General features: G+C 46.5%; 65 protein-coding genes (2 of these 65 running past the window's edge). 54 read left to right on the plus strand and 11 right to left on the minus strand.

What is annotated here, in order from left to right; genetic code table 11:
• From PHS46_04310 to PHS46_04480, 35 genes are all read left to right on the plus strand, one after another.
• Nucleotides 1-113 carry the end of a class I SAM-dependent methyltransferase gene (locus PHS46_04310; GenBank protein ID MDD3905741.1) on the plus strand. The gene continues 508 nt to the left of window position 1, outside the view, so 113 of the gene's 621 nt are visible here — the last part of the coding sequence; its start codon lies off the left edge, out of view; it ends in the stop codon at nucleotides 111-113.
• Nucleotides 114-122: 9 nt separating this feature from the next.
• Nucleotides 123-974: an ATP-binding protein gene (locus PHS46_04315; GenBank protein MDD3905742.1), complete on the plus strand. Its 852-nt coding sequence runs from the start codon at nucleotides 123-125 to the stop codon at nucleotides 972-974.
• Nucleotides 971-1,852, plus strand: coding sequence for an ATP-binding protein (locus PHS46_04320; GenBank protein ID MDD3905743.1), 882 nt, complete (start codon nucleotides 971-973; stop codon nucleotides 1,850-1,852). Before PHS46_04315 ends, PHS46_04320 begins: the two co-directional genes overlap by 4 nt.
• Nucleotides 1,821-2,477: a methylenetetrahydrofolate reductase C-terminal domain-containing protein gene (locus PHS46_04325; GenBank protein ID MDD3905744.1), complete on the plus strand. Its 657-nt coding sequence runs from the start codon at nucleotides 1,821-1,823 to the stop codon at nucleotides 2,475-2,477. Before PHS46_04320 ends, PHS46_04325 begins: the two co-directional genes overlap by 32 nt.
• A gap of 3 nt (nucleotides 2,478-2,480) precedes the next feature.
• Nucleotides 2,481-3,326 (plus strand): DUF2099 family protein, encoded by an 846-nt coding sequence (locus tag PHS46_04330; protein MDD3905745.1) that lies wholly within the window; start codon nucleotides 2,481-2,483, stop codon nucleotides 3,324-3,326.
• Nucleotides 3,323-3,658, plus strand: coding sequence for an iron-sulfur cluster assembly scaffold protein (locus tag PHS46_04335; protein MDD3905746.1), 336 nt, complete (start codon nucleotides 3,323-3,325; stop codon nucleotides 3,656-3,658). Before PHS46_04330 ends, PHS46_04335 begins: the two co-directional genes overlap by 4 nt.
• A gap of 7 nt (nucleotides 3,659-3,665) precedes the next feature.
• Nucleotides 3,666-4,376 (plus strand): MBL fold metallo-hydrolase, encoded by a 711-nt coding sequence (locus tag PHS46_04340; GenBank protein ID MDD3905747.1) that lies wholly within the window; start codon nucleotides 3,666-3,668, stop codon nucleotides 4,374-4,376.
• Nucleotides 4,377-4,407: 31 nt separating this feature from the next.
• Entirely contained in the window at nucleotides 4,408-4,641 is a 234-nt protein-coding gene (locus tag PHS46_04345; GenBank protein MDD3905748.1) for a FeoA family protein, read from the plus strand.
• On the plus strand, nucleotides 4,638-6,368 hold the full coding sequence (locus tag PHS46_04350; GenBank protein ID MDD3905749.1) for a ferrous iron transporter B: 1,731 nt from the start codon (nucleotides 4,638-4,640) through the stop codon (nucleotides 6,366-6,368). The genes PHS46_04345 and PHS46_04350 overlap by 4 nt, the downstream gene beginning before the upstream one ends.
• 23 nt (nucleotides 6,369-6,391) lie before the next feature.
• Nucleotides 6,392-7,387, plus strand: coding sequence for a metallophosphoesterase (locus tag PHS46_04355; GenBank protein ID MDD3905750.1), 996 nt, complete (start codon nucleotides 6,392-6,394; stop codon nucleotides 7,385-7,387).
• 79 nt (nucleotides 7,388-7,466) lie between these two features.
• Complete coding sequence (locus PHS46_04360) at nucleotides 7,467-7,874, plus strand: transcriptional repressor (protein ID MDD3905751.1); 408 nt, start codon at nucleotides 7,467-7,469, stop codon at nucleotides 7,872-7,874.
• Between the two features lie 7 nt (nucleotides 7,875-7,881).
• Nucleotides 7,882-8,577, plus strand: a complete 696-nt coding sequence (locus PHS46_04365; protein ID MDD3905752.1) for a cytochrome c biogenesis protein CcdA — start codon at nucleotides 7,882-7,884, stop codon at nucleotides 8,575-8,577.
• A gap of 13 nt (nucleotides 8,578-8,590) precedes the next feature.
• The gene (locus tag PHS46_04370) at nucleotides 8,591-9,202 is read left to right on the plus strand and encodes a tetratricopeptide repeat protein (GenBank protein MDD3905753.1); all 612 of its coding nucleotides are present in this window, start codon (nucleotides 8,591-8,593) and stop codon (nucleotides 9,200-9,202) included.
• A gap of 1 nt (nucleotide 9,203) precedes the next feature.
• A complete protein-coding gene (locus tag PHS46_04375; GenBank protein MDD3905754.1) occupies nucleotides 9,204-9,782 on the plus strand; it encodes a hypothetical protein in 579 nt (192 codons plus the stop codon).
• 80 nt (nucleotides 9,783-9,862) lie between these two features.
• Nucleotides 9,863-10,849 carry a zinc ABC transporter substrate-binding protein gene (locus tag PHS46_04380; protein MDD3905755.1) on the plus strand — a complete coding sequence of 329 codons (987 nt, stop codon included), beginning with the start codon at nucleotides 9,863-9,865 and terminating at the stop codon, nucleotides 10,847-10,849.
• The gene (locus PHS46_04385; protein ID MDD3905756.1) at nucleotides 10,834-11,580 is read left to right on the plus strand and encodes a metal ABC transporter ATP-binding protein; all 747 of its coding nucleotides are present in this window, start codon (nucleotides 10,834-10,836) and stop codon (nucleotides 11,578-11,580) included. Before PHS46_04380 ends, PHS46_04385 begins: the two co-directional genes overlap by 16 nt.
• A 3-nt stretch (nucleotides 11,581-11,583) precedes the next feature.
• A complete protein-coding gene (locus PHS46_04390) occupies nucleotides 11,584-12,408 on the plus strand; it encodes a metal ABC transporter permease (protein ID MDD3905757.1) in 825 nt (274 codons plus the stop codon).
• Between the two features lie 158 nt (nucleotides 12,409-12,566).
• Nucleotides 12,567-13,943: an MATE family efflux transporter gene (locus PHS46_04395; GenBank protein MDD3905758.1), complete on the plus strand. Its 1,377-nt coding sequence runs from the start codon at nucleotides 12,567-12,569 to the stop codon at nucleotides 13,941-13,943.
• 216 nt (nucleotides 13,944-14,159) lie between these two features.
• Nucleotides 14,160-14,786 carry a DUF47 family protein gene (locus tag PHS46_04400; protein MDD3905759.1) on the plus strand — a complete coding sequence of 209 codons (627 nt, stop codon included), beginning with the start codon at nucleotides 14,160-14,162 and terminating at the stop codon, nucleotides 14,784-14,786.
• A 3-nt stretch (nucleotides 14,787-14,789) separates the two neighbouring features.
• A complete protein-coding gene (locus PHS46_04405; protein MDD3905760.1) occupies nucleotides 14,790-15,785 on the plus strand; it encodes an inorganic phosphate transporter in 996 nt (331 codons plus the stop codon).
• 13 nt (nucleotides 15,786-15,798) lie between these two features.
• A complete protein-coding gene (locus PHS46_04410) occupies nucleotides 15,799-17,118 on the plus strand; it encodes a DEAD/DEAH box helicase (GenBank protein MDD3905761.1) in 1,320 nt (439 codons plus the stop codon).
• Nucleotides 17,119-17,132: 14 nt separating this feature from the next.
• Entirely contained in the window at nucleotides 17,133-17,429 is a 297-nt protein-coding gene (locus tag PHS46_04415; GenBank protein ID MDD3905762.1) for a hypothetical protein, read from the plus strand.
• 17 nt (nucleotides 17,430-17,446) lie between these two features.
• Entirely contained in the window at nucleotides 17,447-18,112 is a 666-nt protein-coding gene (locus PHS46_04420; protein MDD3905763.1) for a phosphoribosyltransferase family protein, read from the plus strand.
• Nucleotides 18,109-18,519 carry an EamA family transporter gene (locus tag PHS46_04425; GenBank protein MDD3905764.1) on the plus strand — a complete coding sequence of 137 codons (411 nt, stop codon included), beginning with the start codon at nucleotides 18,109-18,111 and terminating at the stop codon, nucleotides 18,517-18,519. Before PHS46_04420 ends, PHS46_04425 begins: the two co-directional genes overlap by 4 nt.
• 1 nt (nucleotide 18,520) lies before the next feature.
• Nucleotides 18,521-18,901 (plus strand): EamA family transporter, encoded by a 381-nt coding sequence (locus PHS46_04430; GenBank protein ID MDD3905765.1) that lies wholly within the window; start codon nucleotides 18,521-18,523, stop codon nucleotides 18,899-18,901.
• A gap of 21 nt (nucleotides 18,902-18,922) precedes the next feature.
• Nucleotides 18,923-20,368: a HAMP domain-containing sensor histidine kinase gene (locus tag PHS46_04435; protein ID MDD3905766.1), complete on the plus strand. Its 1,446-nt coding sequence runs from the start codon at nucleotides 18,923-18,925 to the stop codon at nucleotides 20,366-20,368.
• 12 nt (nucleotides 20,369-20,380) lie between these two features.
• Complete coding sequence (locus PHS46_04440; GenBank protein MDD3905767.1) at nucleotides 20,381-21,274, plus strand: alpha/beta fold hydrolase; 894 nt, start codon at nucleotides 20,381-20,383, stop codon at nucleotides 21,272-21,274.
• Nucleotides 21,225-22,577 carry an MFS transporter gene (locus PHS46_04445; GenBank protein ID MDD3905768.1) on the plus strand — a complete coding sequence of 451 codons (1,353 nt, stop codon included), beginning with the start codon at nucleotides 21,225-21,227 and terminating at the stop codon, nucleotides 22,575-22,577. Before PHS46_04440 ends, PHS46_04445 begins: the two co-directional genes overlap by 50 nt.
• 55 nt (nucleotides 22,578-22,632) lie before the next feature.
• The gene (dnaX, locus tag PHS46_04450; protein ID MDD3905769.1) at nucleotides 22,633-24,405 is read left to right on the plus strand and encodes a DNA polymerase III subunit gamma/tau; all 1,773 of its coding nucleotides are present in this window, start codon (nucleotides 22,633-22,635) and stop codon (nucleotides 24,403-24,405) included.
• Nucleotides 24,402-25,001 carry a recombination mediator RecR gene (recR, locus tag PHS46_04455; protein ID MDD3905770.1) on the plus strand — a complete coding sequence of 200 codons (600 nt, stop codon included), beginning with the start codon at nucleotides 24,402-24,404 and terminating at the stop codon, nucleotides 24,999-25,001. The genes dnaX and recR overlap by 4 nt, the downstream gene beginning before the upstream one ends.
• 99 nt (nucleotides 25,002-25,100) lie before the next feature.
• Nucleotides 25,101-25,898: a hypothetical protein gene (locus PHS46_04460; GenBank protein ID MDD3905771.1), complete on the plus strand. Its 798-nt coding sequence runs from the start codon at nucleotides 25,101-25,103 to the stop codon at nucleotides 25,896-25,898.
• Between the two features lie 28 nt (nucleotides 25,899-25,926).
• Nucleotides 25,927-26,505, plus strand: a complete 579-nt coding sequence (locus PHS46_04465) for a 2-oxoacid:acceptor oxidoreductase family protein (protein ID MDD3905772.1) — start codon at nucleotides 25,927-25,929, stop codon at nucleotides 26,503-26,505.
• 85 nt (nucleotides 26,506-26,590) lie between these two features.
• Nucleotides 26,591-26,902, plus strand: a complete 312-nt coding sequence (locus tag PHS46_04470) for a 4Fe-4S binding protein (GenBank protein ID MDD3905773.1) — start codon at nucleotides 26,591-26,593, stop codon at nucleotides 26,900-26,902.
• A 1-nt stretch (nucleotide 26,903) separates the two neighbouring features.
• Nucleotides 26,904-28,082, plus strand: coding sequence for a pyruvate ferredoxin oxidoreductase (gene porA / locus PHS46_04475; GenBank protein MDD3905774.1), 1,179 nt, complete (start codon nucleotides 26,904-26,906; stop codon nucleotides 28,080-28,082).
• Nucleotides 28,079-29,005, plus strand: coding sequence for a thiamine pyrophosphate-dependent enzyme (locus PHS46_04480; protein MDD3905775.1), 927 nt, complete (start codon nucleotides 28,079-28,081; stop codon nucleotides 29,003-29,005). The genes porA and PHS46_04480 overlap by 4 nt, the downstream gene beginning before the upstream one ends.
• Here the strand turns inward: PHS46_04480 and PHS46_04485 are convergent.
• Nucleotides 29,002-29,697, minus strand: coding sequence for a vitamin B12 dependent-methionine synthase activation domain-containing protein (locus tag PHS46_04485; protein ID MDD3905776.1), 696 nt, complete (start codon nucleotides 29,695-29,697; stop codon nucleotides 29,002-29,004). The two genes, PHS46_04480 and PHS46_04485, sit on opposite strands and share 4 nt — an antisense overlap.
• On the opposite strand from PHS46_04485, the gene PHS46_04490 reads away from it, so the two are divergent.
• On the plus strand, nucleotides 29,696-31,501 hold the full coding sequence (locus PHS46_04490) for a CHASE2 domain-containing protein (protein MDD3905777.1): 1,806 nt from the start codon (nucleotides 29,696-29,698) through the stop codon (nucleotides 31,499-31,501). The two genes, PHS46_04485 and PHS46_04490, sit on opposite strands and share 2 nt — an antisense overlap.
• A gap of 4 nt (nucleotides 31,502-31,505) precedes the next feature.
• Here the strand turns inward: PHS46_04490 and PHS46_04495 are convergent, their stop codons facing one another.
• The 5 genes from PHS46_04495 to PHS46_04515 all read right to left on the minus strand — a co-directional run bounded on the left by PHS46_04495 (nucleotide 31,506) and on the right by PHS46_04515 (nucleotide 36,060).
• The gene (locus PHS46_04495; GenBank protein MDD3905778.1) at nucleotides 31,506-32,879 is read right to left on the minus strand and encodes a carbohydrate porin; all 1,374 of its coding nucleotides are present in this window, start codon (nucleotides 32,877-32,879) and stop codon (nucleotides 31,506-31,508) included.
• Entirely contained in the window at nucleotides 32,876-34,282 is a 1,407-nt protein-coding gene (locus PHS46_04500) for a sugar porter family MFS transporter (protein ID MDD3905779.1), read from the minus strand. The genes PHS46_04495 and PHS46_04500 overlap by 4 nt, the downstream gene beginning before the upstream one ends.
• Nucleotides 34,283-34,342: 60 nt before the next feature.
• Nucleotides 34,343-34,726: a PilZ domain-containing protein gene (locus tag PHS46_04505; protein ID MDD3905780.1), complete on the minus strand. Its 384-nt coding sequence runs from the start codon at nucleotides 34,724-34,726 to the stop codon at nucleotides 34,343-34,345.
• Between the two features lie 16 nt (nucleotides 34,727-34,742).
• Nucleotides 34,743-35,060 (minus strand): hypothetical protein, encoded by a 318-nt coding sequence (locus PHS46_04510; GenBank protein ID MDD3905781.1) that lies wholly within the window; start codon nucleotides 35,058-35,060, stop codon nucleotides 34,743-34,745.
• Between the two features lie 67 nt (nucleotides 35,061-35,127).
• The gene (locus tag PHS46_04515; GenBank protein MDD3905782.1) at nucleotides 35,128-36,060 is read right to left on the minus strand and encodes a M20/M25/M40 family metallo-hydrolase; all 933 of its coding nucleotides are present in this window, start codon (nucleotides 36,058-36,060) and stop codon (nucleotides 35,128-35,130) included.
• Nucleotides 36,061-36,748: 688 nt separating this feature from the next.
• Here PHS46_04515 and PHS46_04520 point away from each other — a divergent pair.
• Nucleotides 36,749-37,606 carry a hypothetical protein gene (locus PHS46_04520; protein MDD3905783.1) on the plus strand — a complete coding sequence of 286 codons (858 nt, stop codon included), beginning with the start codon at nucleotides 36,749-36,751 and terminating at the stop codon, nucleotides 37,604-37,606.
• 168 nt (nucleotides 37,607-37,774) lie between these two features.
• On the opposite strand, the gene PHS46_04525 is transcribed toward PHS46_04520, so the two are convergent.
• Complete coding sequence (locus PHS46_04525) at nucleotides 37,775-38,245, minus strand: transposase (protein MDD3905784.1); 471 nt, start codon at nucleotides 38,243-38,245, stop codon at nucleotides 37,775-37,777.
• 186 nt (nucleotides 38,246-38,431) lie between these two features.
• Between PHS46_04525 and PHS46_04530 the strand changes: the two genes are divergently transcribed.
• From PHS46_04530 to PHS46_04570, 9 genes are all read left to right on the plus strand, one after another.
• The gene (locus PHS46_04530) at nucleotides 38,432-38,779 is read left to right on the plus strand and encodes a nucleotide pyrophosphohydrolase (protein ID MDD3905785.1); all 348 of its coding nucleotides are present in this window, start codon (nucleotides 38,432-38,434) and stop codon (nucleotides 38,777-38,779) included.
• A complete protein-coding gene (gene rsmH / locus PHS46_04535; protein MDD3905786.1) occupies nucleotides 38,776-39,948 on the plus strand; it encodes a 16S rRNA (cytosine(1402)-N(4))-methyltransferase RsmH in 1,173 nt (390 codons plus the stop codon). Before PHS46_04530 ends, rsmH begins: the two co-directional genes overlap by 4 nt.
• Complete coding sequence (locus tag PHS46_04540) at nucleotides 39,923-40,507, plus strand: flavodoxin family protein (protein MDD3905787.1); 585 nt, start codon at nucleotides 39,923-39,925, stop codon at nucleotides 40,505-40,507. The genes rsmH and PHS46_04540 overlap by 26 nt, the downstream gene beginning before the upstream one ends.
• A 31-nt stretch (nucleotides 40,508-40,538) precedes the next feature.
• Nucleotides 40,539-41,282: a hypothetical protein gene (locus PHS46_04545; protein MDD3905788.1), complete on the plus strand. Its 744-nt coding sequence runs from the start codon at nucleotides 40,539-40,541 to the stop codon at nucleotides 41,280-41,282.
• Between the two features lie 64 nt (nucleotides 41,283-41,346).
• A complete protein-coding gene (locus tag PHS46_04550; protein MDD3905789.1) occupies nucleotides 41,347-41,961 on the plus strand; it encodes a hypothetical protein in 615 nt (204 codons plus the stop codon).
• Nucleotides 41,962-41,976: 15 nt separating this feature from the next.
• Entirely contained in the window at nucleotides 41,977-42,609 is a 633-nt protein-coding gene (locus PHS46_04555) for a site-2 protease family protein (protein ID MDD3905790.1), read from the plus strand.
• A gap of 50 nt (nucleotides 42,610-42,659) precedes the next feature.
• Entirely contained in the window at nucleotides 42,660-42,872 is a 213-nt protein-coding gene (locus tag PHS46_04560; protein MDD3905791.1) for a VF530 family protein, read from the plus strand.
• Nucleotides 42,873-42,907: 35 nt separating this feature from the next.
• Complete coding sequence (locus PHS46_04565; protein MDD3905792.1) at nucleotides 42,908-43,489, plus strand: pentapeptide repeat-containing protein; 582 nt, start codon at nucleotides 42,908-42,910, stop codon at nucleotides 43,487-43,489.
• Nucleotides 43,490-43,693: 204 nt separating this feature from the next.
• The gene (locus PHS46_04570) at nucleotides 43,694-44,734 is read left to right on the plus strand and encodes an exo-alpha-sialidase (GenBank protein MDD3905793.1); all 1,041 of its coding nucleotides are present in this window, start codon (nucleotides 43,694-43,696) and stop codon (nucleotides 44,732-44,734) included.
• Nucleotides 44,735-44,801: 67 nt separating this feature from the next.
• Here the strand turns inward: PHS46_04570 and PHS46_04575 are convergent, their stop codons facing one another.
• Nucleotides 44,802-45,038, minus strand: a complete 237-nt coding sequence (locus tag PHS46_04575; GenBank protein MDD3905794.1) for a hypothetical protein — start codon at nucleotides 45,036-45,038, stop codon at nucleotides 44,802-44,804.
• 49 nt (nucleotides 45,039-45,087) lie between these two features.
• Complete coding sequence (locus tag PHS46_04580; protein MDD3905795.1) at nucleotides 45,088-46,074, minus strand: hypothetical protein; 987 nt, start codon at nucleotides 46,072-46,074, stop codon at nucleotides 45,088-45,090.
• Nucleotides 46,075-46,328: 254 nt separating this feature from the next.
• On the opposite strand from PHS46_04580, the gene PHS46_04585 reads away from it, so the two are divergent.
• Entirely contained in the window at nucleotides 46,329-46,544 is a 216-nt protein-coding gene (locus PHS46_04585; protein MDD3905796.1) for a hypothetical protein, read from the plus strand.
• A gap of 31 nt (nucleotides 46,545-46,575) precedes the next feature.
• On the opposite strand, the gene PHS46_04590 is transcribed toward PHS46_04585, so the two are convergent.
• Entirely contained in the window at nucleotides 46,576-48,294 is a 1,719-nt protein-coding gene (locus PHS46_04590; GenBank protein ID MDD3905797.1) for an AMP-binding protein, read from the minus strand.
• A gap of 38 nt (nucleotides 48,295-48,332) precedes the next feature.
• On the minus strand, nucleotides 48,333-49,115 hold the full coding sequence (locus PHS46_04595; GenBank protein MDD3905798.1) for an alpha/beta fold hydrolase: 783 nt from the start codon (nucleotides 49,113-49,115) through the stop codon (nucleotides 48,333-48,335).
• Nucleotides 49,116-49,388: 273 nt separating this feature from the next.
• Between PHS46_04595 and PHS46_04600 the strand changes: the two genes are divergently transcribed.
• The 7 genes from PHS46_04600 to PHS46_04630 form a co-directional block, all read left to right on the plus strand.
• Nucleotides 49,389-50,375, plus strand: coding sequence for a hypothetical protein (locus tag PHS46_04600; GenBank protein MDD3905799.1), 987 nt, complete (start codon nucleotides 49,389-49,391; stop codon nucleotides 50,373-50,375).
• A 22-nt stretch (nucleotides 50,376-50,397) separates the two neighbouring features.
• On the plus strand, nucleotides 50,398-50,877 hold the full coding sequence (locus PHS46_04605) for a flavodoxin (GenBank protein MDD3905800.1): 480 nt from the start codon (nucleotides 50,398-50,400) through the stop codon (nucleotides 50,875-50,877).
• Nucleotides 50,874-51,911: an alcohol dehydrogenase catalytic domain-containing protein gene (locus PHS46_04610; protein MDD3905801.1), complete on the plus strand. Its 1,038-nt coding sequence runs from the start codon at nucleotides 50,874-50,876 to the stop codon at nucleotides 51,909-51,911. Before PHS46_04605 ends, PHS46_04610 begins: the two co-directional genes overlap by 4 nt.
• Before the next feature lies 1 nt (nucleotide 51,912).
• On the plus strand, nucleotides 51,913-53,685 hold the full coding sequence (locus tag PHS46_04615) for a phosphoenolpyruvate carboxykinase (GTP) (GenBank protein ID MDD3905802.1): 1,773 nt from the start codon (nucleotides 51,913-51,915) through the stop codon (nucleotides 53,683-53,685).
• Between the two features lie 18 nt (nucleotides 53,686-53,703).
• Nucleotides 53,704-54,480, plus strand: coding sequence for a 3-hydroxy-5-phosphonooxypentane-2,4-dione thiolase (gene lsrF / locus PHS46_04620; GenBank protein ID MDD3905803.1), 777 nt, complete (start codon nucleotides 53,704-53,706; stop codon nucleotides 54,478-54,480).
• 62 nt (nucleotides 54,481-54,542) lie between these two features.
• Entirely contained in the window at nucleotides 54,543-55,055 is a 513-nt protein-coding gene (locus PHS46_04625) for a peptidoglycan-binding domain-containing protein (protein ID MDD3905804.1), read from the plus strand.
• Between the two features lie 259 nt (nucleotides 55,056-55,314).
• Nucleotides 55,315-55,695: the 5' portion of an Lrp/AsnC family transcriptional regulator gene (locus tag PHS46_04630; protein MDD3905805.1), read on the plus strand. 105 nt of this gene lie beyond the right edge of the window; only the first 381 of its 486 coding nucleotides appear in the window; it begins with the start codon at nucleotides 55,315-55,317; its stop codon lies beyond the right edge, outside the window.

Below are 55,695 nucleotides of genomic sequence, written 5' to 3' on the forward strand. Positions count from 1 at the left end.
ATGAATCAGGCAAGGTGAGCCTATCAGACGCCGAAAAGTATCTGTCAAATAAAGGTTTTTCGATCAAGAAAGCAAAGAGCATATACCAACATATTGTTGTGGCTACAAGGTAAACAAGAATTATGATTATTTCAGTCGCGAGTGGTAAGGGCGGAACAGGTAAGACTACAATTGCCGTTAATATGGCTTTGTCTTTAAGCAATGTGCAATTTCTTGATTGCGATGTCGAAGAGCCCAATGCCCATATTTTTCTAAAACCGGAAATAGAAGGAAGATCTTCGGCTTTTATTCCTATCCCGGAAGTAGATGAGGCAAGATGTAACGCGTGCGGCAAGTGCCGCGAAGTATGCGCTTATCATGCGATAGCCGTTATTCCTCCGAGCAATGATGCAAAGGGAAGCGTTCTCGTTTTTCCGCACTTATGTCATGGGTGCGGCGCCTGCAGTTTGCTTTGTCCTCAAAAAGCCATTAGAGAAGTAAATAAAGAGATAGGCGTTGTCGAAATAGGAATGTCGCAGGATATACAATTTGTTCATGGAAGACTCAATGTCGGTGAAATAATGTCTCCGCCTTTGATTAGGCAGGTCGAAGATTATATTAATCCCGCCAAAACCGTTATTATCGACGCGCCGCCCGGAACGTCCTGCCCTGTTATAGCCGCGGTTAAAAAAAGCGATTACTGCATACTTGTAACCGAGCCGACGCCATTCGGGCTTAATGACTTAGTGTTAGCAGTCGAGGTCTTAAGGAAGCTTGAGATTCGTTTCGGAGTCGTCATTAACCGCTCTGATATAGGCGATGATAAAGTTGACAAATATTGTCAGGATAACAATATATCAGTGCTTCTACGGATACCGTTCGATAGAGAGATAGCTCTTCTTTATTCACGCGGTATTTCGTTAGTTCAGGAGAAGCCGGAATATAAAGAAAAATTCCAGAAGATGTTTGCAATCATAACAAAAGAGATGCCATGAGGCAGATAGTAGTTATAAGCGGTAAAGGCGGAACGGGTAAGACGATTCTTACAGCGTCATTTGCCGCCTTAGCTAAGAATAAGATAATGGTAGACTGCGATGTGGACGCTGCGGATCTGCATCTTTTATTACATCCGAACGTAAAAGAACGTCAGGAATTCAAAAGCGGTAGGACCGCGAAGCTTGATAAGAAGATATGTAATAAATGCGGAAAGTGTATCACTCTATGCAGATTCGGCGCAATTAGCGATGATCTGACTATAGATTCAGTGTCTTGTGAAGGTTGCGGGTTATGCAGCCTTATATGCCCTGCCGGTGCAATAACTATGGAGGAGAACATAGCCGGTGAGTGGTTTATATCGGATACAAAATATGGTCCTTTTGTCCATGCCAAATTAGGTATTGCGGAAGAAAACTCTGGGAAACTTGTCGCGAAAATACGACAAGTAGCCAAGGAAATCGCTGAAAAAGACCGGCTCGACTATATTATCGTTGACGGGCCTCCGGGGATAGGATGCCCCGTTATTGCCTCACTTTCAGGCGTAGATTGCGCTATAGTAGTTACCGAGCCGACTCTTTCGGGGCTTCATGATGTGAAAAGAGTTATTGAAGTATGCGCTCATTTTAAGGTGCCGGTTAAGATGGTTATCAATAAATATGATCTTAACATTGACATGACCGAGGAGATAGAAACATATTGTCGATCCGGGGATATTGAGGTTGTAGGTAAAATATTATTTGATAGCTCTATCCCCAAGACATTAGTAAGGGGTATAACGGCGATCGAAGGTGCTAGTGAAGAAGTAATAGAAGAGATAAAAGATATATGGAGAAAAGTTATAAGCCATGATAATAACGAAGCAGAAACCGCTGGATGAAATACTAAAATATATTAAGAATGATACAACCGTTTTCCTGATCGGATGCGCTGTCTGCGCGACTACCTGTAAGACCGGCGGCGAAAATGAGATAAAAAGTTTGTCAGAAGCACTTGAAAGGAAAGGTAAGACCGTAGCCGGGTGGGATATTCTTAATCCGGCTTGTTATGTTTTCGAGTCAAAGAAGCTTCTTAGGCGCAAAGAAAAAGAGCTTGCCGCTTCTCAATCGATTATAAGTCTTGCCTGTGGCGGTGGAACACAAGCCATAGCGGAAGTCGTGCAGAAACCGGTTTATCCGGCCAATGACACGTTATTTCAAGGGGAAATTGTCAGGCTTTCACCAAAAGAGGATCGTTTTGAGAAGAAGTGTCTGATGTGCGGGAAATGTATAGTGGGCATGACCGGTGGCATCTGCCCAATTACCAGATGTCCTAAAGGCCTGCGAAACGGCCCTTGCGGCGGGCAGAATAAAGGGAAGTGCGAAATCGATCCTGACCGTGATTGCGCGTGGATACTCATCTACAAAAGACTTAAAGAGTTGGGTCAGCTTGAAAATATGCGGTTAATGAACGGCGTAAGAGATCATAGAAAAGCAATTGATTGGTTGCTGGTTAATAAACATTAAAATATGGCTGATAGAAAAAAAGATATTCATATTGTCAGATATTTTTCGTCATTGATTACGATATCAAATGGTAAAGTAATCAAAGTAACTAAGCCGACCATCTCGCATTGTCCGCTTGCCGGTTTTTTTTACAAAGGGCTCAAAAGATCCGGCGATTTGCCGCTTCCGCGGCTAAAGGACGAAATTAAAAAAGTCATTGAAGTCAAAATAGAACAGTTTGGTTTTTGCTCGAAAAAGCGTATCCTTTGGGATGACGATGAATCCGTGCCTTACGGCGCTTCGGAGATGATAACCCACGGTTTAAAGAATAAGATTATCGATAGTTCCGTCATAGTCTGTGACGGCGCGGGTACGGTGGTAGTGTCAATTCCCCAGGTTGTGCAGGGTATAGGCGCCAGGATGCATAGCGTCCTTCGCACATCTGCAATTCCTGAGGTCATTGACAGGCTGCATCAATATGGCTGTCACACGATAAATAACGGTGGGATAATTGATCAAAAAAGAGGCGTTATTGAGGCCGCGAAAGAAGGTTATAAAAATATAGCCGTTACAGTCAGTGCCTATCAAGGAGAGGATTTAAAGAGTATCCGGGCATTGGAAAAGCAATACGGCATATCGCTGATCATTCTGGCGATATGCGCGACAGGCATCAACAAAGAGCGAATAACTGAAATAGAGAAATATGCAGATTTAGTCTGGGCATGCCGTTCTAGAGAAGTAAGGAATGTCCTGTGCATAAAAGCAGTTGAAATATTGTCAAATGCCTCGCCTGTATATATCCTTACACAGAAAGGGAAGATGTTTGTCTCCGGTTATTCGCCCAACATATTCAAAATGCGGAAGAAATGAAAGATAATAAATATTTCGGCCAGATGAATGACCCGAGCGGCTCAGCCTATATTAAAGGTATATGCGGTGACCAGATGGAATTTTATATAGTAGTGGAGAATAACAAAATAATCGATGTTAAGTTTCATACTGACGGGTGTGTTTATACATTGGCCTGCGGAGCTATGGCGTGTAAGCTTGCGGTAGGAAAAACTATTCAGGATGCATTGGGTGTATCAGCAGGACAGATAATTACAGAATTGAAGGTTTTACCCAAAAGCCATGTTCATTGCGCGATACTTGCAGTGAGTACGTTATATAAAGCTATAGCTGATTATTTACTTAAACCATGAGGGGAACGTGAAACTAAAGATTCTTGCTGAGGGTTCGACAAAGTGGCGGCGTTTTATAAAACATTGGGGGTTGTCTATCCTGATAGACGACGATATTCTTTTTGATACATTCGGCAAACCGGATTATGTCCTAAGACAGTTGAAAAGATTTAAAATAGACATTAATAAAATAAAACATATTGTCATTTCTCACGATGACTGGGATCACGTTACCGGTTTGGATAAAATATTGGAGCGCAACAAGAATGTCACTGTCTATATATGCCCGCATTTTAAACCGGATATTAAAGCCAAAATACGACATTGTGGAGCGCGAATTGTAGAGGTAGATGGAGTGACAAATATACGTGATAATATTTATTTAAGCGGTGAACTCACAGGAAAACGTCGCGATTCCAATATACCGGAACAATATTTGGCGGTAAAGACAGCTAAAGGGATTATTGTCCTTACAGGATGCGCCCATCCAGGCATAATAGAAATTGTGCAGCATGCCAAAGCTGCTTTTAATATGAATGCGTATCTTATTATGGGTGGTTTTCACCTTAAAGATCATACGGTCGAAGAAATCCATAAGATTGTATTAAAATTAAAAGAACTTGGAGTTTGTCAGGTAATTCCTTTTCATTGCACAGGCCGGAACGCGCAACAGATATGTTTCAAAGAATACAGTGCAAATTGTTTTGCGGTAAACGAGGGACAATCAATAGAAGTATAAAATAAATATTTTTATGATAGAATGACAAACTATGAAGAAAATATCTTTAGTGCATCTTAAACCTGACCAAAATGTTAAGGTTTCAGAAATTTTAGGAGGCGGCGGTTTACAGCATAGATTGACTAGTATGGGTCTGCATATAGGTATGAAAATCACCAAGCTTAGCCATATTGGATTAAGAGGGCCTGTAGTGATAAAGGTAGGCAGAAGTGTTCTTGCTCTGGGGCATGGTATGGCGGCAAAAGTTATCGTAGAGACGGAATGATAAAGAAGATATATTTAATAGGCAATCCTAATGTCGGCAAAAGTGTGGTATTCTCCCGCCTTACAGATGTCCACGTAATCTCATCTAACTATCCCGGCACAACCGTAGAGTTTATTAAGGGCTATTTGAGCTTGGGAAATGAGAAGATCGAGGTTGTAGATTTACCCGGCACATATTCGCTGGAGCCGTCTTCAAGCGCCGAAGAAGTAGCTGTTTCCTTATTGAGAGAATGCTCTAAGAACGAAATCGCGGTGGTCAATATACTTGACTCGACCAATTTAGAGAGAAATTTGCTTTTAACCCTGCAGCTCATCGAAGAAGGATTTCCGACAATCGCATGCCTAAACATGTGCGATGATGCTTTTCATAGGGGAGTTCATATTGATATTAAGAAACTGGAAGAAATAATACATATTCCGGTGATATCGACCTGTGCCGTAATCGGTGTAGGTATAAAATTATTGATCGACAGGATAAAAGAAGCGGCACCCGTCGTGAAAGATAAGGTTTCGCATGAAGAGCGTTGGAAAGAAATAGGACGTATTATCGAGCAGGTGCAGCGTCTTGAGCATCGTCATCATTACTTAAGAGAGATGCTGGAGGACGCGTCCGTGCGGCCAGTTTCAGGACTGATAATGGCGGCAGGGGTCATATATGTATCGTTCAAGATAGTCCGGTTCATAGGCGAATTCATAATCGGTAGAATAACCGACCCTTTCTTTTACGGGACGATCCAGCCTTTGTTGGAAAAACTGGCCGCTCATTGGCAGGAAAAGAGTTTTATATTCCACTTACTTATAGGCGATCTAATCAATGGAAAGATCGATTTTAAGCAATCACTTGGTGTATTGACCACAGCCCCTTACATTGAATTCGGTATGGTATTGCCGTATGTCATATCATTCTATCTTGTCCTAAGTCTTTTAGAAGATATAGGGTACTTGCCCCGTTTGGCGATATTACTGGATAATCTATTGCACCGTCTTGGCCTGCACGGCTACGCCATCATACCGGTGCTTTTAGGATTCGGTTGTAACGTTCCCGGTATATTGTCAACGCGCGTTTTGGAGTCAAAACGCGAGAGATTTATCGCGTCGACTATTATTTCCATAGGTGTGCCATGTGTTCCACTGCAAGCAATGATTGTCGGGCTGTTGGGTGTATTTGGCGGTTTTTATGTGGGCGGGGTATATCTGGTGTTATTCATTATAATTTTGATATTAGGGATTATTTTAAACCGGGTATTGCCCGGATACAGTCCCGAGTTTTTAATAGAAATCCCACCTTACAGATTTCCACCTTTAACAATGCTGGCAAGAAAATTATACTTTCGCGTTAAAGGATTTTTGTTCGAGGCGGTACCGATCGTTTTGATAGGCGTACTGGCTATTAATATCCTGCTGTATTTTAGGTTATTCGATATTATCACGGGAATATTCGCGCCGATTATCCATGGCTTATTCGGCTTGCCCAAAGAAGCGATAGTCGCCCTGATTATAGGTTTTTTAAGAAAAGATGTCGCAGTAGGGATGCTCGCGCCACTCGCGCTTTCAGCCAAGCAGTTATTCATAGCGGCAACATTGCTAGCGATATCATTCCCATGTATCGCTACGTTCATAGTTTTATGGAAAGAGTTGGGTGTGAAAGATCTGATTAAATCAACTGTCATTATGATAACGATTAGTATTATTGTGGGTACAGCGCTTAATTTTGTAGTATTGCGTTGAACTATCTAATAGGAAGGTAATATATGAAGTTAAAGAAAATTTTAGCCATTCTCATAATAATCGTTTTGGTATATTCATTCCTGCCGCTTATCTCGTTTCAGTTCACCCGGTTAGCAGAAAAATCATCCAATAATCAGGCAACTGTCGAGCAGCTTAAGGAAAACAAGGGTGGCTACTTTTCCTTTATCGCCTTCGGCGATAGCCACAACGGATTATTTACTAATGACGCGTCCACTCTAAAATTAATTTGGCATATGAATAGGGAAGATAGATTCAGGAAAGTGCCGATAGATTTTGTGCTACATACTGGGGATGTCAGCCTAAACGGTTCCGAACACGATTTCAAAGCATGGAAGAAAATGCAAGCCCTTATTAAATACCCCATTATCGCGGCTATAGGAAACCATGACGATAGGAAACTTTTTGAAGAATATTGCGGCGATAAGCAGTTTGCCTTTGTGAACAGAAACTCTTATTTTATCGTTGTTGATAATGCCGATGGTGAGCCCGATCTTATGTGGCTTGAAGAAAGGCTAAAAGAAGGGAAAAAATACGAACATACCTTCGTTATAATGCACAAGCCACCATGCGACCCATACCAGCAAGAATGGTACAATATCGATAACGCGCCGTGGGCATACAGCTTAAGGAAACTTTTGGCTAAATATCATGTAGATATGGTATTCGCCGGACACAAACATATGTTTAAACACCAACGGTTCGATAATATCGATTATATCACTACCGGCGGAGGTGGGATGCTTATGGAGATCCCGGAATCTGAAGGAGGTTATTTACATTACATCCGGGTAATGGTCAATCATGACTATGTGACTTATGAGGTAAGGAAGATATCACCGCCTCTATGGTTACACATAACATACTACCTTGGTAAGGAAGCGTTATATTGGGCGCGTAACTGGTATGGGTCGGGATATATTTTTGGCAGGAATGCGAAGATAATAGAACCCAAAGTCGAGAGTCTTAATGACCGTGAATATTGGTTCGGGGGAAAATAATAAAAAATAGTCGATGGTTGATAGTAATCGGTTTTTGTTTTATAATAAAAAGAAACAATTTCTATCTATAGGTGTTCCCTTGGAAATATTACTAACAAGATTAAAATCGAATAAACTGAAGCAAACCCCAAAAAGAAAAGCTATTCTAAAACTGTTTTTAGATAAAAAACGCTTTTTAAGTCCCGAAAAAATTTTCGCCGTTATAAAAAAAGAATTTAAAAGGGCAAGCTTTCCATCGATCTATCGGAATTTGGATGAGCTATACAGGATAGGCATTCTTATCAAAGTACAAAAACCTGATAGAAGATTATATTATGCTCTGTGCATGGCGAAGAACGATACTCATCATCACCACATAATCTGCGTAAAGTGCGGCAAGATAGGCGAATTTAAAGGATGCGATATAATAAATAAAAAGAAGATAGGCGGATTTAAGATTTTAGACCATTCACTGCAATTAGAAGGCCTTTGCAGTAAATGTTCATAGGGGTAACATGCTTTCATTTGTCGAAAAAGCGTTAACAAATACACCGATTTTGGCCATATTTATAGTATTCTGGGCCGGCGCTATCGCGTCTATGAGTTCCTGCACTCTTGTGCGGATTCCGGTTGTTTCCGGATATATCGCGGGCGCTGCAGGCTCTAAGAAGAAAGCCATCCTCCTTGCCCTGTCTTTTACGATGGGACTTATTATAAGCTACACGATATTAGGAATCCTACTAGGAATAGTCACTAACTTCTCCGGGACGCTCATAAAGTTCAGTAAGATCATTTACTGGTTCCTTGGAACACTGTTAGTGTTTAGCGGATTGTTTTTGTCCGGCCTTATTAAATGGAAAGGCATGGAACATAGGCATGCCATTCAGGATAAATTCAAAAACGCCGGTTATTTGGGAGGATTTATTTTTGGGATGATATTTGCCTTTCTTGAAATGCCGGCCTGCCCATGTTGCAGTTCTGTTTTGATAATAATAGCGAGTATAGTAATGCTTAAGGGGTCATTTCTTTATTCATTGATTATATTTATAAGTTTTGCGGTTGGCCAGAGCTTTCCAATACTGCTTATAGGAACCTCAACAGGACTGATTAAATATTTACTGCCCAAGATGGAACGTTCGGAAGAATGGATAAAGCTTGTGGCCGGGAATGTGCTGATAGTTCTGGGCATATGTTTTATTATTATTGCATAGGGGATTTTTTATTATGGAAACACAGGAGCCGAAATGTAGTTGCTGTCATGATCACGAATATAGGGTTTTAATCAATCCTGTAAAAAGACGCCTGTTCAGTATAATTTTTATTTTACTGGCATTAACTGCTTTGAAACCATTTTTATTTAGTCAGATATTTAAACGAGGCTGTGCTTATGTTGCCTATCCTTTATACGATGATGCTATAAGGCAATATAAAAAGTGCGTATTCTTAAACAAAAAGAGCGACGACGCCTGGGATTGGCTTGGTTATGCATATAAAGGTAAGGGGGATATCCAAAAGGCGATCGAGATTTATGAATACGCAATCAAAATAAACCCCGATAATAAAAAAGCCCGTTTCAACTTAGGCATGATTTACGCTGTGAAAAAAAACTTTAATGAAGCGGCGGGACATTTTAAATACATTGCGGCTATGGGTAAAGAAAATGAGGTAACGCTCGACCTTATCTCATGTCATCGATCTTCCTGCGAAATGCTCATTACGTGTTTTGAAAGGATGGGAGATGTTATCGAATTGAAGCGCGCAATTGATATGACATTGAGATTTTATCCAGATAACAAGAAGGCAAAGGATAGGCTTTCGAAAATTGAAAGTATCTAAAATGAAAAACACAATAAAGATTTGTTTTTTGTTGTTTATCGTAGTCATTGCCGTAAGTGCAGGCGTAGTCCCAAAGTCGCGCCATATTGATTTTGTGAGCATGCCGAATACCGCCGAAGCGAGCATAGAAAAAACAGGTGAGATTTACACCGTAACCTTTGAGCAGTTGGAACAAGCAAGAAAATATATCGACAAGGCAAGGAAAGGGGAAGATATAACGGATTTCCCGGAAGACTTATTGAAACTTAGCGGCAAAATGGTGAAAGTCACTGGAAATCTTCTTATCCCGAGAGAACAATATTATATGAACGAACCGTTAAAGAATTTCGCGGTATCCAAGAACGCTTTCGGTTGCCCATGCTGCACATGGGGACCTCCGCCTACTGTATTTGACAGCATCTTCGTGACTTTAAAAGAAGGAATTCGCGTAGACCCGCCTTATTCTCAATATGTCACCGTAACAGGTATCTTTAAGGCAGAGAAGCGCTCCTGCGAAGACGGAAGGCTTGCCGGTTTATTCTATATAACTAACGCTACGGCCGAAAAAGTGAAAAAATCATTTTTGAGCAGTATCTTTTAATTACCAAAAGCCCTTGACAATCCATCTTTGCGTGTTACTATAAATAGAAATGATTTCTATTTATAAAAAGGAGGATGAAAATGTTTAGAATAATTAAAGTCGTAGCTACTGTGCTTTTTGTCTGTGCATCATGTGCTTTTGCGCAGGAGGGCAAGGGAAAGATCGAGGTAATTACGACTCTATTCCCGACATATGATTTTGCTAAAGAAGTTGGTAAGGATAAAGTGAGCGTTTCGCTTTTACTGCCACCTGGAGTTGAGTCACATACATTTGAGCCAAAGCCGCAGGATGTTGTCAGGATCAACAAAGCCGATATATTTATATATACCGGTAAATATATGGAGCCGTGGGCAGAGAATATTCTCAAGGGTATTTCCAATAAAAATCTTTTAGTTGTTGACGCGAGCAAAGGTATCGAGCTTATGGTTGAAGATGACCATGATGAAGAGGGTGAACACCATGAAGGAGAGGCTGAGCATAATGAAGAAGATCATCATGATGGTGAACATGGTCACCATCATCACGGAGGGAAAGATCCTCATATCTGGTTAGATTTAGCCAATGATCAGATTATGGTTGATACGATTGCGCGGGCGCTATCGGAGAAAGATCCGGCTAACGGGAGTTTTTATTTAAAGAACGCGGAAGAGTATAAAACAAAGCTGGCTGATCTCGACAGGCGTTTTAAAGAAACGCTTTCCACGGCCAAATATAAGACGATCATCTACGGCGGGCATTTTGCATTTGGTTATTTCGTGAAGCGCTATAGGCTGGAGCATGATTCGCCGTATGACGGTTTTTCACCGAATGCCGAACCAAGTCCCAAAGCCATAGCGGAGCTTGTCAATAAACTTAAAGCATCCGGCAGTAAATATATTTATTATGAAGAGTTGCTTGATCCAAAAGTCGCACGAGTGATCGCGCAGGAATCCGGAGCTAAGTTGGAATTACTTCACGGGGCGCATAATGTCAGCAAAGACGAATTGAATAAAGGCGTTACATTTATAGATATAATGGAAGAGAACCTGAAAAAGCTGAAAGTCGGCCTTGAATGCAGTCAAAAATAATCGAAGTAAAAAATCTACGGGTTAAGTATCAGAACGTAGAAGCGCTCAGCGGAGTAAGCTTTGACCTGGATGCCGGTGACTATGTCGGCATTGTAGGTCCTAACGGTTCCGGGAAGACGACGTTAGTAAAAGCTCTTCTGGGGCTATTACCTTTTGAGGGCAAAGTCAGCTTCCAGGGTAAGAGTTTTTCAGAATTCACCGCGCGTAAGCATGTAGGGTACCTTCCTCAAAAGATGTCGTTTCTCGACCAGCGCTTTCCGGCGACAGCCAAAGAGATCGTTGTTTCCGGCGTGTATTGCTGCAAAAGATTTCCGATAACGCTAAATAATGAGGACTACATAGCGGCGGAACAATCGATGAAAATACTCGGGATCACGAATCTCAAAAATCGCCCTATTGGCAGATTATCAGGCGGCCAGCAACAGAGGGTGCTATTGGCTCGGGCGCTTGTTCATTCTCCGGAGGTCTTGATCCTTGATGAACCTACCGTGGCCTTGGATCCTCAATCCCGCGAAGCTTTCTATTCTACGGTGCAGAAACTGAATAAGGAAAAGAAGGTAACGGTAATTTTGATATCACACGATGCCGCTTCTGTCGGAAAATACGCATCGAAATTACTTTATATAGATAGAAAAGTAATATTCTATGGGACATTCGAGGAATTCTGTAAATCTGCTCAAATGTCCGATTATTTCGGGCCGGGCCAACACATCATCTGTCACAGGCACTAGACTATGGATATATTAGGACAAATACACGAAGCTCTTCAATATGCTTTTATTCAGCGCGCGATTATTGCCGGTTGTTTTATGGCGCTTGGCTGTTCGTTTCTCGGGGTATTTCTTGTACTACGCCGTTTTTCTCTGATAGGTGATGGCCTCGCTCATGTAAGTTTTGCTACTGTTGCCCTTGCTCTTCTTTTGCAGGCCCAACCAATGATAGTTTCGATACCTCTGGTGGGTCTTGCCTCACTCCTTATCCTTAAGCTTAACGAAAAAGCTCATGTTTACGGTGACGCGGCGATAGGGCTCGTCTCGTCTTTTGGTATTGCCATAGGAGTTATTATCGCCAGTACGGCAGGCGGATTTAATGTAGATCTATTCAGTTATCTTTTTGGAAATATACTATCGGTGAGTGGTCTTGAAGTTTGGATAACGATAATAATATCTTCTTTGGTGGCGTTCGTCACAGGCCTGTTTTACCATGACCTTTTTGCCATAACATTCGATGAAGAATATGCGCAGGTTTCCGGAATAAAAGTGCGCTTGGTAAACAGGATTCTAATATTACTTACCTCATTTATAGTGGTATTGGGCATAAAGATTGTGGGCACAATGCTTGTATCGAGCCTCATAATATTGCCGGCAATATCAGCGTTACAGATAACAAAGAGCTTTCGTGCCACCATTGCGCTTGCCGGAGTATTCGCGATTATCTCGGTAATAATAGGTGTCTTTGCTTCTTATGTAATGAATTTACCTTCGGGGGCTACTATCGTTATGGTCAATTTTGTATTTTTCATAGGTGCATTTTTATTTCATAAGATGCAGAGACGATAAATGACAAATAACGTACTTCATGCCTAAAAAGTTCATATTTAAAATACTTTAAAAAATGGATTATGTAGAATATAATCGTTAAATATGATTAATACTAAATCCATTCATAAATAATGAGCCCCATTTTAAAGTTAAAACAGCATCTGAGAGAAGCAGGGATGGCTGAAATCGTTGCCATCTCCATGCCTATGATCGCATCCTACGCCTGCGATACGATAATGGTGTTTACCGACAGGCTGTTCCTATCGCGACTTGATCCCGAGCTGATGAACGCCTCTCTCGGCGGTGGTGTAAGCGCCATGGCCTTTACTTCGTTTTTCGTCGGCTTGGTCGGATTCACAACAGCGCTCGTTGCCCAGCACCTCGGTGCCAGGCGGAAAAAAGACTGCAGCGTTGTGGTAACGCAAGCCTTGCTTTTTTCCTGCCTTGCTTATCCGCTTATATTACTGATGCAGCCTCTCGCTCATAGGCTATTCGTATTTGCGGGAGTGGATGCGCGGCAGCTGGAACCTCAGGAACTTTACCTCAAGATATTATTATACGGCTCCATTATAAGCTTAGCGCGCATATCTTTGAGCGGTTTCTTTTCCGGAATTGCCCGAACCCGGATTGTTATGTTCGCCTCGTTTGCGGCCATGATTACCAATGTAGTCATGGATTATGTTTTGATATTTGGTAAATGCGGTTTCCCGCCGCTCGGGATACGGGGTGCGGCATACGCTACTATCCTTGGAGGCGTTGTCGGTTTATCGATCCTCGCGGCGGACTATTTCAGCGAGCGCAATCGTAGGGAATACGGTATAGGCGCTTCATTTCATTTTGACCGGGCGCTGGCCGGGAAATTATTAAAGTTCGGGACACCTACTGGGCTCGAGATGTGCCTCAATATATTTGCGTTCAACGCCATCATAATGTTATTCCATTCTCTTGGGCCGGTGACGGCAACGGCCGCTACGGTTGTATTTAATTGGGATCTGGTATCGTTCGTGCCGCTTATAGGTATAGAGATAGGCGTGACGAGCCTTGTGGGAAAATATATGGGCGCGGGTGACCCCGGCAAGGCACACCACTCGGTGATGTCCGGACTGAAATTGGGCATGCTCTATTCCGCGGTAATACTGGTATTTTTCATCCTTTATCCCGGCATGCTTGTAGACACCTTCCGTCCAACTGCCGCCAGTGAGGTATTTGCCAGTGCCGTGCCGCTTGCGGTATTTATGGTGCGCCTGGCTGCCGTATATGTGATGGTCGAAGCGATGCTATGCGTCTTTATTGGAGCCCTGCGCGGGGCAGGGGACACGTTTTGGGCGATGCGTACATCGGTAATTATACACTGGTTAATGGTTGCAGTTTTGGCGCTTGTGTTGCGTGTATTCGGCCTATCACCATGGATAGGCTGGACTGTAGTGGTATTTTTTTTCCTAATATTTTCAATGGTAGTCTTTGTCAGGTACAAAAAAGGCGGCTGGAAGAAACTACGCATGGTGGAGCAGGCCGCTCCCCCAGAGCTGATCCCGGAGATCGGAGAAGTTTAGCTACCGCGAATTTAGGCTTGCCCTCGTTGAATTTGACTGCCCGTCCTGAGGGGATTGGAAAAGTTTCTCAAATTTTCTTCGAACTGAATAGGAATATCATATTTACAGAGTATTGATTTTTAAAAGAAAAGAAGTTTTTAGGAATGCCTTGACACCTTAAAGCCTCTCCGTTTATAATAAACGTGTAATTATACTTATTTAACCGGAGGGGTTTCTATGTTGCGCCGTTTTCTTCCTAAAGAGTTCAATTTCTTCGATCTGTTCGAGAAACAGGCCCGCTACGCGGCTGACGCGGCGGAGTGTTTTAAAGAGCTTGTGGCTAAGAGCGTTATCGACGACGCCGCGATCGACAGGATGCATGAAATCGAGCACCAGGGCGACGATGTCGCGCACACCATACTTGATAATCTTAACAAAACTTTCATAACGCCTTTTGACAGGGAGGATATCCACTCCTTAGCCAAGGAGATCGACGACATAACCGATATGCTATACGCTATAGTAAACCGGATGAAAGTTTATAAGGTTGCCGGAGCGAATAAAAACCTGATAGAATTTGCTTCAGTGATAAGCGACTCGGTCAATGCCGTAACCCGCGCTGTCCGCGGGCTTCGCGATATGAACAGGGCCAAAGAGGTTTCCGAGGTCTGTGTCGAGATAAATCGCCTGGAAAATCTGGGCGATGCCATGAGGGATTCGGTGCTTGCCGAACTATTCGATACGGAAAAAGACCCGATCACTATTATGAAGTTGAAAGAGATATATCAGGATGCCGAGACCGTACTCGATATCTGCGAAGACGTAGCTCACGTGGTTCAGTCTATCCTCGTAAAGCAGGCTTAACAGATGACGTTAGCCATACTGCTTCTTATAATACTCGCGTTGGCGTTTGATTTTCTAAACGGGTTCCATGATTCCGCTAATTCTATCGCGACGATAGTTTCCACTCGCGTATTATCTCCCAGGATTGCGATAATATGGGCGGCATTCTTTAATTTTGTCGCCTTCCTATTTTTCGGGCTTCATGTTGCCACCACCATAGGTAAAGGGATCGTGGATATAACCACGATCGACCAGATGACGATATTTGGCGCTCTTACCGGTGCGTGCGGCTGGAATCTGATCACATGGTATCTGGGTCTTCCGACCAGTTCATCTCATGCGCTCATCGGAGGGATGATAGGCGCCGCTCTCATGAAAGCAGGTGTGCAGTCATTGTTGTGGAAGGGCATACTAATGACTGTAGCGTTTATTTTTATATCTCCGGTGCTGGGGCTTATCCTTGGTTTGGGCCTGGGAATAGGCGTGTACTGGTTATTCAGGAAGAGCGCTCCCTCGCAGGTTGATCACATTTTTCGTAAGGGGCAATTAGTGTCGGCGGCTTTTTACAGCATAGGCCACGGCGGGAATGATGCGCAGAAGACGATGGGTATCATTGCGAGCTTGCTCTTCAGCGCGGGACTGCTCGGCAATAAGTTTTACATTCCGTGGTGGGTGATCCTGTCGTGTTATACGGCGATAGCGCTCGGTACGATGTTCGGAGGCTGGCGCATAGTCAAGACGATGGGTCAGAAGGTCGCGAAACTTAAGCCCGTTGACGGTTTCTGCGCGGAATTCGGCGCCGCTATAACGCTATTCATTTCGTCGGGTTTCGGTATACCGGTAAGTACGACACACACTATTACCGGCGGCATAATGGGAGTGGGGTCTTTGCGCGGATTGAGCGCGGTGAAGTGGGGGGTTGCGGGCAGGATCGTGTGGGCATGGGTTTTAACCATACCGTGTTCGGCTATTATATCGGCGCTGGCTTATTCGCTGGCTCGTTCAGTATTTCACAAATAACAGGGGGTTTTGTATGACAAATCAGACCGGCAGTTCTTTTTACGGAATGGGCATAGCGCCCAAAGTGCTCGACATACTCGAGCGTATGCGCTTTACGGTTCCTACGCCTATTCAACATAAAGCGATACCCATTGCTATCGAAGGCAAAGACATAGTAGGCGTGGCCCAGACGGGAACGGGCAAGACGCTTGCCTTTGCTATTCCTCTCGTCCAGCGTCTCTCCCAGATGAAGGGACGTTGCCTTATCCTTGTGCCGACAAGAGAGCTCGCGCTCCAGGTCGATGAGACGCTCCAAAAGATAGCTCCGTCATTCGGATTAAAGACGATTGTTTTAATAGGCGGCGCTTCGATGTCGATGCAGTTACAGGGCTTAAGACGAAATCCGCGTATCCTTATCGCTACACCCGGGCGGCTTGTCGATCACATGACTCAGCGCACCGTTATGCTGGCCGATGTAAATATACTGGTTCTGGATGAGGCCGACCGCATGCTTGATATGGGTTTCCTGCCCCAGATAGAACGCATCCTGCGGTTTATACCCAAAGACAGGCAGACGATGCTATTCTCTGCGACGATACCTCAAGATATCATGAAGATAGCCGCTTCGTATATGAAGCTTCCGGTCAGCGTCGAGGTAGCGCCATCCGGTACAACCGCCGAAGGCATAGCTCAGGAGCTTTTTATCGTAAAAAGAGATTACAAGAAACAACTCCTCGAGAAGATATTGAAACAATATCAGGGATCGGTACTCCTGTTCTCCAGGACGAAGATAGGCGCATCGAAAATTACCCGGATGATAAGGCACATCGGCCAGACCGTTGCTGAGATACATTCGGACCGTTCGTTGAACCAGAGAAGAGAGGCGCTCGAAGGCTTTAAGGTAGGCAAGTACAGGATACTCGTAGCAACCGATATAGCGGCGCGGGGTATAGATGTTACAGGCATAGAGCTTGTTATAAATTACGATCTACCCGAAGATGCCGAGAACTACGTCCATCGTATCGGACGGACGGCCCGTGCCGGAAGAGAGGGGAGAGCAATCTCTTTCGCGACACCCGAGCAGGGCGACGAAGTTCGCAATATCGAAAAACTTATAAAGAGTCCTCTGCCGATATCCGAGCATCCCGAATTCCCAAAAGAAAAATTTGTTCCCGCTTCGAGTCAGGGTGGGTCCCGTGGCGCTCACAGGGGTTACCGCGGTTCTCGACAGGGCGGCGGTCACAGCGGAGGCTATGGCGGCAGTCACGGAAGTAGTTATGGCGGCGGCGCCCGGCGGAGCAGTGGGAGCAATTCGTCCTGGAAATCTTCATCCGGCAGTAAGAAGTACAGATAAATACAGGAGGATTTATGAAAAGAATAGCAACTGTTTTTATCGCTATAGCGCTCCTGGCCGGCTTGGCGCCGGCATTTGCGGCGGTTGTTAAAAAAGCGGCGGCTACGGCCGTCAAGCCGGCGGCGACTGCTAAAGTAGAGAACCCGGTCGTTGTTGTTCCTGTCGAGAAGAGTATAGGGCCGGCGAAGACACCTTTTAACATGGTCGCGTCATACCTTTCCGGATTCGACAGGGCATATGCCCGGCGCGGCAATAAGCAGAGCTATTGCAATGCCGCCGCGGATTGGCTAAAGAATATAAATAAGCAGTAGCCGCGAAATACAAAAATATGGGTCAGATACGGATATTGTCGGATAGTGTCGAATTATTCCGCGACCGTAAAGAGGCGGGGCGGATCCTGGCCGGGGCTCTGGAGGATTTTAAAGGCCAGGGTACGGTTATTCTCGGTATACCACGCGGCGGAGTAGTGGTAGCGGAAGAGGCCTCGGAACTTTTAAATACAGAGTTTGATATAATATTTTCGCGTAAGATAAGCGCTCCGGATAATCCAGAACTGGCCATTGGCGCGATAAACGAAGGCGGAAAGGTTTTTCTCGACGCGTATTTTGTTTCGCGTATTGCCGTGAGTGAAGATTATATCAAGGCGGAGGTAAAGCGCCAGGCTGAAGAGATCGCGCGCCGATCCATTTTATTCCGCAGGATAATCCCAAAGGTGTCGCTCGAAGCGAAGACGGTAATAATAGTCGATGACGGTTTGGCGACCGGCTCGACGATGCAGGCATCACTTTATGCCGTGCGGCAGGAAAAGCCGGCAAGGCTTATCGCCGCCTGTCCGGTAGCGTCAAGCGATGCAGTTGAGAAGGTAAGGAATTATTGCGACGAAGTTATATGTTTAAAGGTTCCCGAATTTTTCAGCGCGGTAGGCCAATTCTACAAAAATTTCAATCAGACGACGGATGAAGATGTCGTCGCCATATTAAAAGGACGCAGGTGAAGCAAAATCATCTTACGCTTAAGGTTTTTGCTCTTCTGGTAGTGAATGATGTTTTAGACAGCGTAGCCCAGCTATGCATGAAGAAGGGCCTGGCGCAAACCGGGATAAGTTCCGTAGGTCTGAATAACATCTTTCAATTCGGATTCCTAAGCCTGTCGTCATGGCTCATCTGGGCGGGCATCCTCGTATATATAATAAGTTTTGTGCTGTGGCTCGTGATACTTTACAGGATAGATATCAGTATCGCCATGCCTGTCGGTTCCACCGCCTATGTATTCATACCTCTCCTGGCAATATTTTTCCTGCATGAACAGGTCAGCCCATTAAGATGGCTCGGTATAGTCCTTGTGGTACTCGGCATACATTTTACGGCACAAAGCTCCAGCGCTAAGAAAGGCGCGGTGTAATATGCCGACAGCGCTTAAGGTCATCCTGCTTATATTGTTATCGGAGATATGGAACACCGCCGGCCAGATACTCTTCAAAAAGAGCACCAATTCCGTAGATGTCGGTAAGATCCACGGCTTATCGGGGCACGTCAGTTATATCAAAGGACTGCTTACCAAGAAAGCGATATGGGTCGGATTTTTCTTCCAGATCCTGTGTGTAGCTACATGGATCGTGGCGCTGGCCCAGGCGGATTTGAGTTTCGTATTCCCGATCGGCAGTATCCAATATATATTTATATTATTCGGCGCGCATTATTTTCTGGGTGAGAAGATCGACAAGATGAAATTTATCGGGACGCTTCTCGTAGTCGCGGGGATAGTTCTAATCGCAGTGAGTTAATTTGCAGTCAAGGGAGAAAAGATGTTCTTCAAATCCATAAGATTCAAAATATTACTATGGTATATGCTATTATTGACGGTAACTCTCCTCCTGTTCTCCGTCGCGCTTTATGGCGCTTTTAATAAAATACTCATAGGGCACCTCGAAGATCTTTTGAGTTCCAGGGTAGAGGGCGTATCGTCCGCTTTGCATACTTATATGCATACCAGAGAACCCGGCTCCAACATTCCGTCTTTAACTGATATAGGCCGTGACTGGGTGGAAGAGAAACGCAAAGACCCTGAGCTCATGAAGGTGTATGTGCAGATAATGGACGCGGATGGCGAAAGGATTGTTGCCGCTAAGGCGATGCCGTTCATTGCTCCGCTCGACAAGGAGTGCATTAATGATATCCGCGCCGGCGAAGACAGTTTTGACAAGCTGAGCGGTGTCGTTGCCAACGGACGGAAGGCAAGGTTCCTGGCTTACACGCGGCCGGTTATCGAAGACGGTAAGGTTATATACATGGTGCAGGCGGCGGCTCCGGTAGACCTTGTATCACTGGCGATGAACAACCTGATACTTACACTTTTACTTCTTTTGCCGCTCACGGTATTTTTGGCCGGCATCCCGGGGGTTCTCCTCGCGGGGTTGACGCTTCGCCCTGTCAATAAGATGATAGATACGCTGAGACAGATAACCGCGGAAAATCTCAAACTCAAGATACATATCCCTGATACCAAAGATGAAGTTAAAAGGCTCGCCGATACATTTAATGACATGATAGAGCGCCTCGACAGGTCTTTCTCGTCCCAGCAGAGTTTTATTCAGGATATATCCTATGAACTTAAAGAACCTTTGAAATCCATGAAGGAAGAGTTTGAGGGGGCTTTAAACAGCGCGCATTCAAAAGAGGCCCAGGAGGCCGTAATGCGTAAATCTCTCGCGGAGCTTGGTAAATTTTCCATGATAATCGATGATTTGCTCGCCCTGGCGAAATTCGACAACAGCAGGATGCCTCTCGAAATAAAGAAGATAAATCTGACGAGGCTTCTCGAAGAGGTTACGCGAGGCATGAAACCGCTTGCCGAAGGTAAAGACATCGCGTTGTCGTCATTCCTGAATGAGCAAATAGCGATCGATGGTGATGAGTTTCAGCTTAAAAGATTATTCGACAATATTATCGATAATGCCGTGAAATATACTTTGCGAAAAGGCAGTATAACCGTGTCGGCGCACAGGGACGGGAAGTTCGCCAGAGTCGTCGTGAGCGATACCGGCATAGGTATGCCGGACGACGAGTTAGGATATATATTTGACAGATTCTACCAGATAAACAAGTCGCGTAGCGGCAAGAACGGTTTCGGCCTGGGCTTGAGCATAGCTAAATCGATCATAGAGTCGCATAAAGGGAGGATATCGGCGGAGAGCCAAATTGGCAAAGGATCCATCCTTACCGTATGGCTACCCATATCTTATCCCGGATAAGAACGTAAAAATATGTCAGTACTTTTTTCCCTCGATCCAAGGAATTTTAAAAAGCATAAGCCTGTCGGCGCTTTATCTAAAGACAAAGGTTTATATTTCCCCGGCGACAATGGTAGTGCCGTTATCCTGATACACGGCCTTACAGGCACACCAAACGAAATGAAGTATCTCGCCACCTACCTGAATAAACGCGGCTATACCGTCATATGCCCGAAGCTCGCCAATCATGGTGAGTCGATGTGGGTACTCAAGAATACGAGCTGGCAGGATATTTACGAATCTTTGCGTGAGGTGCTCACGACCGGTGAGGCCGCAAGGTTCAACGGGCCGATATTTACATCCGGTCTTTCGATGGGCGCTCTGTATGCGCTTTTACTCGCGGATGAGTTTAAAGACAGGGTGCGTGGCGCGAGCTGTCTGGCGCCCACGCTTTTTTATGATGGATGGAATACGCCGCTATCCAATCTGTTTTTTCCGCTTGCGTACACTCCGGTACGCTATATCGCGTATTTCAAAGAATCGCCGCCATACGGCATAAAGAACGAAATAATACAACAGCGCATACATAAATACTATGCCACGGCGCGGCTTGACGACCTGGAGGGCGCCGAACAGTACGGCTATCCGTTTTTCCCGGTAACGCTACTTCATCAGCTACAGCTTATGGTTCGGCACGTCAAAAAGAGGTTACCTGAAATGGAGTTTCCCGTACAGTTAATACAGGCCAAAGATGACGATGTGGCGAGTGTCAAGAATTCAAAGTTTATTTACGACCGGGTGCGCTCGGAAATGAAAGAGATGATTCTTCTTTATAATTCCTACCACGTTATCACCGCCGACCAGGAGAGGGAGACGGTTGCCGAGAAAGTGGCCGAATTTTTCTACCGCGTCAGGATGTCCGCTTAAAATGTTCAAAGAGATATTTCACACTATGCGTTACAGGAACTTCCGGCTGTTTTTTATCGGCCAGGGCATATCGCTCGTCGGTACATGGATGGAGGCGATCGCGATGAGCTGGCTCGTCTACAGGCTGACGAACTCGCCGTTCCTCCTCGGCGTGGTCGGATTCTCGAGTCAGATACCGACATTTGTATTAACCCCGTTCGCGGGGTTCATTGCCGACAGGGTCGATAAACACAAGATACTTATCGTGACTCAAGCTTTATCCATGATACAGGCTTTCGTCCTGGCGTTGCTTACGCTGACCGGCACGATAGCCATATGGCACATAATAGCGCTCGGCGTATGCTTAGGACTGATAAACTCGTTCGACATCCCTACGCGGCAGGCATTCTTGGTGGAGATGGTCGAGAAGAAAGAGAATCTGGCCAACGCGATAGCTCTCAACTCGCTCATGTTCAACGCGGCGCGTCTTATCGGCCCGGTGGTGGCGGGCGTCCTTATCGCGGCCGCCGGCGAAGGTACATGCTTTCTCCTGAACGCCGTCAGCTTTATAGCGGTTCTCGCGTCTCTATTAGCGATGAGGCTGAAAAAGCGGACGCATGAACACGAAAAGAAAGATCTCTTCAAGGGTATTAAAGAAGGTTTTATGTATACATTTGGTTTTCCGCCGATCAGATTTATTATATTGCTTCTCGGCGTAATAAGCATGATGGGCACATCCTATGTCGTATTGATGCCCGTATTCGCGAAAGATATTTTAAAAGGCGGGCCGGGAACCTTCGGCATGCTCATGGCGGCCGTGGGTGTCGGCGCGCTTTTCGCGACGGCTTATCTCGCGTCGCGTAAAAGCATCGTAGGATTGGGAAAACTGATACCGATAGCCGCATCCATCTTTGCCGTCAGTCTTATAGCGTTGTCGTTCTCGCGGACGTTGTGGCTTTCATGTATCTTTATGGCCATATCGGGTTTCGGATTTATGACCCACATGGCCGCGAGCAACACCATATTGCAGACGGTGTCAGACGACGATAAACGCGGCCGCGTGATGAGTTTCTACGCTATGGCGTTCATGGGCATGACGCCGATAGGCAGTCTTTTGTCCGGGGCGCTTGCGAATAAGATAGGTGTTGGCGCCACACTCATTATAGGCGGCACCTGCTGTATCATCGCCTCCGGCGTATTCGCGTCGAAACTGCCGATTATAAGGAAGATGATACATCCTATATACAGGAAGATAGGCATAATCCCCGAGGTCGCCTCCGGCATGGGCGCCGCAACCCGCCTGACCGTCCCGCCGGAAGATTAGTTTGAAAAATTCGCGCTTGAAATGGCCGTGGGAGTATGCTATTTTATAAAGTGTTATGACTTACATCGCATTCGCAAGGAAATACCGACCGCAGGTCTTCGACGATATAATCGGACAATCGCACGTAACGACCACACTTAAGAACGCCATATCCCAGGATAGAGTCGCGCACGCGTACCTTTTCGCGGGCCCGCGCGGCGTCGGCAAAACTACCGCGGCGAGGATACTCGCCAAGGCCTTAAACTGCGAGAAGGGGCCTTCGCCTAAGCCGTGCAACGCCTGCTCCTCCTGTAAAGACATTACCCAGGGTTCATCGCTCGATATACTCGAGATCGACGGCGCTTCCAACAGAGGCATCGACGAGATACGGAACCTGCGCGACAACGTTAAATTCGCGCCTACTCGCGGAAGATTTAAGGTCTATATAATAGATGAAGTCCACATGCTCACGCCCGAAGCGTTCAACGCTTTATTGAAGACGCTCGAAGAGCCGCCGAAGCACGTAAAGTTCATATTTGCCACCACCCAGGCGCACAAAGTCCCGGCCACGATACTCTCCAGATGTCAGAGGTTCGATTTCCGCCGTCTTGCCGCGAAGGACATAGCGGAGAGTTTAAAAGCTATAGTCAAAGAGGAAGGTGTGCGCATCGACGACGAAGCTTTGGCTCTGATAGCCAAATATTCCGACGGCGGGATGAGGGATGCCCAGGTAATGCTCGACCAGATGTCTTCGTTTACAAAAGGAAAAGTCGGCATAAAAGACGTAACGAAAATACTGGGCGTGGTAGAGGACGAGGCTCTTTTTTCTCTCTCGGAGGCTTTGAAGGATAAAGATGCGGCCAAGGCACTGGGAATACTCGACACCCTGGTCAATGAAGGTAAAGATGTCATACAAGTTTCGCTCGGGCTCATCGAGCACTTCCGTAATATGGCGATAACCAGGATAGCGCCGCAGGCGGATAATCTCATAGAAGCCGGCCCGGATAAGATAGAGCGTTACCGCGCCGCCGCCCAAGCTTTTACAATCGAAGACATCCTTTATATTGTGTATACTTTATCCAATGCCATAGATCTTATAAAAAAATCGACACTCGCCAGGGCGCCGCTCGAAGCGGCGCTCATAAAGCTTACGTTAAATCATTCCATGGTACCGATCAGCGATATAATAAAGAGGGTGGAGGATTTGGAAAAAAACACCCCTCCGGCGCTTAAGACTCCGTCGCAAACTTCAGCTACGGTAGAAAATAGCGGCGGCGCGCCCCTAAAGATGCGCTCAGATGCGGCCAAGACAGGTGTGAATAATCCATCGGATAAGCCGTCGGCTAAGTTATCGGATAAATCAATAAATAAGTCACCGGTTGCTACGTTGCAAGCGGATGAGCCGGACAATCTGCCGCGCTCTCCCGGGCTTGAGGAAGTTCTCTCTTCCTGGGCGGCGATCATTAATTACATCACCCCAAAAAAGATATCGGTCGCGTCGTATCTGCAGGAAGGTTCTCCATCCGCTATAGAAGGCAAAAAGCTTTCGATAGAGTTTCCTAAAGAACTGCAATTCCACAAAGAGATGCTTGAAACTCAGGAGAACAAGGCGATTATTGAAGCCGCGATAAAGTCGGTTCTCGGCAAAGAGCTAAGCGTCGTGTTAGCGCTCTCGGAGGCGGCAAAGCCGCCGCGGCGCCGGTCGGCGCCATCGGGGATGGGCGGGGAAGACGGGTTCGATGACAGTGGTGCGGCGGAGAAGGAAGTCGACCCGATATTCAAGACGGCGATGGAGATATTCGGCGGCGACGTATCCGGTGAATCTTCGGACGGGAAAAAGGTAAAATGACAGATTTCCCCGCGTCGATGAAGTTTCTGATCGAAGAGTTCGCGAAGATGCCGGGCATAGGGTCGAAGACCGCGCAAAGACTCGCTTTTTACATCCTCAGATGCACAAAAGACGAAGCCGAATCACTCTCGGGCGCAATCCGCAAGGTTAAAGAATCGATCCGCTTCTGCAGGATCTGTAATAACTTAAGCGATGAAGATACCTGTGAAATATGCAAAAGCCCTTCCAGAAACAAGACGCTCTTATGCGTAGTGGAAGAGCCAAAAGATATAATGACGATCGAGAAGGCCGGGAATTTTAACGGGCTCTATCATGTGCTCTTAGGATCATTGTCACCTTTAGACGGGATAGGCCCGGCCGAACTTAAGATAAAAGAATTGACGGACAGGGTAAGGAAAGAGAAGCTTAAAGAGATAATAATAGCTACCGATTTTAACACCGAGGGCGAGGCGACAGCGTTATACCTTTTGCGTGTGCTTAAAGGCTCCGGGGTAAAACTCACGAGAGTAGCTTACGGCATACCTGTGGGCGGCGGGCTCGAGTACGCGGACCAGGCGACGATAGCGAAGGCGTTCGAGGGCCGGCGGGAACTTTGAGTTTTTTTCGATATGCTTGACAACTTTTCGTTTATCTGATATATTCATATGCGCTTATTCTTATGTTTAGTGAAGGAACAATAAATCGGAGGATATCATATGGCAGGAGTATTTGAGGCGATTAAGAAAGGTTTTGGTATTGCCACAAAAGGCCTCGGCCTTGTATCGATTCTGATAGTGTTCAATATTATAGGAAACTTGTTAAGCATACCATTCGCGATAGACCCGGCTCAGACGCCTACTGCCGAGCAGACGACGGCGGCTATAATATTCGCGGTGATATTCATATTAATAAGCATATTTGTACAGGGTGGAGCGTTAGCCCTTGTCAGGGATTATATAAAGGAAGGCAAGATGAAACTTGCCTCTTTTGCTTCTTATGGAGCGAAGTATTATCTGAAGCTTCTGGGGTTGGGCGTATTGATAGTGCTGATAATCGCTGTAGTCGCGATCATCGCGGCGCTTTTAATAGCGGTAACGGCTCCTCTTAATAATATTATTATCTCTTCCATAGCTATAGCGATTGCCATAGCTATAGGCGTAGTCGCGGCCCTGCTTTATTTTATACCTTTGGCCTTATCGCCTTACGCACTTATGTGTGAAGATTTAGGAATAATAGCCTCGATGAAGAGGGGCCTGGCGGTGGCCAGGAAACCATTCGTCAGAGTATTCATGCTGGTAATTCTATTCTTAGCGATGTTTCTCATATCTCTGGGCATAGGATTGGTGTTTGGTTTTATTGTAGGCATGATCAGCGCTCTGATACCGGCGATGGCCGCGAAGATATTGATGGCCGTTGTTACGAGCATCATCAACGGTTACTTAGGCGTTGTAATGATGGGCGGTTTTATGGTGTACTATCTCGGTTTAGTAGCTAAGACGGAAAAAACTATTTAACAAGCAACATTAGGTATCGACGGAAAAAATGAAAGATCTTACAGAAATTCGCTGGCATGGAAGGGGCGGCCAGGGGGCAAAGACGGCCGCTCTTTTATTTGCGGACGCCGCTCTCGCGCAAGGGATGTACATACAGGCATTTCCGGAGTATGGCCCGGAACGCATGGGTGCCCCGGTTACCGCTTTTAACCGCCTTTCATCCAAGCCTATACTACTTCATTCCGGTGTTACTGAACCTGCAATAGTTATCGTGCTCGATCCCACTCTTATAGAAACGGTCGATGTAGCCGAAGGCATCCCCGAAAACGGCGTACTTCTTATAAATACCGAAAAAGCGCCATCAGATATCAGGAAACTCTTTAAAATGCCGGCATCCATAAAGGTGTTTACGGTCGATGCGTCGACGATATCAAAAGAGACGATAGGCAGGGAGATACCGAATACTCCGATGTTGGGCGCTCTTATAAAGGCGACCGGGATACTCGATTTCAAAGAGATGTTCGAAGATACGAAGAAAAAACTCGAGAAGAAGTTTAAATCGAAGCCGGAGGTTATCGAAGGTAATCTTAAGGCGATCGAGCGTGCATACAACGAAGTAAAAAGTTAATTGGAGCGGAGATAACCGCGTAGGTTATCTCCGAGACAACACATGCTAACCTACGCGGTTAGTCATGATACGGGGTAGGATTCAAATGAAAGAGAAAGAGACAAAACCGGGTTGGAAAGAGTTGCCGGCAGGTGGCCTTATAATAGGCGGTGGCACCGCGCGAGATTTCAAGACGGGTGACTGGCGTTCGAATCGCCCGGTACTTATACCTGAAAAATGCATCAGCTGTCTTACCTGCTGGATGTATTGTCCGGATTCCGCCGTTATAGTTAAAGACGGCAAGGTGGTCGGGTTCGATTATGACCATTGCAAGGGGTGCGGCATATGCGAACATGAGTGTCCGGTAAAAGGTAAGGCGATAAAGATGATTTCCGAAAAAGAAGCGAAGAATAAATAATATGGCAAAGACAAATATAGTTGCAAAAACCGGAAATGAGGCGATGGCGGATGCTATGCGCCAGATAAACCCCGACGTAGTCGCGGCTTACCCGATAACCCCGGCCACCGAAATAGTCCAGATATTCTCCGGATACGTCGCGGACGGTTTGGTGAAGACTGAGTTTGTGCCGGTCGAGAGCGAACACTCGGCGATGTCGGCCTGCATAGGCGCCAGCGCCGCAGGCGGCAGGGCAATGACGGGTACTTCGAGCCAGGGACTCGCTCTCATGGCCGAGATGTTGTACGTAGCCTCGGGCTTAAGGCTTCCTATAGTGCTGGCGGACGTCAACCGAGCGCTTTCGAGCCCGATAAATATACACTGCGATCATTCCGACACCATGATGCTCAAAGAGTCCGGCTGGATACAGATATTTTCAGAGAATGCCCAGGAAGGTTATGACAACATGATCCAGGCTGTCAGGATAGCCGAAAAGGCGCGCCTGCCGGTGATAGTTACGACCGACGGGTTTATCATAAGCCACGGCATGGAGCGCATCGAAATACTTTCCGACGAGGATGTGAAGAATTTCGTAGGCGAATACAAACCGGAACAATACCTTCTGAATAGCGCCGCCCCGATTACTATCGGCGCGCTGGATCTGCCGGATTATTATTTTGAACACAGGCGGCAGGCGGCTGAGGCGATGAAGGAAGCGAAATCTATAATACTGGATATAAGCAAAGAGTACGGCCAGAAGTTCGGCCGTTCCTACGGTTTATTCGAAGAATATAAGCTTAGCGACGCGGAGCTCGTCATCGTAGCTATGGGCTCGACTGCGGGTACGACGAAAGTTGTCGTCGATGAGTTGAGGGCGTCCGGTGTGAAGGCCGGGCTTCTGAAGCCGCGGGTATTCAGGCCGTTCCCCAAAGATGAGATAGCCTCTGCTTTAAAAGGCGCTAAAGCGATAGCCGTGCTGGACAGGTCGGATTCGATGAATGGCAACGAAGGCCCGGTCTGCCTTGAAGTGAAAGCGGCTTTATATGACAAAGGGCTTGCTAAGCCGGTTGTGGATTACATCTTTGGCCTCGGCGGCAGGGAAATCAGGCTTCAGGACGTAGAGATGGTATATAATGATCTTGCCTCGATGTTAAAAGGTAAAACGTTCGATAAAGTTAACTATATGGGTGTCAGAGAATAATGGCTAATTTAAAAGAACTCGCGAAGCAGAAAGAATTATTTACAGGCGGCCACCGCGCATGCGCGGGTTGCGGCACCGTTATGATAGCAAGACAGGTACTGATGGCGTCGGGCCCCGACACCGTAGTTGTAAGCGCGACCGGCTGTCTGGAAGTAGTATCGACGATATTTCCTTTTACGGCGTGGAACGTTCCATTTCTTCACAGCGCTTTTGAAAACTCCGGCGCTACGGTAAGCGGCGTTGAGGCGTTGTATAAATCATGGGTACGGCAGGGCAAAATAAATAAGAAGATTAATTTCATAGCGTTTGGCGGCGACGGCGGCACATACGACATAGGATTGCAATCATTATCCGGAGCCATGGAACGCGGGCACAACATCCTTTATGTTTGCTACAATAACGAAGCCTACATGAATACCGGTGTTCAGCGTTCAGGCGCGACTCCGAAAGGGGCCGATACGTCTACGGCGCCGGTAGGTAAAGTGAAGAAGGGGAAGGAACAATACAGAAAAGATCTCACGGCGATAATGGTCGCCCACGGTATTCCGTACGCCGCCCAGTCAATAGCGGGTAACTGGCGCGATCTTACCTCAAAGGTGGAGAAAGCTCTCGCGATCGAAGGGCCAAAGTTTATCAATGTCTTCCAGCCGTGCAGGCTTGGATGGGCGTATCCTCCGGAGCTTACATGCGAAATGGGCCGTCTTGCCGCGGATACATGCACATGGCCTTTATACGAAGTTGTAAATGGCCAGTACAAGATTACATACAAACCCAAAGAGAAGAAACCTATTGCAGAGTGGATGAAGTTACAGGGACGTTTCAGACATCTTTTGAAGCCGGAGAATAAAGCTTTACTCGACGAATTGCAGAATAAGACCGACAAGAACTGGGAAGCGCTTCTTAAAAAAGAAGCCGCAATTTAGCTCTTCCTGCGGTAATCGCAAGTCCTCATACTACACACCTCACACGGTGATTTTACCTTCGAGAATAATTCCTTCGGGCCCGCGCCGACTACCGCGGATATCGATTTCTTCGGGGTCATCATACAACTTTCGGTGAGCGTAATGCCTATTGCGGAGAAATCTATAATTTTAGAGAGTTTAAACTGTTCCTCGATCGGCCAGTCGCAATAGCCTGGGCTGAATCGCATAGAAACGCTTAAGCCCTCAGAGGCCAGCTTATTTCTTAGGTTATCTTCCATGTTTTTTGCCATCGATTCGACCGCGAAAGATCCTATCCTGTCCAAAAAATACCCCAGCAGATGATCATCCTTAGTCATGTATCGGCTGGCGGTGTCTTCGACGCTTTTTCCGATAGTTACCGCGAACGCATATATGCAGGAAGACCCCTTTAGATGGGCGGAGAGCTCTTTGCTCGATAGCATTATGCCGCCATCTATGGTGAGTGAGGAAGCGCAGGATGTTAAAATCGGTTTTTTTATAAAAGTTACCGCAGGCACAGCCTTTAACCTGGCTATCGCGAGCGCTTCTTTCAGGTGTTTCAATACCGATTCGCGCGTATCGCCCGCGTTAATTTTTCCGAGGCGCTCTCGCTCCGATACGTGTTTTTCGACCCACTCCCAGTCGATGGTTATATTTTCAGCCTTAATTTTCATGCCTGCATTATACCACAAACTTGTAAAAGAGTTCCTTTATGATATACTTGTAAATATGTTTACCGCAAAATACAACTACAGTATTAGATGGGTGATGGCGCTTGCCGTTTCTGCGACGGTAATTCTTCTTTATCAGTTCGATATTTTCGAGCGCCTGGAACTTCTTACTCTGGATTATCGTTTCAAACTTAAAGCTCCGTCGGCACAAGCTTCCGACATAGTATTTATCGACATGGCCGAGGATAGCATCCATTCGATAGGCAGGTGGCCGTGGCCCAGGAGCTGGCACGCCACGCTTATAACAGCGCTCAGTGAATATAAGCCCAGGGCCATAGTCTTTGACGTGCTTTTTTCCGAGCCGCAGGATGCTTTGGACGATTCCGCTATGGCAGAAGCGATGCGGCAGGCGCAGTGCGTTTATCTACCCGTACTTTTCGACTTTAATATAAAAAACGCGCCGCATTTTTACGATGACGGTGGCGTAGGCGCGTCCTCGGCCATCGAACCGATTCCGCAGTTGAAAAAATACGCTAAAGGCGAAGGGCACATAAATGCCATGCCGGACATAGACGGTGTTTTAAGAAGAGTGCCGCCGGTTATAATGTCCGACGGGAAACCGGTATATCAGCTGGGGCTTAAGGCCGGGCTCGACCTTCTGGGCGTGAACGAACGCGGCGGCGTATCGTTCGATCCCGTACGGCACAAGATGTCGGTGTGGCTGGCGGATAACACTTCGATGAAGATACCGCTCGACGACAAAAATCAGTTTATTATAAACTGGAAGGCGAAATGGGGCAGAGAGTTTAAGCATTTTTCATATATAGATGTCATAAAGGCGTATGCTATCGTGAAAAAAGGCGGAACAAAGCCTGCAATCGATCTTAATGAGTTTAGAGGGAAGATATGCGTAATAGGATTGACGGCCGCCGGCCTTACCGATATAAAACCTGTGCCGATGGAGAACGCGTATCCTGCCGTAGGCGTGAACGCGACCATGATAAGTAATGTGTTGAATAAAAACTTTATTCACGGCCTCCCTAAGCCTTACAACATGCTCATTATACTGCTCGTATCCGTGCTCGTAACGATGTATCTTTTCAGCCTCCGTCTTATGGGAGGCATAGCCCTGGCGGCCCTGGGCATTGTCTGCTATATGGCGCTTTCGGTACTGCTATTTAATTTTTTCAATATCCTGATAACGGTATTTTATCCTGTTCTGGCCATAGCGTTATCTTATGCCGTCATATCGCTGTATGCCCAGATCGTTCAGGCCGCGGAGCGCGCGAATCTGTTCCGGCAGGCGACCCACGATGGGCTGACGGGGCTCTACAATATCCGGCATTTCAACCTTCTTCTCGAAGCCGAACTTAAAAACGTTTCTGTTTATAAAACAAGGCGGCTCGCGATAATTATGGCGGATATTGATAATTTTAAACATATCAACGACACCTACGGCCACCGTTCAGGCGATGTAATGCTGAGGGAGTTCGCGAAGACGATACAGTCGAAGTGTCGTCGCAACGATATTGTGGCAAGATACGGAGGAGAGGAATTCATAATAATGCTTACCGGCGCCGGCGAGAAGGAAGCGTTTGAGGTAGCTGAAAAGATACGCGAGGCCGTACAGGATAGGAAGATAAAATTTAAAAATAAAGTGCTCAGTACAACTATGAGCCTGGGCGCGGCCGAATTTTCGGGCGAACGCGACAGGGAAGATCTCATCGAAAAAGCCGACAGCGCTCTTTATAAAGCTAAGAGCGAAGGCAAAAACCGCGTATATCTATATTCCGCAATAAGTCGATAGGACTTTAAAAGGTCAATCCGAACCTTGTGCCCACCACGACAGCGTTATCGATATTATGCCCACCGCTGGGATTTACGATATACTGCATATCCGGTTGTAGGAACATCCAGGGTGTTATCATGAGTTTATATGAGAAGTCGAAGGCGAGTTCATAACTTTGTATCGGCGTTGTCGAGCCGTTGACTTCCTGATTATCGCGCTCGTAATGCGCCAGGTCGCTCGAATACTTTCCATACGAGAATCCTATAGCCATCACGTCATGTTTTCGCGTCGGGACGGAGCCTTTCCATACGAACCCGCCGTCGATAAAGAATGGGAACTTATTTATACTGTCGGGCGCCAGCGTAACCACCACAAACGGCGTAATGCCTTCATTGCACTTTGTCCCGGGCTTCCGGTATATCATCTGGTCCGCGTGGAAATATAATCCGTAATTACCTATATGCTTTTTTGCCGGCAATCCCGTTATCGCGGCGGAAGAACCGTTGACATCCGAATAGTAGTCCCGGAATGTGCCGCCGTGATAATAAAAACCTGCCTTGTAACGGCCGGGAAGCGTATTGAGTTTATATCCCGTATCTGTGCTATTCGCATTGGGAGCGTAAGCGAGCTCCTGGGCGAAGATTATTCCCTGCTTTAAGCGCATCGAAAAGTCGAGTCCGCATGCCTCCATGCGCCCGACCCTTGGATCGCCGTTATAAAGTCCGCTGATAGTGTATACGTCTTTAGCTATATCGCATTTTGCGCGCACTCCCCATACCGCGGTAGGATAAGTGGGGAAGAATACGTTTATAGGCACCGCGATTGGGTTTCCGTCGATGGCGTTGGTAACGAAGTTCCAGTAGATGTCGGAGGCGGCGAAATCATCTCCTGCCGCGATGCGGCCGGCGCGAATATTTAGCTTCTTATCGAGAAATGTTTTTTCGATGTACAGCCCGTAGAGCCTGAACTGCTGACTGCCGTAGATACTGCTCGCTACGAAGGCGTTACCGATGAGCGTGGAGGAGAGGTTCTGCCCGGTGCGCCACAAACCGGATATATGAAACTGCGTGCCTATCATGCCGACCGCTTTTTCAAGGTCGAAGTTAATATCCCAACCCGTTGAACTGTTCCATCTGGCGCCCTGATGCATTCCGCCGGAGACGTTTCCGAGGGTATCGGCCACGAAGCTTGATTCGAAGGTTACGCCTTTTGCCGCGATCTCCGACCTGGCGCCACCCCATTTGCCGGTCATCGGCGGGATCTTTGAGCTCGGGCATATGTCGGAGGCGTCGTAAAAATATTTATCGGCGGTTATCGCATCATCATCATCATCCGCGGAAGCATACGGCGCCCCCGCGAATAGAAATACGAAAAGAAGGATAATCGCCTTTTTCATTTCGCGCCCTCCTTCGAGCCGAGCATGCCGAAACGCTTACCCGAGCGCAGATAGGCTTCTATATTTTCGAGCGTGTGCCCTTTTGTTTCCGGGACGAAGAAGTAACAGAATATTATGCCTATTATACACACCGCGCCGTAGAACCAGAAGGCGCCTGCCTTGCCGAGCTTATCCGTGAGCGTAAGGAATGTGGCGGCGACGACCATATTGCATCCCCAGTTTGCGACGGTGGCCAGGCTCATCGCCCTGCCGCGTATTTTCAGCGGGTATATCTCCGCGATTATGAGCCAGAATATAGGCCCGAGCGATATAGCGAATGAGGCGATGTACCCCACGACACTTAACACGGTCAGCATTTTAAGGGAGCTGGCAAGCTCAGGTGTGTGAAACGCGAATCCGAGTATGCCGAGCGATATCGCCATACCCGTCATTCCTATATAAAGAAGCGGTTTTCTGCCCAGCCGGTCCAGGAACCATATCGCTACAAGCGTCATTAAAACGTTTACTGTTCCGACGCCAACAGTGGCTAATATCGAAACCTTGTGTGAGGCGAATCCTGCGAATTCGAATATCGTCGGGGCATAATATATTATCGTGTTTATGCCCGTTACCTGCTGAAAGAAAGCTAAGGCGATGCCGACAACGAGGGCAGGCCTCATCCACGGCTCGAAAAGTTCCTTCCAGCCGCTCTCCTTGACGCCGAGCGAATTGCGGATGTCGGTTATCTCTTTGTCGACTTCCTGGACGGGGAAGGTGTGCATCAATATCTTGCGCGCCTCTTCATCACGGTTTTTACTTACGAGCCAGCGCGGACTCTCGGATAGAGCTATCATTCCCACGATAAGTATAAGTGCCGGTATCGCGCCCAAGCCGAACATCCACCGCCATTCATTTTGTCCGGAGGATAGCACGTAATCCACAAGATACGACACTACTATGCCGCAGGTTATCATGAGCTGGTTTAACGATACCAAGGCGCCCCTTGCCTGCGGGGGCGATATTTCGGAGATGTAGAGAGGGGCTGTGTATGACGCGACGCCGATAGCTATGCCTATGATGAGACGGAATCCGATGATCATTGCGACGTTTAAAGCGAGCGAGGCGCCTATGGCGCCGACCGCGAAGAGGATGGCAGTTACAATAATTACTTTTTTCCGTCCGTAACGATCCGCCAGGGCGCCCGATAATGCCGCGCCGATGACCGCGCCCAAAAGGACAGCGCTGACGACGCTTTCTACCGCGTGTGAAGCCAGAGAGAACTGATCCTTTATGAAGAGTATCGCGCCTGAGATGACGCCGGTGTCGTATCCGAAGAGAAGTCCGGCGAGCGCGGCTATGGCCGCGGTAAGATATATGAATGCTTTGGCATGACTTTCGAACGAGGGCACATTCTTTTGTTCCATGACACCTCCTATTTTATTCAGTCATAGTGCTGGCTAAGTGCCGAAGCCTCCGGCCTCGGCCTATTTTATAAGCGTAGTTACCTCCTGAGGAAGATTTTCCGACTTTTTTATAAACGCCACTCCTATATCGTAAGACCCATTATCGTTGTCCTCTATCCTTACCACTTTTCCCAAAAGCCGATTATCGACTATGAGAGCGAGTTCTTCGATCTCTTCGCAAAGCCTCGTCGTCCTATAGTCGACATCGAGGATGATTATACTGGACAGCCTCGGCGGATATACGCTATTGAAGAGCATGCCCGATGCGCTTAAGTTTTTAGTAACGGCGTCGGCCAGGTCGGATACCGAATGGTCTTTTAAAGATATCTCTTTAAAATGCGCCTGTCCGTCATGCCTGTACCGGAAAAATTTTCTTCTATCCGCGCCCGCAAAATTGTCCGACATACCGCCTCCTAAAGATTTATTGGAAAATTACATCCGTAACTATGTTATTGCGGAAGGTTATCTTCATGTATCTGGTTTTCTGCGGCTTCAAGTTTAATAATAAAAACTTGTCGCCCATATTGGTCTTGTAGGTCCATGTTTCCGTGCATACGCCGTTTTCCGACGACGATGTTTCCGAATCCGGGTAACCGAATGTAGTGAAGATATATGTCTTGTTGTAATTTATGTGGGTGAGGGTTTCATTCATGGCGTTCAGCATATTGGATTGCTGTTTAAGTGATTGGGCGCATCCGGTCATCAGGGCAAGGCAGAGTACTATCGAAAATATCCGCATTATTATAATGATCTCCTTTAATATTAAACTACACAAGTATAACACATAAATAGGGTTATGCAAGGGTCTATTTGCTAAGTGTCAATATGATATTGTATGTGCCGTCGATCACTTTTGACATATTCGCGTAATCGAGCGTTTCGGCGCGGTCATTTTTGGAATGCATATAAGGATTGCGGTAGATGCACGTGTCGGTTATCCATATCGACTGGTATCCGAATACCCAGAAAGCGCGATTGTCCGATGTCATGAGGCCGGGGAGTATCGGAGCAGGTATTATAAGGTATTCCGTCGGGATATCTGTCGCTTTTTTAAACTCGCCTACCGCCTCGCGCAGTATGGTGTATGCCGACAGGTCGCCGCTGAAACCTATGAAATTGCCCTTATCCGGATAGAACGGGGCGAGGGGGAGGGGGCGCTCCTGCGAGCCGGGCTTGTCGGAGTAGTAGCCGATCATGTCGATGCATATGACAAGCTCGATGTCGTCGCCTCTTATCCGCGCGTCTTTGGCGTACCGGTAACTGCCCGTGTCCTCATCTTCGGAAACGAACTCGAGCTCTTCATTGGTGAATGCGATAAATTTCACCGTTTTTTCCGGATTCTCGGCGGAGAAACGCCGGGCCAGCTCCAGCACGGCGGCGATGCCGGAGGCATTATCATCCGCGCCGGGCGAATTCCAGTGAGTATCGTAATGGGCGCAGACTATTATGATCTTGTCCTTTTTGCTTCTGCCTTCCTTTGTGGCGATTATATTCTTAAACCGTCTCTCCGGTGAAAAGCCCGCTTCCATGGCGTAGACTTGCTCTTCGGGTTCGTAGCCGTATCGCCGGAATTCATTTTCGATGTAATCTGCCGCGCGTTCGAGATTCCGGTAGTGGAGAGTATTGCGTGGGCCTATGATGGAGGATAAGACGCGGACATGCCGCGCAGTATCGTCTTCGGCATGCGCGTTAAAAACCGCGCACAATATGACAAGAATAGCGAAAAATAATTTTTTCATATACTTATGGAAAATATTACATCATATCCGGCCCTTTGGCAAGGGCGATTCAAAGTATTTGAAAAAACCGCCGCCCTGTGCTACAATTCTTTCAGCTCTTTGAACAATTGTTCCCCTGTAGCTCAGTCGGTAGAGCATCTGGCTGTGCACGAGCGAAGCGCCGAGTGCAAAACTCGGCGTACAGCGCCTAAAGTTAGCAGCCTGCGACGGAAACGTCGCGGTGAAAAGCGAGTAAATTCAGGGAAATCCGTCAATGTATAATTGGCGGGCTATCCTGAGCCAAGCCTCACAATTGTGGGGAAGGTGCAGAGACTAGAGACTCGCTACCTAAGTCCTTTCGTCATTGCGAGGCCCGAAGGGCCGAAGCAATCTCAAGGGATATGGTAATGGTATAGTCCGACTCTCCGGGTAACCGGAGTCAGATCGTAACCAGAGTGTCCGAGGTTCGAGTCCTCGCGGGGGAGCCATATTAGACAGGTAAGCCTTTTGGAATCATTCTAAGAGGCTTACCGTCTATGGATTAACGACTTAGGTGGCAAGCGTGCAGTTCTAAGATGCTGTAGCCCCGACATCCCAAGCACACTTTGCTTGGGATTTTTTATTAGCAGGATGTGCAAAAAATAGGACGTCTTTAGATACATACTCATTTGTAAGTTTTACAGGCACGATAAAGTTATGAAAGAATAAAATGCCATTAGTGACATTATTTATTAGTAGATTGATACTATCAGCAATTCTAATCTATGCATCTATACTTGTATGGACCAAGAACGTAGATTTGATACAATGGGCAAAAACAAAAATAGAATCGGCGTTACCTGTAAATCCCCAGAGTAGCGAAAAACCTTACATTGTTTCGCAATCAATAATAAAAGGCGTGTTACCTGTTTGCACAATTAAAAAAATACCCTATCAAGCTTTTGGGGAAAAGCTTGAGCAGGAAGAAGATGGACTTTATTTCATATTAGAAATATCAACTGAAAATCAGCCGTTAAATTTGAGCCATATCATTTTAAAGGGCGAATTATTTTTAAGTGGTAACGAAGGATTGTGGCTAAAAGGGGTGGCTGGCAAGACATTATACCAAATTAACAATCAAATAAGCGAAAAACGTCCTTACTATGCAATAAAATGGGTGACATCATCTCCAATCCCAAATAAATTTGATAAAAATGAAAGCACGCTTGCGCTCTTCGTTCTTAAGGAGCAGGATACTGAGCAAGGCAGAAGCTTCTTAAGTGATAGCGATGATCATCTTAAAAATTATGTAGGATACAAAACACTAGGACAAGCACCTAAACTGGAAAGCACACATCCAAATATACAGGAATTTTTAGAAAAAAAGATAGATGGTAATAAAACGTATTTTTCAAATATCCGGAAAGATTTTTTGAATGGGAATATTAAATGGTATCTAAAAATTGGGGAGAAAGAAATTTTAATCCCAAACGGAAAAATTAAACCTATAAAATTTCAACCTCTTGGTCAGGAAGATGACATTTTAAAAGTATCTTTGGAAAGCATTTATTATCGGAAATCGTATTAAAAAGTTTACGCAATAAAGCTAAATTAGGTGCAGTATTTAGTAAGTCCAAAATAATATATTTAATTAAAATTTCATACTACTCCAACAGTTTCTCTGCCTCACTCGTATACAAAAACCCTAAGACTTAAGGTTAAGGGGACGGTTCTGGCGGCAATCCCAGACCTGTCCCTAAAAGAACAGCTCGTCCAGCAACTTATCCTTTTTTCCTAGGATTCTTGCCTTGTAGCTACTCCAACCGTAATCTTCAGGTCTTAATACGATATTTGCTCTTACGGGATTATATTCTACGTAGCTTATGCAATTGATAAGGTATTTATCTTTCTGGATCACATGGCTTTTGTACCTATCCTGCCAAAAATGACCCACGCTCTTATATTTATACCTGAAGTATTGAGCATAGGAAAGATTTATGCCGTGCATAGCCTTGCTTAAGAAAGAGGACTCCATAACCATATGCACATGGTTATTCATCAGGCACCAACCGTATAACTTAAACTTATACCTATCCTTGTACTTGAGTAGAAACTTATAATATGCTCTACAGTCGTTCTCATCCTTAAATATGGCCTGTTTCTGATTGCCCCTTGTTATTACATGATAACATACGTTATCCAATATGAGCCTTGCCTGTCTGGGCATACACACCACCTCCTACTATATAGACGGTCAAAACGCGATTTTGTTGCAAATTATTTTAAAAAAGATTATGTAGAGGACAAGTTTGAAATTGTAAAGGGGACGGCTCTGAGATACAATATGGGACAGGTCTGGGATGTCGACCGGAACCGTCCCTTATTACATACTTATTACATAGAGGAGATAGTTATGAGTGAAATAAAAGAAATTACAGGGAAAATAATACAATTTAGGGATGAGCGTGACTGGATGCAATTTCATGACCCAAAGAATATGGCCGTTTCGATAATACTCGAAGCTTCTGAGCTTTTAGAGCATTTCCAGTGGAAGACGAAGGAAGAGGTTGAGAAATATGTTATGCAAAATAAGTCGGAAATCAAAGACGAAATTGCCGATATCGCGTTATACCTTTTTGAATTAGCCGATAATCTCGGGATCAGTTTGAATAGCGCTATGGAGGAAAAACTTAAAAAGAATGCGACGAAATATCCGGTAGAAAAAGCTAAAGGCAAACATACAAAGTATAATAAATTATGAACATTTCTTTAGGAGCGGATGGAACTCCCAAAAGAAAACGGCGCGTGCGTTATAAGGGCAGGAATCCCCGGCGTTTTGACGAAAAATATAAGGAACTCAATCCGGTAAAATACGCGGATGATATCGAGAAGATCGTAAAGAGCGGTAAAACTCCAGCCGGAACGCATCGGCCTATCTGTGTTAAAGAGATCCTGGAAGCCCTTGATCCTAAGCCCGGGCAAACCGGCTTAGACGGCACTTTAGGGTTCGGCGGCCACACAACGGAACTCCTTCGATGCATTATGCCCGCCGGGCGCCTTTTTGCTATAGATGCCGATCCGATCGAGTTAAAGCGTACCGCTACGCGCCTGCGAGCTCTGGGCTTCACCGACAAAGAACTTATTTTTCGGCAAATCAATTTCGCCGGTATCCCTAAAATGCTTACTGACGCAGGCGGCGGGTTTGATTTTATTTTGGCGGATCTGGGCGTTTCGTCAATGCAATTAGACAATCCCGCCCGGGGGTTTACCTTTAAATGGGAGGGGCCGCTTGATATGAGATTTAATCCCGAACGCGGCCAGCCGGCCTCGGCTTTGATCAAGACAATCTCCGAAAAATCTCTGGAAAAAATACTTTTTATTAACTCCGACGAACCTCATGCGAAAACGATAGCCGCGGCTATCCATAAGAACTGCCATAAAATTAACACAACTAAAGCGCTTGCGGATACCGTAAAAGAAGCGCTGACTACTGTAGCGCATGTAGGTTCCAAGGATGAGATAACCACGTCGATCCGCCGTACATTCCAGGCTTTACGCATTGAAGTTAACGACGAGTTTTCGGCGTTGGAGCAGTTTTTAAGGAATCTACCGATATGCCTTAAGCCCGACGGGCGAGTGGCTATTTTAACCTTTCACTCCGGTGAAGATAACAGGGTGGTTAAGTCTTTCCGGGATGGATTGAGATCGGGCATCTATTCTGAAATTTCCCGCGATCCAATAAGGCCGACGCCTAAGGAATGTTTTGATAACCCGCGTTCCAAGAGTGCAATATTACGCTGGGCTATAAAAAATGGGGACGGTTCTGACGGCAATCCCAGACCTGTCCCTCGTAGCGAGCTAAAAATCACACCAAGTTACCCATCCTATGATATAATTACTTCCGATGAAAAAGAAAATCCTGATCCTTAACGGCAGTCCGAAGAAAAACGGCAACACCGACACGCTTGTTCGATGGTTTGTCGAAGGCGTTTCTTCAAAGGATGCCGAAATCGAAATAATTCACGCCGCGCGCCTTAAATTTAAGGTGGGCGGTTGCACGTCCTGCAGAATATGCCAGAAGATAAAGCGGTTTGAATGCGTCATCAATGATGACGTAAAGGATGTTCTTAAAAAAATGGCGAAGGCGGATATAATCGTCTTCGCGACACCGCTTTATTTTTACGCTTCCAGCGCCCAGCTCAAGCTCATAATAGATCGGATGTTTTCACTTTATAAATGGAATAATAAGACAGATACTTTCGTTTCACCTATGATAGGTAAAACGATGGGCCTTATAGTAAGCGCATACGAGAATATAGGGCTAAAGGTAGCTGAGGGGTCTTTTAAACTTACCGCCGATTATAGCGGTATGCGTTTTAAATCATTTCTGGTGTCAAACGCCGGGGAATCCGGCGAGGTCACGCGAATAAAGAATATACGCGATAGAACCGAAACTTTTGCAAAAGGTTTGTTAAAACTCGCTAAATAGAAAGTTTTATATCCTTCAAAAGGAGGAAAGGATGAAGAAGAGCCTGATTTTCAGCAGTATATTAGTCTCGGCGTTTTTAGTTGTACATAACGTTTATGCTCAGGAACCCGCAATTGATTATAAGCAATTGATAGCTAAATGCAGTGAGGCAATTAAACAGGCAAAATCATACAATGCTAAGATGGAATACGCAAACTCCTTTACAATTAACTCGCAGGAGAACAAGGGTAATTCCGCGGAGTTAAGCATAGCTTTTATAAGCCCGGACAAATTTAAGATAGCGCAAGTTATAGATGAGGGCTCGGATGAGAAGTTGTGGGACGGCTGGATAGTTATAGGCGATGATTATTATGTTCTTAAGCCGGTTTTCGGATGGGCAAAGGAAGATGACGATAATCGCAAAACAATGTGCAGAGCTTACTCTCCCGAAGGCATTATAAAACAGTTAGCAGAGATCGAAAAGGGGTACAGGAGAGATTCGATAAGCTCTGCTACTAAAGACGGAATAGAATATTTTGTAATCAAATATTTATTCGGCAAAGAATCAATTAATGTCGAATCTTTACCGCCGGAATTAAAAGATAGCAAAATAAACGGAACATATGAAATTTGGATCAATAAAAATAATTATTTACCGGTAAAACAATCGGAGGAAGTTTCCTATTATTCGAATGAGCGGAATAAGGGGACTTCATCAGCGGTCACAAATTATTTCGCATATAATGATGATAAGATAAAAATCGACGTGCCTGTGCCCGGCGATAAGACTTTTTAACAGGATACCATAAATTAAAATGGCAGTTTAAGCGGGGGGATTTTGGCGTGGTAGGGGAGGATATATGATTTCCTGCCCCTATCATCCTCATCCGTGTTATAATTACAGCATGCAGACATATTCCAATCGTAAGCATTGCATTCATTTCCGCCGCAACAGGACTATCAAAACATTCATAATAACCGCCTGCCTCGTTTTTTTATTTACGCTTCCCGCAATGTGCATATCTACCGGTGAGAAAGCGCCTTATTTTAAGATAACTTCGGGCAGTAGTGAAGTTCTTACGGCCGATATGTTGAAAGATAAAATAGCTGTTATCTTTTACGAGACAAAAGATACAAAAGAAAAGAACAGGGCACTCAAAGAAGATCTAAACGCTTTTTACAAAGAGCGATCCGCGAAAATACAAAAAGAAATAATGAAAGTGGCCGTTATACGATGCTCTGCCTTTATGCCGAATATATGGCGACAAAGTTTGCGTGAGAATTCCAAAAAAGAAGGCATGATTATATACGGAGATTGGGATGGTGCCATGCAAAATGAGTACGGTCTGGCCGTTGGAGAAAGTAATTTTATTATTATTGATAAGAACGGCATTGTTATATATACGAGGGCAGGATTTATTCCAAAAGAAGATTTTCCGGCAATAAGAAATATTTTAAATGGTGCAGGAGAATAATGGCCGGGGGTATTTGTGGGATTAATATCGCTTCTCTTCAGTAACCCGGCCCTATTTGTAATTCTCGCCATCCTGCTTTTGTATTCTGTGATAATCCATGAGATTGCTCACGGCTGGGCCGCGTATCTTTTTGGAGATGATACGGCGATGCGTTCCGGCAGGCTTTCTCTTAATCCGATGTTTCATCTCGACCCGGTAGGGACGATAATGCTTTTTATCGTGGGTTTCGGTTGGGCAAAACCGGTACCTGTTGATTATTCGAGGCTGAAAAATTTTCGCCTGGGCCTCATCTCTGTTTCGCTGGCAGGATGCCTGGCAAATATACTCATAGCGGCCATCGCGCTATTTTTGCTTCGGGCCGGTATCGCCGGCTCAAATCCTACGGCTGTATTTTTGTTGTCCCTCGTCGCGAGGATAAATATAATACTTGGAGCCGTCAACCTTATACCGATTCCGCCTCTGGATGGGTCCAAAATACTTATGGGTTTTTTGCCCAGAACCGGACAGGCGATTTTAGCGCGATTCGACACATATGGACTGCTTCTCCTGATGCTCTTGCTTTTTTCAGGCCTTTTGAATCCGGTTATAATGTTCATGCAGAAGGCTATCCTGAGCATGCTAGGATTTCTGTTTGGGATGGTTAGATAAGGATAGCGGGTCAGCGACACTTTACATAACAATATAGAACGAGGTACCCGATGATCGATAATAAACATAAAGATCCGCTTCATGGCGTTACCCTTGAAATGATCCTGATCCATCTGGTCGAGAAATACGGGTGGGAAGAGATGTCGCGGAGGATCAGGATAAATTGCTTCGCCAAAAATCCCAGTATCAAATCTAGCCTGGCATTTTTGCGACGAACTCCCTGGGCCAGAAAAAAAGTGGAATGCCTGTACCTGGGCAAGTGATCTTCAGGAGAAAATGTAACGAAAAAGGACGTTTTATGATATTCGCAGAGCAGGCATTCGAGACGAGGATATTCGAGAGCGTTTCCGCGCTCGGGCAGGATTTTTCCAGAAAAGAATTTTCCGGCTGTACATTCAAAGGGTGCGACTTAAGCGGATGCAGGCTATCCGGCTCGCTATTTAATGACTGCGCGTTTCTTGCCTGCAACCTTTCGAATGTAAAGATAGACGCTTGCAGTTTTCGGCGCGCGACTTTTGAAGAATGTAAGCTTGTCGGCATAGCGTTCTGTACGGTAAATCCGTTTCTTCTCGACTGGAGTTTTAAGAAATGCAGGATAGAGATGTGCGATTTCAGTAATATTAAAATGAAACACAGTCATTTCATCGAGTGCATTATACGCAAGACGGATTTTATCAGCGCCGATCTTACGGAGTCCGACTTTTCCGGCACCGATTTAAGCGGCAGTAGATTTCACCATACAAACCTGGAAAAGTCTGACTTCACAGGTGCTTTTCATTATTACATCGATCCCGCGAATAACAGATTGAAGCGGGCAAAGTTTTCCTATCCCGAGGCCCTGTCATTACTTGCGCCTTTCGAGATCGACATAGACGGTTGATGGTATGTTTATTCAATAAGCAATTAGCGTACCCTTAAGCAAGTAGCAAGTAGCGCACCCTTAAGGGTGCGCTACGAGGATGCGCTACGAGTCCGGATGGCTCCTTGCCCCTTTCGAGATCGATATGCGTAAAGTGACGCGAAAAAATCGCTTGTAATGCTTAAACATAAATGGTAATGTTTAACTCGCCAAAGAAAGGTTTGTATGAATAAAAGAGCGCTTCTTACCATATGTCTGGTATTATTTTTTTCCATATCTGTTTTTGCCGCAAGCAGTGATGCTTCTTATCCCGAGCTACCTTACAAAGAACGCATCTTCCCGCGGGGACTTATACCTTCGTCACATGCGCCGAGTATTGCGGAGTCGCCCGATGGAGAGCTACTCGTCGTATGGCATGCTTCCTGGAACCCGAAGGCGGTTATATGGAGTTCGAGAAAGCCGGCGGGCGCCGATAAGTGGACCATGCCGTCGATCATTAATCGCACCATCGGACGCGGTAATAAAAATCCGGTATTATATTTGGGCAAAAATAAGAAGCTATTTTTATTCTGGGCCGATGAAAAGAAATTTATATTTAAAATAATCATGGACAGACTGCAGGTAAAGACGTCCGAGGATTTCGGGCATACGTGGAGCAAGACCCGCGATGTGGGTATCACGTGGTTTCTCCCGAGGACACATCCTGTAACGCTCGATAACGGTGACATCGTCCTGCCGATATATACGGACTTAAGCACATCTTCCGCCTCAGCTGTTTCTAAAGACGGTGGCATGACATGGCAGGGGCCGAATTATATGCTGTTTTTCTTCGGTATTCAGCCGACTATAATACAGCGCTCCGATTCGAGCTTATTTGCTTTGATGCGCACCGGCATGTGGCCGCGTCTGGCCTGGCAGGCGGAGAGCGCGAATGGCGGCCGGTCATGGAAGAATCAGAAGCTCTCCAATGTGGAAAATCCCGGATACTCTCTTGAAATGATTAAGCTGAAGAGCGGGAATATCGTGCTCGCATTCAATGATTCCAAAAAGAAGCGTTCAAGCCTGAGCCTGGCCTTATCGTACGATGGCGGCAGGACATGGCCATGCGTAAGGACGATCGAAGATGAGCCTGGTAACGTGTTCGGTTATCCTTCCGTTGTGCAGGCCAGGAATGGCCTGATACACGTAGTATATTCTGCCGATGGCAGAAACAATATAGTCCATTTCGTTGCGGATGAGAAATGGCTTGAGGCCGGACGGCGCTAATAGAAACGAGTATACAAAAAACCCTCGGCTTTTGGCCAAGGGTTTTTTATTGCAATGACGCGCTGTTTTATTCTCCCGGCGCAGGTTCCGGCGCGGCATCTTTTACCGCAGGAATCGCGGGGGGAACAGGAGCGCCCGCTTCATCGGCAGGTGGCGCCGCCGGTTCGTCCGCCGTGCTCATTGCCGAAGCATCCTTTTCACCGGACGATCCAGCCGGACATTCACCGCATCCGGCACTGGCATACGGAACTACAGCTCCAATAAGCCCCAGCGTTATAAACAATATTGCCAACATTTTCTTCATATCGTCCTCCTTTTGTATAACATAAGTATAGCACATACTTGTTTGTTTGTCAATTTATGTTAAAATCTCTAAGATCGAAACCTAATCCTTTGCAAATCGCGACCGCTTTTGTTGTAATATCATTTTTTAGGGCATCTTCTTTTTCCATCGCTTTCTCCCGTAACAACAACCCGCTTCTTACGAATGTCGCAAAAACAAATCCATCCTGACTTATGCCGGTTTTTTTTATTGCGTCATAGTTGTTTAGGACATGAATCGTACAGTCAAATCTTGTGTTTACGCCGGATTCGGATTGCCAACCAATGCCATTTTTAAGAGCCTCGACAAATCTTACAGGGTCATATTTTACGTAGTCGAAAAAATAAAGCACCTCGACGTTTTTGACGTCGAACGGAATTTGCAGAAAAGGGTTAAGTTTTTTCATCCCCTTAATTATCCCGAAGCTATAATTTTCCCGTATGCAAAAATATATATACCTCAGGCTATGGTAGAAAAATAGCCATATATTAAGTAGGTTAAGATTTGACCCCGGAAATAGAGAAAAAACTTTAGATATCTGCGTCATTACTTTTTTTATGGTATTTTTACCATAAGTATTTCTAGAGGGAGGTTTCGAATAGACAAGAGATTTACTTTCAAAAAGAGTGGCTCCCCATAATATAAAATGTATCTTTCGCTTAAAACATTCTTTCATTACCGCCGCCCTAATATCGTTTTCGCAGTAGGTGCACAAATTTACAAATCTTCTTAGGTACTTTGAGATGTAGAGCATTTCTATGACTATTTGATGACGAAATTTGGAATTGGTTATTATGAGATCGACGTTTAAGTTTTTGCAGATATTTTTAACGTTTTGAATTGCGGTTTGAGGCACAAAACCGGAATCGAAAAATACCGCCAGAGGCTTAAGGCTGAGATTCTTGACGGCGTACATCAATACATATGAACTATCCTTTCCGCCGCTTATTGGTACGACGCAATCGTACTCGTAGTTTTTTTGCGACCTTATTTTCTCTAAAAGCTTTTTCGGGCCCAATTTACCGTCTAAACCGTATGCAGATCGGTCGAAGTTTCTGCAAAATGTGCATAATCCATTTTCTATAGTAACTCCTGGGCAAGAATCCGGTATTATGCATCTTCGGCATATTTGCATCTATCGTTCCTCCGTTATTATTTTTTACATTATAGCATACCGCACAATAATTGCGGATAGCGTATTTTTGTGCGGGTATTGAATTACCGATACTCTGTGATATACTTATACCGTTATTCTATGAAAAGGGGGAGAGCATGAAGAAGATTTTTATCGCGGCGATGGTTTTTGCATTTGCGATAGGATTAAGCGCGATGGGATATTGCCAGGATGAAACCGCGGATGACAGGGCTATGGTTCAGTCCGAATCACAGATGGATTCCGGGCTTAGTTCCGAGATAGCGAGTGATCGGGCACAGAGCCAGGCCGAAGTGGATCAGGTCGACAGGTCGATGGATATCAGCGGTAATTAAAAACAATAAATAGCCGGCGCCTAATCGCCGGCTATTTTGTGCCCTTTACTATCCTTAACACCGCATCTCTTCGTATTTTTCGTGTTGCTGTTTTCGGAAGTTCTTCATAAGATATTTTGAAACTCATTATTCTTTTGTGCGGGGCGAGTTCTTTGCTAAGCCGGTTGACTTCGGCGGATATTTTATTTAAAACCGCTTCTTCGCTGGTGATATTCTCCTGCTCCAGTAACTCGCGGTTGGGCACGATGACGGCATAGACCTCTTCGTGCCCTTTACGCAAACCCCGCTCGGCGGTCTTCGGCAGAACGCATAATTCTTTTATATATAGGCTCTTTCCGATAACTTCTTCGACTTCTTCGGGGAAGACTTTTTTCCCGCCGCCCAGGATTATTATGTTCTTCTTCCTGCCCGATATATATAGGAAGCCGTCTTTGTCGAAATAACCCAGATCACCGGTATGGAACCAGCCGTCTTTGATAACCTCTGCGGTCTTTTCCGCCCGCATGAAATATCCCTTCATAACATGAGGGCCACGCGTGATTATTTCGCCCTCGGCATCTGTGTCGGAAGCTTTCAATATCTTTACCTCGACACCGGGCAGGGGTTTGCCGACCGAGCCGAAGCGGTTTTCCGTGAAAGTATTGACCGAGATGACCGGCGCTGTCTCCGTGAGCCCGTACCCCTGCAATATTCTGAAACCCAGCGCATTCATGCCGATCTCGACGTCGAGATCCAGCGGCGCGCCGCCGCTTATAAATGTGTGTAGGCGGGAGCCGAATTCTTTATGGATGGACGGAAAGAATATTCTACCCATGCGTATGTTGTATTTGAGCAAAATTGTCGATAAAGATAATAGCGCACCGAAGATCTCGCGTTTTAACGGCGGTAGCTTTGATACCTTCTTCATTATGCCAGTCCAGATGAGTTTCAGGACGAGCGGTACGCATATCATCGCGGTCGTGCCGGTTTCCCGCATGAGAGGCATGAGAGTATTCGTCTTCAATGTGTCGCAATAAGTTACACACGAGCCCGCGTATAGCGGCGCGAGGAATCCGCCTGTTATCTCGAGCATGTGATTGAGCGGTAGGACGGAGAGTAGCCGTTCTTTCGGTGTGCATTGTATGATCTGGCTGAACTCGAGCATCTGGAAGAGGAGGTTCTTATAGCTGATCTCCACACCCTTGGCGACCCCGGTGGTGCCGGAGGTATAGACAATTATCGCCGTATCGTGGGGATGCACCGGGCGTTCCCTTTCTTTGCCACGGTGCGGCCTGAGCTTGTTCAGAGATATCATGTCCGTGCGCGTGCTATTGTCGAGAAGTATTATGTTGTGCAGATGAGGCAGGACTATGCGCAGGCGGTCGATAGTGCCTATGTGTGAAGCGCTTACAAATATGCATTTGGCCCGGCTGTCGTTTAGTATGAACTGTATTTCGCTGTCGGAAAGTTTGACGTCTATCGGCAGGATGATGCCGCCGGAAGATATGATGCCGAAATACGCGCCTGCCCACTCGGGCCTGTTCTCGGAAAATATAGCGACCCGGTCGCCTTTATCTATCCCGAGATTTATCAGTACGGAAGATATGCTTACGGCGCGCCGGGCTAATTTGACGTAGGATATTTCCCGGAAAGTACCGTTATCGTTTTTTATCCGGAGGGCGGTTTTATTACCATATTTTTTGTTTATCGCTTCGAGGACGTCTTTTATCGTAACGCTTTTCAGGACGTCTTTTACCATCGAATCTATCATAATATTCCCCTGGAATCAAACTTCGGAGACGAATGTTATCAGATCCGCTTGTTGAGCCAACGCAGGAGGTCGTCGAATACTTTTTCCCGGCCGAGTTCCATGGTGAGCGAGTGGCGCATCCCGGGATATTCTATGATATCTTTATGCTCGAACTTTATGCCGTCGAATATCTTTCTGCTCGCCTTGGAGCATACGAAGGTGTCGGCGCCGGCGAGGAGGAAGAGGGTGTCGGTCCTGACTTTATGTTTGAAAAGCTTGCTGGAGAGTTGGCCGAGGAGAATGCTTTGCAGGAGTACGGGTGTGGCCAGCTTGTGCTCGAGCTTATCATTATCCATGATTTTTTTGCATTCCGGGTCGCGTGTACACATCTCGTTTGTGAATGGCATGACGAATTGCTTTTTGGCGTTGTAGAAACGCGCCGAGACCATACGGATATATTCCATTATGGAAAAATTGAGGCTACTCTTGAACCCGGGCGATACGCAGATGAGCCCGCGAAAAAGACGCGGTTTTTTTATTACGGTGAGAAAACCAGTCAGCCCGCCCATGCTTTCTCCGGCTAAGAATACCGGGATGCGTTTATGTTCCCGTCGGATAATACTGTAAAGCCGCCGGATATCATTGATATAGGTATTGAGCGAATCTATATGGCCTTTTACGCCATCCGTGTTACCGAAACCCTTTAGCTCTATCGAGTAGCAGGATATACCGTGTCCGACTAAGAAATTGGCTACGAATTCCCAATTGTTGCTGTGACCGCCGAGGCCGTGGACCATGAGCATGGCGGCTCGAGGGGACGAACAGCCCCATTGCCTGTACATTATGCCTCTTTTATCGCAACGTTTCATGAAAATATTATACCACAGGTAGAAATAACCGCGTAGGTTATTTGAGTGAATGATAGCGGGATAACCGCGTAGGTTATTTGAGTAAAATAACTGGCCAACCTACGCGGTTGGAGGGGTGTTGGTGTCAGATAACCGCGTAGGTTATTTGACGGTAAGCGCCTGTACAACCTACGCGGTTGGGGTGGTGTTTTAATCTTGCGAACAGTTTTTGTTTAATGTAAAATTGAATGCTTCGAGAGGTGCTATATGCAGCGTGTCCGTTATGAAGTTGATCCTTATAATAGGTTGGTGATTGCCGACGACGGCTCCACCGGCGATCTTCCGAAGTTTCGACAGGCCATCGACGGGCAATTCAAGCTCGACGAATATAATAATCTGTCCTATCGCGTAAAGGCGCCGCTCTCCGAAGGCGATGATATTCCGCATCAGGTGGATATCGGCGGCAGTTGGCGGCTCGGAGACAAGCACGAGCTTAGGCTTGCCGTGGAGCAGGCTTCGCGCAAGACGTTCGGCGACGAGATAACCTTACAGGGCGATATTTTAGACGTCGATAAAAACTCGCTTCTTTTTTCGATTACTACGAGGACCAAGGCCGGCGGCCGTTCGACATACATAATGGCGCTCAAGGGCGTATGGAAAGCGGATGAAAATAACCGGTTGTCTTTTTACGCCCGGCGGGAAAATGGTAATACCGACGCCCTGGTTTTTAATGGGGCCTGGGAGATAAACAAGAATCATCAGATAGTCTATAGATACGAAAAGACGCACGAGCTTGTATTCAAAGGACACTGGGACATAAAAGAGAAGTTTCGTCTGACATATCTGATGGATGTCAATTCTTCGTCGGCGTTTGAGTTCAAGGTCGGCGCAGGAGTGATGAAGGAAGATTATATAGCGTACGAGGCCGGCATAGGATTTCAGCGCGGGCTCAAAAAGATAAAGAAAAGGATCACTTTATACGGCGCGTGGAAATTAAAGAAAGACACGGGGTTAGTTTTTGAGATAGAATATGAATCCGGCGAGTTTTATTCCATCCTCTTCGGCGCGGATTGCGCGCTCGGACGGGGAGGCGTGGTATCGTTTAAACTCAAAGAAGGCGTTAGCGGACGGGATCTCGGGATGTCCGTGAAGTTATCCCGGGATATACTGGGAGGCGACGGCGAATTATTTATGCGCGCTCTGGCGTCGCGGCGGGAGTTGGCCGTATACGCGGGCGCGGCGTGGAGATTTTGACAGGTCAATGGAGGGGGAAAAGATGAAGACGCTCGTAACTTACTATTCATACAGCGGAAATACCGACAGGATCGCCGGAATATTTGGCAGGATGCTCGAGACAAGAGGCGAGGTTCATGTTCAGCGTCTTAAGCCTGTAACCGAAATAAAAAGTTTCATCGGCCAGTGCCGCGCGGCGCGGAAGGCGGAGAAAGCGATACTTCAGGAAGGCGTAAGGTTTGACGTTACTTCCTACGATCTTGTTTTGATCGGCTCGCCTGTATGGGCATTCGCTCCGGTACCTGCGATAAATACATTTTTAGCGAACCTGACCGGATTGAAAGATAAACGCGTGATAGTTCTTTTGACATCCGGCAGTGGATTGGGCGTGAAGAATTGTTTTAAAAACATCAGGGCGATTCTTGAGGCAAAAGGCGCTTCCAGGATAGACGAGATAAATATTCCGGACAAGAAAAATAAAGACAACGATTTTGTGGCGGCGTCACTGCAGAAGGTATTATGAAGAATATGCGCGTGTCGGTATATTACGGAAATAAAGATATACGGCTTGAGGAGAGGACGGTGCCGCGGATAGGCGACGGCGAGCTTCTCGTCCGGATAGAGGCGAGCGGGATATGCGGCAGTGACTGTCTCGAGTGGTATCGCATAGACAGAGTTCCGCTGGTGCTGGGCCATGAGATAGCGGGCGTCGTCGTCGAGGCGGGCAAAGGTGTCGTGAGATTTAAGATCGGCGACAGGGTGTCGGTGTCGCATCACGTGCCGTGCGGGGAGTGTAGATTCTGCCGTGATGGGCACGAGACGGTGTGTGATACGCTGAGAAAGACGAATTTCGATCCGGGCGGTTTCTGTGAATTCGTCCGGGTTCCGAAGATAAATGTGGATAAAGGCACGTACCTGATTCCCGACGATGTGTCGTTAGAGGAAGCGACTTTTATTGAACCGCTCGCCTGTGTCGTCAGAGGCCAGCGTTTAGCGAATTTTAAAAAGGATAATACCGTTCTTATCATCGGGAGCGGCATATCAGGCCTTCTGCATATTCAGCTCGCGAAGGCCAACGGCGCCAGACGTATCATCGCTACCGATATCGCGCCTTCGCGGCTTGCCGCCGCAAAAAGGTTCGGCGCCGACTATGCGATAAATGCCGGAGAATATACCCCGGCGATGCTAAAAGATCTGAATGACGGCTGTCTCGCCGACCGTGTTGTAATTTGCGCGGGCGCGGACGCGGCATTTGAACAGGCCCTCAAGTCTGTAGAGCGAGGCGGCACGGTGCTTATATTCGCCGCGGCCCGGAAGGGGGCGCTTCTCCCTGTTCCGACGAACGAAATATTCTGGAGGAATGAAGTAACTATTACCGGTTCGTATGCCGGAAGCCCCGACGATCATGTTAAGGCATTAGAAAAAATTACCTCGCATAAAATAAACGCTTATGATATGATAACGCATCGTTTCGGATTAAAGGAGGCGGGCTTAGGATTTAAGCTCGTGGCCGAAGCAAAAGACTCAATAAAAGTTATAATAAAACCACAGGAATAATATGGCTACACCACTTGAGAAATGGGTTGAAGAACAGGCGAAACTGACAAATCCCGATAAGGTCTATTGGTGCGACGGTTCCGAAAAAGAGGCGCGCCATCTCGTCGAGATCGGTATGAAGGAAGAAGACATCGACGGTAGCCCGATCTTCCTGGAATTGAACCATAAGACATTCCCGAATAGTTATCTGCACAGGAGCCATTCGACCGATGTCGCGCGTACCGAGCATTGCACATTCATCTGTCATCCGGATAAAGAGACGGCCGGTCCGAACAATAACTGGATGGACCCCGAAGAAGCGAAGGCACGGATGAGGAAGCTCTCCGCAGGATGTATGCGCGGCCGGACGATGTATGTACTGCCTTATATGATGGGCCATCCGGATTCGCCGTATTCCAAAGCGTGTGTCCAGCTTACGGACGTCTCATACGTCGCGGTAAGCATGAGGATAATGACGCGCATGACCAAAGATGTTATTGGAAAGATAGGCGGCAATGAGAACTTTGTCAAAGGACTTCATTCGGTAGGCGATTTTAATCCGGAGAAACGTTTCATAATGCATTTCCCCGATGAGCATTTTGTATGGAGCATCGGTTCCGGATACGGCGGCAACGCCCTTCTCGGCAAAAAATGCTTCGCTTTGCGGATAGCGTCGTGGCTTGGTTTGAAAGAAGGCTGGCTTGCCGAACACATGGTCGTGATGGGTATACAGGACCCGAAAGGTAATATTTCGTACATAACGGCGGCGCTTCCGAGCGCTTGCGGCAAGACGAACCTTGCGATGCTTGAGTCGGCGCTCCCCGGATATAAAGTGTGGATCATAGGAGACGATATCGCCTGGCTCAACATAGGCCCGGACGGAAGATTGTGGGCGATAAACCCGGAGAGCGGATTGTTCGGAGTAGCGCCCGGCACGTCGATGAAGACGAATCCGAATATGATGCGCACGCTCAAGGCAGGGACATTCTATCCGACGCTGTTTACTAACACAGCGCTCGATGCGGACAAAAATGAGCCCTGGTGGGAAGGTATAGACGGCGGGATACCGGAAAATCTTTTAGACTGGCAGGGAAAGAAATGGGATAAGTCGGTGGGTACCAAGGCCGCCCAGCCGAATTCCAGGTTCACCGCATCTATATATCAATGCCCGACGCTATCGCCGGAGTTCGATAATCCTAAAGGTGTTCCGATATCGGCTATAATATTCGGCGGGAAAAGGAGACACGTCAACCCGCTCGTCATGGAAGGATTTAATTGGCGGCATGGCGTATTTATGGGCTCGAGGATGGGCTCGGAGACGACGGCGGCCGCGACTCATAAAGAAGGTGTGGTGCGGAGAGATCCGATGGCGATGTTGCCGTTCTGCGGTTACAATATGGCCGATTATTTCGGGCATTGGCTTAATATGGGTAAACGTATTACCAATCCGCCCAAGATATTTTCCGTCAACTGGTTCAGGACCGATGATAACGGTAAATATATCTGGCCCGGATTCGGCGATAACATAAGAGTGCTGAAATGGATAATCGACAGGGCTAATAACAGAGTCGGCGCGAAAGAGACGGCCATAGGGCTGGTTCCGCATATAAAAGATCTGGAAATGAAAGGCCTTAATATTCCAGCGGAAAATCTGGAGAAACTTTTTGCCGTAGATACTGCGGGATGGAAACGCGAAGCCGAAGACACCGAAACGTTCTTCAATAAATTCGGCGATCGCATACCGCAGGAAATGCGGGATGAATTAAAGCAGATGAAGGAAAAGCTTAACGGATAGCTCAGGGAGGGACTTAAGATGGACTGGGGAATGGCGAATAGGATGTCGCGTTTGTTTAGGCCGGATACCGGGAAAGCCGTATGGCTGGCCGTGGATCACGGTTATTTTTTAGGGCCGATATCGCGTCTCGAAGAGCCCGGCAAAACCATAAAGCCTCTTTTGTCTTTTACCGATGCGCTTATGTTGTCGCGCGGCGTCTTAAGGAACTGCGTCGAAACTTCTTTGAATATCCCCGTGATATTGAGAGTATCCGGCGGTAATAGTATAGCAGGCCCGGCGCTTTCAAATGAATCAGTGCAGGTCGCGATGGACGACGCCGTGCGTTTAAACGCGTCTGCGGTTGCGCTTTCTATATATGTGGGCACGGAACACGAACACCAGACGCTTTCGGCATTGAGCAGTCTCGTCAATGAGGGGCATAGGTGCGGCCTGCCGGTTCTCGCCGTAACTGCCGTTGGCAAAGAGCTCGCGAAGCGGGATGCGCGGTATCTGGGCTTGTGTTGCAGGATCGCCGCGGAACTTGGCGCGCAGGTCGTCAAAACGTACTACTGCGATGATTTCGAGAAGGTGGTAAAGTCGTGTCCCGTGCCGCTTGTAATAGCTGGAGGGCCGAAACTGAATACGCCGCTCGATGTGTTGAAATTGGCGCATAGCGCGATAGGTGAGGGCGCCAAAGGCGTCGATATGGGCAGGAACATCTGGCAGTCCGATAACGCTGTCGGCATGATAAAGGCGGTGCGTAAGATTGTCCACGAAGGCGCGAGCGTAAAAGAAGCTGCAAAGTTGATAAAATAACATTTGCTTTTTGTTTAATTAAGGCATATACTTTTTAAAGCGAACTAACCGGGAGGAAAGGGATGGCAAGAAAAAATTTTGTATTTGCGGTTGCGGTATTATTAGCTATATTCATGGTATCCGGATGCAGTACTGTACCGAAAAAGTTTAAGGAAGAGGTCGGCGGAATAAAGTCGAAGGTTGATACTCTCGAATCGAGAGTTGAAAGTGTGGAATCGAAGCAGGCGGAGTCCGAGAGGCTCGTAAGTCAGCAGAGCCAGACGATCGAGGAGATGAGAAGCGAAAAGTCAAGGAACGTAAACACCAACGTAATGACTCGCTCCGGAACGGTTTCGGTAAAAGCGCGGGAGAGCGTAAAGGAAATTCAAAACTGTTTGAAGAATGCCGGGTTCTACAAAGGCGCGATAGACGGCGTAAAGGGCAGGGGCACCAAGAAGGCGATCAAAGAATTTCAGAGAGCGAATGGCCTTAAGGCTGACGGCAAGGTAGGGTCGAAGACGTGGGAAGCATTGTCCAGATATGCATCCGCGCCGGCTCAGGGTGCAGGTGCCGTAGAAGAGGGAGCGACGAAGTAGTAAAATTTAAAAGTCAAAAATTAAAACTTCAAGGGGCGCCCTCAAAAATATGTGCGGCGCCCCTTTTGAGTTAGATATGATAACCCCGCCGGGAGTGAAAAAAAGGGCGGGGCGATTGCCTGAGTTAGATATGATAACCCCGCCGGGAGTGAAAAAAAGGGCGGGGCGATTGCCTGAGTTAGATATGATAACCCCGCCGGGAGTGAAAAAAAGGGCGGGGCGATTGCCTGAGTTAGATAACATCAATCGGAGGTATGATATGAACGAGATTCTGGAAATACTGGAGAAGAATGCCCGGGCGACGCCCGAAGAGATAGCGAAGATGCTCGATATTACCCCGGCATCTGTGAAGAATTCGATAAAGAAGCTGGAGAAAGAAGGCGTCATATTAAAGTACAAGACGATAATAAATAAAGAGATTATCAGAGAAGAAGACTCCGGAGTTCGCGCGTTAATAGAGGTGAGAGTTACGCCGCAGAAGAACGTAGGTTTTGAGGCCATTGCCGAACGTATATACCAATTTCCGGAGGTGACGAGTTGTTATCTGATGTCGGGAGCTTACGACCTTCTGATCGTCGTCGAGGGAAGCAATATACAAAAGGTAGCGAGTTTTGTCGCGGAGAAGCTTTCCTCCATGGAG

The sequence above is a fragment of the Candidatus Omnitrophota bacterium genome (assembly GCA_028699255.1).
GTDB lineage: Bacteria > Omnitrophota > Gorgyraeia > 2-01-FULL-45-10 > 2-01-FULL-45-10 > FEN-1322.

What these genes read in the sequence shown, in the direction of transcription:
- PHS46_04315 (MDD3905742.1), top strand. Translation starts at nt 123, where the DNA reads ATGATTATTTCAGTCGCGAGTGGTAAGGGCGGAACAGGTAAGACTACA.
- PHS46_04320 (MDD3905743.1), top strand. Translation starts at nt 971, where the DNA reads ATGAGGCAGATAGTAGTTATAAGCGGTAAAGGCGGAACGGGTAAGACG.
- PHS46_04325 (MDD3905744.1), top strand. Translation starts at nt 1,821, where the DNA reads ATGATAATAACGAAGCAGAAACCGCTGGATGAAATACTAAAATATATT.
- PHS46_04330 (MDD3905745.1), top strand. Translation starts at nt 2,481, where the DNA reads ATGGCTGATAGAAAAAAAGATATTCATATTGTCAGATATTTTTCGTCA.
- PHS46_04335 (MDD3905746.1), top strand. Translation starts at nt 3,323, where the DNA reads ATGAAAGATAATAAATATTTCGGCCAGATGAATGACCCGAGCGGCTCA.
- PHS46_04345 (MDD3905748.1), top strand. Translation starts at nt 4,408, where the DNA reads ATGAAGAAAATATCTTTAGTGCATCTTAAACCTGACCAAAATGTTAAG.
- PHS46_04350 (MDD3905749.1), top strand. Translation starts at nt 4,638, where the DNA reads ATGATAAAGAAGATATATTTAATAGGCAATCCTAATGTCGGCAAAAGT.
- PHS46_04355 (MDD3905750.1), top strand. Translation starts at nt 6,392, where the DNA reads ATGAAGTTAAAGAAAATTTTAGCCATTCTCATAATAATCGTTTTGGTA.
- PHS46_04365 (MDD3905752.1), top strand. Translation starts at nt 7,882, where the DNA reads ATGCTTTCATTTGTCGAAAAAGCGTTAACAAATACACCGATTTTGGCC.
- PHS46_04370 (MDD3905753.1), top strand. Translation starts at nt 8,591, where the DNA reads ATGGAAACACAGGAGCCGAAATGTAGTTGCTGTCATGATCACGAATAT.
- PHS46_04375 (MDD3905754.1), top strand. Translation starts at nt 9,204, where the DNA reads ATGAAAAACACAATAAAGATTTGTTTTTTGTTGTTTATCGTAGTCATT.
- PHS46_04380 (MDD3905755.1), top strand. Translation starts at nt 9,863, where the DNA reads ATGTTTAGAATAATTAAAGTCGTAGCTACTGTGCTTTTTGTCTGTGCA.
- PHS46_04385 (MDD3905756.1), top strand. Translation starts at nt 10,834, where the DNA reads ATGCAGTCAAAAATAATCGAAGTAAAAAATCTACGGGTTAAGTATCAG.
- PHS46_04390 (MDD3905757.1), top strand. Translation starts at nt 11,584, where the DNA reads ATGGATATATTAGGACAAATACACGAAGCTCTTCAATATGCTTTTATT.
- PHS46_04395 (MDD3905758.1), top strand. Translation starts at nt 12,567, where the DNA reads ATGGCTGAAATCGTTGCCATCTCCATGCCTATGATCGCATCCTACGCC.
- PHS46_04400 (MDD3905759.1), top strand. Translation starts at nt 14,160, where the DNA reads ATGTTGCGCCGTTTTCTTCCTAAAGAGTTCAATTTCTTCGATCTGTTC.
- PHS46_04405 (MDD3905760.1), top strand. Translation starts at nt 14,790, where the DNA reads ATGACGTTAGCCATACTGCTTCTTATAATACTCGCGTTGGCGTTTGAT.
- PHS46_04410 (MDD3905761.1), top strand. Translation starts at nt 15,799, where the DNA reads ATGACAAATCAGACCGGCAGTTCTTTTTACGGAATGGGCATAGCGCCC.
- PHS46_04415 (MDD3905762.1), top strand. Translation starts at nt 17,133, where the DNA reads ATGAAAAGAATAGCAACTGTTTTTATCGCTATAGCGCTCCTGGCCGGC.
- PHS46_04420 (MDD3905763.1), top strand. Translation starts at nt 17,447, where the DNA reads ATGGGTCAGATACGGATATTGTCGGATAGTGTCGAATTATTCCGCGAC.
- PHS46_04430 (MDD3905765.1), top strand. Translation starts at nt 18,521, where the DNA reads ATGCCGACAGCGCTTAAGGTCATCCTGCTTATATTGTTATCGGAGATA.
- PHS46_04435 (MDD3905766.1), top strand. Translation starts at nt 18,923, where the DNA reads ATGTTCTTCAAATCCATAAGATTCAAAATATTACTATGGTATATGCTA.
- PHS46_04440 (MDD3905767.1), top strand. Translation starts at nt 20,381, where the DNA reads ATGTCAGTACTTTTTTCCCTCGATCCAAGGAATTTTAAAAAGCATAAG.
- dnaX (MDD3905769.1), top strand. Translation starts at nt 22,633, where the DNA reads ATGACTTACATCGCATTCGCAAGGAAATACCGACCGCAGGTCTTCGAC.
- recR (MDD3905770.1), top strand. Translation starts at nt 24,402, where the DNA reads ATGACAGATTTCCCCGCGTCGATGAAGTTTCTGATCGAAGAGTTCGCG.
- PHS46_04460 (MDD3905771.1), top strand. Translation starts at nt 25,101, where the DNA reads ATGGCAGGAGTATTTGAGGCGATTAAGAAAGGTTTTGGTATTGCCACA.
- PHS46_04465 (MDD3905772.1), top strand. Translation starts at nt 25,927, where the DNA reads ATGAAAGATCTTACAGAAATTCGCTGGCATGGAAGGGGCGGCCAGGGG.
- PHS46_04470 (MDD3905773.1), top strand. Translation starts at nt 26,591, where the DNA reads ATGAAAGAGAAAGAGACAAAACCGGGTTGGAAAGAGTTGCCGGCAGGT.
- porA (MDD3905774.1), top strand. Translation starts at nt 26,904, where the DNA reads ATGGCAAAGACAAATATAGTTGCAAAAACCGGAAATGAGGCGATGGCG.
- PHS46_04490 (MDD3905777.1), top strand. Translation starts at nt 29,696, where the DNA reads ATGCCTGCATTATACCACAAACTTGTAAAAGAGTTCCTTTATGATATA.
- PHS46_04485 (MDD3905776.1), bottom strand. Translation starts at nt 29,697, where the DNA reads ATGAAAATTAAGGCTGAAAATATAACCATCGACTGGGAGTGGGTCGAA.
- PHS46_04495 (MDD3905778.1), bottom strand. Translation starts at nt 32,879, where the DNA reads ATGAAAAAGGCGATTATCCTTCTTTTCGTATTTCTATTCGCGGGGGCG.
- PHS46_04500 (MDD3905779.1), bottom strand. Translation starts at nt 34,282, where the DNA reads ATGGAACAAAAGAATGTGCCCTCGTTCGAAAGTCATGCCAAAGCATTC.
- PHS46_04505 (MDD3905780.1), bottom strand. Translation starts at nt 34,726, where the DNA reads ATGTCGGACAATTTTGCGGGCGCGGATAGAAGAAAATTTTTCCGGTAC.
- PHS46_04510 (MDD3905781.1), bottom strand. Translation starts at nt 35,060, where the DNA reads ATGCGGATATTTTCGATAGTACTCTGCCTTGCCCTGATGACCGGATGC.
- PHS46_04515 (MDD3905782.1), bottom strand. Translation starts at nt 36,060, where the DNA reads ATGAAAAAATTATTTTTCGCTATTCTTGTCATATTGTGCGCGGTTTTT.
- PHS46_04520 (MDD3905783.1), top strand. Translation starts at nt 36,749, where the DNA reads ATGCCATTAGTGACATTATTTATTAGTAGATTGATACTATCAGCAATT.
- PHS46_04525 (MDD3905784.1), bottom strand. Translation starts at nt 38,245, where the DNA reads ATGCCCAGACAGGCAAGGCTCATATTGGATAACGTATGTTATCATGTA.
- PHS46_04530 (MDD3905785.1), top strand. Translation starts at nt 38,432, where the DNA reads ATGAGTGAAATAAAAGAAATTACAGGGAAAATAATACAATTTAGGGAT.
- rsmH (MDD3905786.1), top strand. Translation starts at nt 38,776, where the DNA reads ATGAACATTTCTTTAGGAGCGGATGGAACTCCCAAAAGAAAACGGCGC.
- PHS46_04540 (MDD3905787.1), top strand. Translation starts at nt 39,923, where the DNA reads ATGAAAAAGAAAATCCTGATCCTTAACGGCAGTCCGAAGAAAAACGGC.
- PHS46_04545 (MDD3905788.1), top strand. Translation starts at nt 40,539, where the DNA reads ATGAAGAAGAGCCTGATTTTCAGCAGTATATTAGTCTCGGCGTTTTTA.
- PHS46_04550 (MDD3905789.1), top strand. Translation starts at nt 41,347, where the DNA reads ATGATTTCCTGCCCCTATCATCCTCATCCGTGTTATAATTACAGCATG.
- PHS46_04560 (MDD3905791.1), top strand. Translation starts at nt 42,660, where the DNA reads ATGATCGATAATAAACATAAAGATCCGCTTCATGGCGTTACCCTTGAA.
- PHS46_04565 (MDD3905792.1), top strand. Translation starts at nt 42,908, where the DNA reads ATGATATTCGCAGAGCAGGCATTCGAGACGAGGATATTCGAGAGCGTT.
- PHS46_04570 (MDD3905793.1), top strand. Translation starts at nt 43,694, where the DNA reads ATGAATAAAAGAGCGCTTCTTACCATATGTCTGGTATTATTTTTTTCC.
- PHS46_04575 (MDD3905794.1), bottom strand. Translation starts at nt 45,038, where the DNA reads ATGAAGAAAATGTTGGCAATATTGTTTATAACGCTGGGGCTTATTGGA.
- PHS46_04585 (MDD3905796.1), top strand. Translation starts at nt 46,329, where the DNA reads ATGAAGAAGATTTTTATCGCGGCGATGGTTTTTGCATTTGCGATAGGA.
- PHS46_04590 (MDD3905797.1), bottom strand. Translation starts at nt 48,294, where the DNA reads ATGATAGATTCGATGGTAAAAGACGTCCTGAAAAGCGTTACGATAAAA.
- PHS46_04595 (MDD3905798.1), bottom strand. Translation starts at nt 49,115, where the DNA reads ATGTACAGGCAATGGGGCTGTTCGTCCCCTCGAGCCGCCATGCTCATG.
- PHS46_04600 (MDD3905799.1), top strand. Translation starts at nt 49,389, where the DNA reads ATGCAGCGTGTCCGTTATGAAGTTGATCCTTATAATAGGTTGGTGATT.
- PHS46_04605 (MDD3905800.1), top strand. Translation starts at nt 50,398, where the DNA reads ATGAAGACGCTCGTAACTTACTATTCATACAGCGGAAATACCGACAGG.
- PHS46_04610 (MDD3905801.1), top strand. Translation starts at nt 50,874, where the DNA reads ATGAAGAATATGCGCGTGTCGGTATATTACGGAAATAAAGATATACGG.
- PHS46_04615 (MDD3905802.1), top strand. Translation starts at nt 51,913, where the DNA reads ATGGCTACACCACTTGAGAAATGGGTTGAAGAACAGGCGAAACTGACA.
- lsrF (MDD3905803.1), top strand. Translation starts at nt 53,704, where the DNA reads ATGGACTGGGGAATGGCGAATAGGATGTCGCGTTTGTTTAGGCCGGAT.
- PHS46_04625 (MDD3905804.1), top strand. Translation starts at nt 54,543, where the DNA reads ATGGCAAGAAAAAATTTTGTATTTGCGGTTGCGGTATTATTAGCTATA.